This is a genomic window from Arenimonas sp. (assembly GCF_041913985.1).
In the GTDB taxonomy this organism is placed as follows: domain Bacteria; phylum Pseudomonadota; class Gammaproteobacteria; order Xanthomonadales; family Xanthomonadaceae; genus Arenimonas.
Map to the genome: position 1 here is coordinate 54,888 of NZ_JAYSEG010000003.1, position 52,970 is coordinate 107,857.

Consider the following 52,970-nt stretch of genomic DNA (forward strand, 5'->3'; position numbering starts at 1 on the left):
CAGCGAGCAGCGTGGCGAGGAAGACCGCAAGCACCGCAAGATCGAGATGTTCTACATTGGCGGCTGACATGAAGAAGTCGAAACTCACCCACCTCGACGACGCCGGCCGGCCGGCCATGGTCGACGTCTCCGCCAAGCCGGCCACCGCGCGCGAGGCCGTGGCCGAGTGCCGCGTGCGCTTTCCGGCGGCGGTGGCGCAGGCATTGCGCAAGGGCGGCATGAAGACCGCCAAGGGCGCGGTGATGGACACCGCCGTGATCGCCGGCACCATGGCGGTGAAGCGCACGCACGAGCTGATCCCGTTCTGCCACCCGCTGCCGATCGACGGCTGCCGCTTCGACCTGGCCTGGGCCGGAGACGCGGTCCTGCGGATCGAATGCGCGGTCAAGACCACGCACCGCACCGGCGTGGAGATGGAAGCGCTGGCCGGCGCCACCATCGCCGCACTCACGGTGTACGACATGTGCAAGGCGCTCTCGCACGCCATCGTCATCGGCCCGGCGAAGCTGGTGGCCAAGCGGGGCGGCAAGCGCACCGTCGGGAAAGCGCGCGCATGAGCGTCACCGTGCTCTATTTCGCCAGCCTGCGCGACGCCGCCGGCGTGGCCAGCGAAACGCTGCCGCTGCCGGCCTCGCTGCCGGCGCTCTACGCCGAGCTGCGCGCGCGCCACGGCTTCGCCCTGCCGGCGGAGCGGCTGCGGGTGGCGGTGGACGGCGACTTCGCGGCCTGGGACAGCCCGCTGCGCGACGGCTGCGAGATCGCTTTCATCCCGCCGGTGTCGGGCGGATGAAGCGCTTCGGGCTCAGCGAAGTGGCTTTCGACATCGCGCCGCTGCGCCAGCGGCTGTTGTCGTCGCGCGCCGGTGCCTATGCCAGCTTCGAAGGCTGGGTGCGCGACCACTACGAAGGCCGGGCGGTCGATGGCCTGCATTACGAGGCCTATGCCGCCCTGGCCGAAGCCGAGGGCGAGCGCATCCTGCTCGAGGCCCTGCAGCGCTTCGAGATCGTCGACGCCGCCTGCGTGCACCGCACCGGCAGCCTGGCCCTGGGCGAGCTGGCGGTGTGGGTGGGCGTGAGCGCCGGCCACCGCGGCCCGGCCTTCGAAGCCTGCCGCTGGATCATCGACGAGGTGAAGGCGCGCGTGCCCATCTGGAAGCACGAGCGTTACGTTGGCGGCGAAAACCAGTGGCGTCATCCGGATTGAGGCTTGAGAAGCCTGAACACGGATAAGAGCGGATAAAAGCGAGGATGGACACGGATAGAGCAGACGGGAGTGGGCCGCCACGAGGCTGCTGCTTGCTCGCGTGTTGTCCGACGAGTACGAAGCCCCCCTTGGTAAGGGGGGCGCGCCGACAGGCGCGGGGGATTGGCAGGGCGGACTGGGGCCCGAGGTTTGCGCAGCAAACCTTGGGAGCCGCTCGGGCGGAGCCCGAGTAAGGGGCGGTAGCCCCGCCGGCTTATCCCGGCACCCGCATCATCCAATACCGTTGCTGCCTTCCGGCCCTGGCGGGGTTTTCGGACTAGCGTCGCGGGAGGCCGACGGGGCCACCATTGAAGCGAACGGCGCGCCGGGCCTGGGAAGGCTGGACGCGCCGTTGGAAGATGGCGGAGAGAGAGGGATTCGAACCCTCGATACGGGGTTTAGCCGTATACACACTTTCCAGGCGTGCTCCTTCAACCACTCGGACATCTCTCCGCAGAGATAACCGCATGAAACAAGAGCGAAATCATACCCGTCCCCGGCGCCGGCCACAAGCGCGGCGCGCGCGGCTTGGCCGGGGGCAGGGGGGTTGGCACAATGGCCGGGTCGGTCCCGACACGCTGCCGAGCCCCCGAATGTCCTATCTCGTCCTCGCCCGAAAATGGCGCCCGCGGCGCTTCGCCGAACTGGTCGGGCAGGAGCACGTGGTGCGCGCGCTCAGCAACGCGCTCGAGTCGGGCAAGGTCCACCACGCCTTCCTGTTCACCGGCACCCGCGGCGTCGGCAAGACCACCATCGCCCGCATCTTCGCCAAGTCGCTCAACTGCGAGCAGGGCACCAGCGCCGAGCCCTGCGGCGTTTGCGCCGCCTGCGTGGACATCGACGCCGGCCGCTACGTCGACCTGCTCGAGATCGACGCCGCCAGCAACACCGGCGTGGACGACGTGCGCGAGCTGATCGACAACGCCCAGTACATGCCGGCGCGCGGCCGCACCAAGGTCTACCTGATCGACGAAGTGCACATGCTGTCCAAGAGCGCGTTCAACGCGCTGCTCAAGACGCTGGAGGAGCCGCCCGGCCACGTGAAGTTCCTGCTGGCCACCACCGACCCGCAGAAGCTGCCGGTGACGGTGCTGTCGCGCTGCCTGCAGTTCAACCTGCGCCGCCTGGAGCAGGGGCAGATCGCCGGCCAGATGCAGCGCATCCTGGCCGCCGAGCAGATCCCGGCCGAGGCGGGCGCCATCGAACTGCTGGCGCGCGCCGCCGACGGCAGCCTGCGCGACGGCCTCTCGCTGCTCGACCAGGCCATCGCCTACACCGGCGGCCAGCTCGACGAGCCGGCGGTGAACGCCATGCTCGGCACGGTCGACCGCAGCCAGGTGGGCAGCCTGCTCGAAGCCCTGGCGGCCGGCGACGGCGCCACGCTGATGGCGCGCGTCGAGGCACTGGCGGCGTTTTCGCCCGACTTCGGCCACGTGCTCGAGGACCTGGCCGTGGCCCTGCACCGCATCCAGCTGCAGCAGCTGGTGCCCGGCGCCGGCGGCGAGGAGCTGACGCCCGCGCTGGCGGCGGTGGCCGCGGGGCAGTCGCCCGAGCTCGTGCAGCTCTGGTACCAGATGGCCGTCACCGGCCGCCGCGACCTGGGCCTGGCGCCCAGCCCGCGCACCGGTTTCGAGATGGCGCTGCTGCGCATGCTGGCCTTCCGCCCGGCGGGCGAGGGCGGCGGCGCCAGCCCGGGCCTGCCGGCCGCGGGCCAGGTGGCCGGCGGCGCCGCGCCGCGTCCGGCGGCCGCGCCCGCTGCCGCGCCGGTTCGTGCGGCCGAGATTCCAGCGGCACCCACGCCGCGCGCCTTCGACGGCCCGCCGCCGGCCGCGCGTTCGCCGGAGCCGCCGGTCGCTGCGCCGCGCTTGCCCGAACCTGCCGCCGCCCCGGCCGCCGCCACGCCGCGTCCTGCCGCCGCCGGCGTGCTCGCCAGCGCCGAAGACTGGCTGGCCCTGGTCGCCAATGCCGGCCTGCGCGGCCCGGTGCGCGAACTGGCCGCGCACTGCGCCTTCTGCGGTTACGTCGACGGCGTGCTCGCGCTGTCGCTGCCCGACAGCTTCGACCACCTGCGCAGCGAGGCGCTGGTGCGCCAGCTGGCGAACGCGCTCGCCGGCCCGCTCGGCGCGGCGCCGCAGATCCGCTTCGAATCGGCCAGGGCGTCGGGCTCCGAAACCCTGCATGCGCGCACCGAACGCCAGCGCGGCGAACGCCAGGCCGGCGCCGAGGCCGACTTCCTCTCCGACCCCGTGGTGAGCCAGCTGGTGAGCCAGGGCGCCACCGTCGTACCCGACTCCATCCGTCCCCTCGACGACCACTGACAGCAAGGAAAACACCATGCGAGGCAACATCGCCCAACTCATGCAGCAGGCCCAGCGCATGCAGGACAACCTCAAGAAGGCGCAGGAAGAACTGGCCAACGTCGAGGTGCAGGGCCAGTCCGGCGGCGGCATGGTCAAGGTCACCCTGACCGGCAAGATGGAGTGCCGCAGCGTGCGCATCGACCCTTCGGTGCTGTCCGACCAGGAAATGCTCGAGGACCTGGTGGCCGCGGCCTTCAACGACGCCGTGAACAAGGCCAACGAGGAAAGCCAGAAGCGCATGTCCGCCGCCACCGCCGGCATGCCGATTCCGCCGGGCATGAAGATCCCCGGCCTGTTCTGATCCGCCCGTGAGCGCCTCGCCGCTGCTGGCCCAACTGATCGAGGCCCTGCGCTGCCTGCCCGGCGTCGGCCAGAAGTCGGCGCAGCGCATGGCCTACCACCTGCTCGAACGCGACCGCGAGGGTGGCCTGCGCCTGGCCGCCGCGCTGGCCGAAGCCGTGGAAAAGGTGGGCCACTGCGAAAGCTGCCGCGACTTCAGCGAAACGCCGCTCTGCCCGCTGTGCGCCAGCGCCTCGCGCGACCGCGCCCAGCTGTGCGCCATCGAAACGCCCGCCGACCGGCTCGCCATCGAAACGGCCACGGGCTACCGCGGGCTGTACTTCGTGCTGCAGGGGCGGCTGTCGCCACTCGACGGCATCGGCCCGCGCGAGCTGGGCCTGGACAGGCTGGCCGCGCGCCTGGCCGGCGGCGAGGTGCGCGAGCTGATCATCGCCACCAACCCCACCGTGGAAGGCGAGGCCACCGCGCACTACCTGGCGCAGCTGGCGCGCCAGGCCGGCGTCACGCCCAGCCGCCTGGCCCACGGCGTTCCGCTGGGCGGCGAGCTCGAATACGTCGACCGCGGCACGCTGGCGCATGCCTTCGGTTCCCGCACCGAAATCCCTTCCTGAGGAGCCGCCCGATGGCCACCATCTTCGACAAGATCATCGCCCGCGAGATCCCGGCCGACATCGTCTTCGAGGACGAACACGTGCTGGCCTTCCGCGACATCAACCCGCAGGCCCCGGTGCACGTGCTGTTCATCCCCAAGCGGCCGGTGGCCACGCTCAACGAGCTGCAGCCGGGCGATGAAATCGTGGTGGGCCGCCTGGCAATGGCCGCGGCGGCGTACGCGAAGCGCGAGGGTTTCGCCGAAAATGGCTACCGCGTGGTGATGAACTGCAACGCCGACGGCGGCCAGACCGTGTTCCACATCCACCTGCACCTGCTGGCCGGGCGGGCCATGCACTGGCCGCCCGGCTGAGGGCGGTTCACCACCACCAGGCGGGGTAGCGCTCGACCACCACGTCCACGTCCTTGCGCTCGGGCCAGAGGTAGACCACCTCGGCCGCGACGCTCGGGTAGCGGTAGTCGTAGTCGCCGACCTTGCGGTTCTCGAAGCCGGTGACGGTGCCGGTGATGGTGATTTCGCGGCCCGGCTGGAACACCTCCGGGTCGTAGAAGCCGGCGCGGCAGGCGATGAAGCGGCCTTCGCTCTGGTCGCGCTCCTGCGGGCGGCCGTCGGGGCCCAGGCGCACGCCGACGATCTCGAAGCAGCTCTGCGCCGCCAGCGGGTCCACCCGCACGATGCGGCCACCCCATCGCACCATGTCGCCGGTCGCGCCGGAGCGGGCGATGTCGGCCGGCTGCAGCGGCGCATAGGTTCCCTGCAGCGGCTTCGGTGCGGTGACGCAGCCGGCCAGCAGCAGCGCGGCGAACACGGGCAGGGCGCGGGACGTCAGGCGGTTCATGGCGACTCTCCGTTGGGTCGGTGCGATCTTAAAGGACGGAAGGCGCGCAGGTCGGCGACCAGCTGCGCGCGCGCCTCCGCCGGCAACTGCCCTCGAGCGTAGCGATGGGCGGCATAACGCCGGCTGAGCGATTCCAGCGTTTCCGCCTGCGCCGGAAGCCATTCGGCGAGCCGCGCGGCATAGGCCAGTGGCGGCTCCGAGGGTGGCTTTTCGTAACCCGCCCGGCGCATCCGCCGGGTGAAGCCCAGCCAGGCCGCCACCACCGGGTCGCGGCTGGCCGGCTGGCCGCGCATCAGGTACCAGAGCGTGAGGGCCATGACGCCGCCGGCGCCGAGCGCGAAGGCCAGGCCGAGCTGGCCGGCGCTGGCCCGGTCGATGCCCAGCGGCCGGAAGAGGCGTGCCTGCCGATCGGCGTCGAAGGACAGCACCATGTCGTTCCAGCTGCGCCGTGCCCAGTCGGCGAAGTCGCGCATGGGGGTGAAGGTTTCCGGCAGCAGGGCTTCGCTGCGGGCGCGGTCCTCGACCGTGTCCAGGATGCGCACCGGCGCCACGGCCGCGGTCGGGTCCACCCGGGTCCAGCCGCGGCCTTCCAGCCATACCTCGTTCCAGGCGTGGGCGTCCATGCGCCGCACCGACCAGTAGTCGCCGTAGGGATTGCGGTAGCCGCCGGCGTAACCCAGCACCACCCGGGTGGGGATGCCGGCGGCGCGCATCAGCACGCCGAACGCCGAGCTGTAGTGCTGGCAGAAGCCCACCCGGGTCTCGAACAGAAAGTCATCCACCGCGTTCATGCCGGTGGGCGGCACGGTGAGGCTGTAGCTGAATTCCTCGCCGATCCAGGCCAGGGCGCGGCGCACCACGGCCACGTCGTCGCCATTGCTTTCGGCGCTCCACTGCCGGCCGAGGGCCACGGTGCGCGGGTTGAGACCGGGCGGCAGGCGCAGGGCCAGCGCGCGCACGGCCGGTTCGAGTTCGGACTCCAGCGTGGCGTCGAGCGCCGAGCGGCCGGTGTACTTGAGCATGCGGCTGACCGGGGCGTCCGCCACCACGCTGGCATCGCTGGCCAGGCGGCCGCCGTCCGGTGCTTCCAGCGGCGTGTCGAGCACCACCAGGTAGCGGCGGTCGGTGGGCTCGAGCGCCACTTCGTAGCGCAGCTCCGCCGAGCGCGCGCGCGGCACCGGCGCGGCGCGGCCGTAGGTGCTGAACTCGCGGGTCCAGGTTTGCCCGTCGAAGTTCCACAGCACCTGCGCGCGCCAGTACAGGTCCTGCCGGCGCGGCGCCGGGCCGTCGAAGCGCACGCGCAGGGCGGGGGTGTCGTCGGCGAACAGCTCCACCCATTCGTCCGGCGTCATGCGGTCGTTGAGGCCGCTGCGGCCGAGCACGTTTTCAGGCATGCCCCAGAGCGGCGTGGCCAGTCGCGGGAACAGCCAGAAGCCGGCCAGCGCCAGCGGCAGCGCCACCGCGATGGCCAGCCCGACCTGGGCGAAACGCGGCCGGTCGAGCTTCGGCGCAGCGGCGCCGGGGCGCTGTTCCGCCAGCATGGCCAGCGCGACCAGCAGCATGGCCACGGCGAGTACGGTGAGCGCCATCGTCAGCGGGCCCTGGTCCTGCAGGAAGGCCGCGAACGGCGCGAACAGCGAGAAGCCCAGCAGGCTGCGGCCGTCGCGGGCGCCGTGCGTTTCACCGGGCTTGATCGCCAGCAGCGCGGCCAGCAGGGCCGTGCCGGTGTCGCGGCCGAGGTTGAAGCCGAAGGTCAGCAGCAGGTAGCCGCCAACGAGCAGCACGAGCAGCAGGCGAAGGGCCGCCGGCCAGCGCCGTTCGAACACGTAGCCGGTGGCCGCCATCGCCGCCAGGGCCAGCGCCAGCCCGGGCGGAAGCTGCAGCAGCAGCGGCAGCAGGCAGGCCGCGGCGGCGGCCATGCACCAGCGGCGCAGCGGGGTGGGCAGGGGCTCAGCCATGTGGCATCAGCGCCAGCGCGCGCAGGCAGGCGTGGCGGTGTTCCGGCCCGCGCCCGGGGCCCAGCACGGCCTGGGGAAGGCGCAGGCGATAGCGGTGGCCGAGGCGGTCGGCGTCGAGCACCCAGCGCGTCAGGCGGCGGATGCGCGCCTCGTGGGCGAGCGCGCCCAGGCTTTCCCAGTCCAGGTCGAGTTCGCGCGGCGCGCTGGCTTCGTATTCGCGCACCAGCAGGCGTTCGGAGCGCGCCGAGGGTTTCCAGGCGATCTGCTTGCGGGAATCGCCGGGGCGGTATTCGCGCAGGTGGTGTGGCTGTTCGCCCTGGGCGCGGGTGCGGCGCGAGGTGCTGTCGCCGCCCTGGTCGGGCAGCGGCACGGCCTCGGTTTCGGGCGCGGGATAAACCAGCAGCCGTGCCTGCGGCAGCAGCCAGCTCCAGGCGCGCGCCAGGCCCAGCGGCCGCACCGTGGAAATCCGCAGCCGGCCGGGGTCGAGCCAGCCGCGCTGGCGGGTGGCCAGGCGCAGCACCACTTCGCCGCGTTCGCCGGGCGCGAGGTCGAGGAAGGTTTCCTCCTCGCCGGCGCGCAGCTCCAGGCCAGGGCGCGCGCGCTGGCCGGTGGCCTCGAAGGCCACGCGCACCGCCATGGGATGCCCGGCGTGCACCGGTTCGGCGTGCAGCGCCACCAGGCGCAGGCCCGAGAGCGTGAGGTGGGCCTGCACCAGGCTGTTGTGCGCCACCGCGATGACCACGAAGGCCAGCAGCAGCGCCGGGTTGTTGTTGTAGTTCAGGCCGCCGATGACCATGGTGCCCAGCATCAGGCCCAGGAACAGGCCGAAGCCGGTGGGCAGCACGTAGATGCGCCGGCGGTCGATGTGCACCGGCAGGGATTCGACGGCGCGCGGGCGCACCATCGGCAGCTTCGAGAGCCGCTCGATGCCGCGTTCGACCAGGTCGGGCGCGCGCGCCACCGCCTCAGTCCACGGCCACCGCGCGCAGGATGCGGCCGGCCAGCGCGTCGCGCCCGTCGGCCTCCGACTCGGGCACCAGGCGGTGCGCGGCGACGGCGGTGAACAGCGCCTGCACGTCCTCGGGCAGCGCATGCGCGCGGCCCTCGAGCAGCGCCAGCGCCCGCGCGCCGCGCAGCAGGCCCAGGCCGGCGCGCGGCGACAGGCCCACCTGCACGCCCGGGTGCCGGCGGCTTTCCTGCAGCAGCGCCTGCACGTAGGCCACCAGCGCCTCGCTGGCGTGCACGCGGCCGACCGCCTCGCGCAGCGACAGCACGTCCTGGCTGCTCAGCCGCGGCAGGCTGCCGGCGATCAGGTCGCGGCGGTCGGCGCCGGCCAGCATTTCGCGCTCGGCGCCGGCATCGGGGTAGCCCAGGTGCAGGCGCAGCAGGAAGCGGTCCATCTGCGAATCGGGCAGCGGGAAGGTGCCGGCCAGGTCGACCGGGTTCTGGGTGGCCACGACGAAGAAGGGCTGGGGCAGGGTGTGTGTGACGCCGTCCACGGTGACCTGGTGCTCGGCCATGGCCTCGAGCAGCGCGCTCTGGGTGCGCGGCGGCGCGCGGTTGATTTCGTCGGCCAGCAGCAGCTGGGTGAACACCGGGCCCGGGTGGAAGCGGAACTCGCGCGCGGTCTGGTCGAAGATGGACACGCCGATGATGTCCGAGGGCAGCAGGTCGGAAGTGAACTGCATGCGCTGGAAGTCCAGGCCCAGGCTGGCGGCCATGGCGCGCGCCAGCGTGGTCTTGCCCAGGCCCGGCAGGTCTTCGATCAGCAGGTGGCCGCCGGCGAGCAGGGTGGTGAAGGCCAGGCGCACCTCGTTGGGCTTGCCCAGCACCAGCTGGTTGACCTGGGCGACGGCGTCGCCGAGGGCCGCGCGCGTGCGCTCGGGTAGGATGTCGGCGTCTTTGGCCTGCGCGTGCATGCGAGCGTCCCGGCGTGATTTTCAGGAAGGATACCTTGGTCGATGCTGGCACGCGGGCGGGTTCGCCGCGCGTGAATTTCCTCGCGCTGTGGGCGCTGCTGCTGCTGGCGAAGCTGGCGCTGGCGGCGACACTGCCGCTGTTCGGCGACGAGGCCTTCTATGCACTCGAGAGCCGGCGGCTGGCCTGGGCCTATTCCGACCTCCCTGGCCTGACGGCGTGGCTGGTGCGCCTGGGCACCGAGCTGGGCGGCCAGCATGCGCTGGCGGTGCGCGCGCCCTTCCTGCTGATGGGCGCGGCGCTGCCCTGGCTGGTGGTGCGCATCGCGGCGCGCTGGTTCGGCCCGGCGGCGGGCTGGCAGGCGGGCCTGCTGGCGCTGCTGCTGCCGCTGGGCGGGGCGATGGGCGTGCTGGCCCTGCCGGACGTGCCCATGCTGTTGGCGGCGCTGCTTTGCCTGGACGCGTTCGCGGCAATGCTGCGGCGTTATTCGCACGGCGCGGCGCTGCAACTGGCGTTCGCGCTGGCGCTGGGTGCGTTCGCGCATTACCGGTTCGCGCTGGTGGTGCTGGCCGGCGCGGCGGGCCTGCTGTGCTCCCCGGCGGGACGCGCGCTGCTGCGGCGCCCGGGGCTGTGGCTGGCGCTCGCCGCCGGCGCCGCCGCCTGGTGGCCGACCCTGGCCTGGAACCTCGGCCACGCCGGCGCGGGCCTGGGCTTCCAGTTCGTCGACCGGCATCCGTGGCAGCCGCAACTGCGGGGCCTGTGGTGGCCGCTGGTGCAGGCGCTGCTGGTGACGCCGCTGCTCATGCTCCTGCTGCTGCAAGCGCTGGGCGAAGCATGGCGGCGCCGTCGCGACCGCCACCTGGCGGCCTGGGGCCTCATGGCCGGGTTGGGTTTCGTGGCCGTGCCGGGTTACTTCCTCATGGGCTTTTTCGCCGACGCCGAGCGCGTCACCTTCCATTGGCCGCTGGCCGGCTGGCTGGCGCTGTGCGCGCTGGCGCCGCCGGCGCTGGCGCGCTGGCGGCCGTGGGCGCGGCGTGTGCTGCACGCGACGGCGGCCATGGGGCTGGCACTGCTGTTCGGCTACCTCGCGCTGCTGGCGAAGCCGGAGGGACGCAGCTTGCTGGCCGATGGCCCGGCTTATGCCGACAATTTCAGCGGCTGGCATGAAGTGGCCGACGCGGTGCGCGGCGACCTCGCCGGGATGCCGGTGGGCACGACGCTGGTGGCCGACAACTTCATGCTCGGCGCGCAGCTGGCCTTCGAACTCGACCGCGGCGACGTGCGCGTGCTCGACCACCCGCTCAACGCCAAGCACGGCCGCGCCGTGCAGCTGGCCGACTGGGGACTTCTGCTGGAATCGCCGCGCGATGCCGGTGCTGGCCCGCTGCTGCTGGTGGTGGAAGACACGGCGCGCCCGCTGAAGCACCGGCTGCAGGCTTACCGCGACCTGTGCGCGGGCAGTGGCGGACTGCCGCCGCCGCGGGTGCTTTCGGTGGACCACGGCCGCAAGCGTTTCCTGCGCTTCGTGCTGCCGGCTCCCGGTGCGTGCGTGCTGCCGGCGCTGGCCTGGATTGACGCGCCGCTGCCGGGCGCCGCCGTGCGCGGGGCGGTGGAGGTTTCCGGCTGGGCGTTCAAACAGGGCGGTGCGCTGGCGCGCATCGAACTCACGCTCGACGGCGAGGTGGTCGCGGTGGCGGAACAGGGGCTCGCCATGCCGCACGTCGCGGACTACTGGGGCCTGCCCGCGGAGGCCGGCGACGGTTTCGGTTTCCGGGCGCGAGTCGACCTTTCCTCGCGCGCGTCCGGGCGCCACTGGCTCGGGCTGGTGCTGCACGGTGCCGACGGCAGCGTCGAGCGCTGGCCGGAGCAGGTGCTCGTGGTCGAGTGATCAGGGCAGGGCGTAGCCCGCGGCGCGCAGCGCCCGTGCCAGCGCGATGAGCGGCAGGCCGATGAGCGCGGTCGGGTCGCGGTTGTCGATGGCCTCGAACAGCGTGATGCCCAGGCCCTCGCACTTGAAGCTGCCGGCGCAATCGTAGGGTTGCTCGACGGCCAGGTAGCGGGTGATTTCGTCGTCGGCGAGCGCGCGGAAATGCACGGTCGTGAGGTCGAGCCCGGCGTGCGCCCCGGAATGCGCCGCCGAGCATAGGAAGAACGCCGTGTGGAAGCGCACCTCGCGGCCGGAAGCGGCGCGCAGCTGGGCGAAGGCGGCCCCGGGGCCGCCGGGTTTGCCCAGGGGGCGACCATCGAGTTCGGCCACCTGGTCCGAGCCGATGACCCAGGCGTCGGGGTGGCGTCCGGCCACGGCCCGGGCCTTGGCTTCGGCGAGCCGGGCAGCGAGGGCGGCGGGCGTTTCGCCGGGCCGCGGGCTCTCGTCCACCTCGGGCCGGTCCACCTCGAAGGGCAGGCCCAGCCGCTGCAGCAGTTCCCGCCGGTAGGGCGAGGTGGAGCCCAGGACCAGCGGGGTCATGGTTCGCCGGCGCCGCGGCGCAGGCCCGGCGGTTCGCGCAGGGCGGCCTGTTCGCTGGCTTCGGTGGCCTCGGCCAGTTCGGCCCCGGCGCGCTCGAGGTCGGCCAGCTCGCCCGACAGGCGGTCGCGGGCCCGGGCCAGGGCGTTGCAGGCGGCGTCGAGCTCGGACTGGCGGGCGGCCTGGCCGTGGTGCTTGATCCAGAGGCGGTGCTGGAGCAGGTCGCGCTTGGCCTCGCGCACGGGCAGGGCACCGTCCAGCGAGGCCTGGGCCACGGCGCCGATGTCGGCCGGGACCCGGCCCACCACGGCCTGCAGGGCCTGCATGCGCTCCTGGCTGCGGTCGAGCAGGCGCTCCATCTCGTCGGCCAGGTCGAGCAGGCGGGCGAGGCTGCGGTCGCGGCGCCGGCCGCGCAGGATCCACCACAGCAAGGGGGCGGCCAGGGCCAGGCTGGCCAGGCCAAGGATGAGGATCGCGGTGGGCATGCGGGCTTCCGGGCGTCAGCGGGCAGTCTGCACCAGCCCCGGCAGGGGCGGCAAACCCTTGCGGGCGCAACGGCTTAGGTTTGACATGCGGCCGCCCGGGTCCTATCATTTCGCGCTTATGTCCGCTCCCTTGCCCCCTGTGCTCGACGCCTGGCGCATGGTTGCGGCCAAGCGGTTGTTCGAAGGCCGCCTGCCGCTGTCCGGGATGCCCCGGCTGCTGCCGGCCCTGGCGGACGCCGACGGAGAATGCCGGTTCGAGATGGAGTTCGGCCGTGACGCGATGAACCTGCGTTACGTCGAACTGCGCATCGAGGCCAAACTGCCGCTGCAGTGCCAGCGGACGCTGGAACGGTTCGTGTACCCGGTGCGCCTCACGCAGCGCCTGGGCCTGATCACCGACGAAGCGGAAGAGGCGGCGCTGCCGGAGGGAATCGAACCCCTCCTGCTGGACGCCAGCGGCGAGCTGGACCCCGCCGGGCTGGTCGAGGACGAACTGATCCTTGCCGTCCCGGTGGTACCGATCGACCCCGACTCGACGGAGGTGACGGCCAATTGGCCCGCCGACGCCGGGGAGGAAGAAGAAAAACCGAATCCTTTCGCCGCGCTTGCCGCGTTGAAGGCACACAAGAAGTAGTTGGAGACAAGCCATGGCCGTCCAGAAGTCCCGAGTTTCCCCGTCCCGCCGCGGCCAGCGCCGTGCGCACGACGCCCTCACCGCCAAGCAGCTGGCCACCGACCCGACCACGGGCGAGACCCACCTGCGCCATCACGTCACCAAGGACGGCTACTACCGCGGCCGCAAGGTCGTGGACGTGAAGTCCGCGGTCGTCTCGGAAGACTGAGGCCGCGTTCCGCCCCCCGGGGCGGAGCCATAGCAAGCCGAGCGCGGCGGGCCTGGTCCCGCCGCGCGCGTTTCTGACGGTGGGTGGCCGCGCGCCGGCCCGCCCGCCAGCGCACAGAGGGAGTGACGATGGCCGTGTTCTCGCGTATCGCCGGTACCGGCAGCGCCTTGCCGCAGAAGGTGCTGACCAACAAGGACCTCGAGCAGTTCGTCGAGACCACCGACGAATGGATCGCGAGCCGCACGGGCATCCGACAGCGCCACGTCGTCGCCGACGGCGAGACCACCGCCGACCTGGCCGAACGCGCCGCCCGCGCCGCCATGGAAGCGGCCGGCGTGCAGGCGTCCGAGCTCGACATGATCGTGCTCGGCACCACCACTCCGAACCTGATCTTCCCGTCCACCGCCTGCCTGGTGCAGCACCGCCTGGGCGCCAACGGCTGCGCGGCGTTCGACGTCAACGCGGCCTGCTCGGGTTTCCTGTTCGCGCTCAGCATCGCCGACCAGTTCATCCGCGCCGGCACCTGCAAGACCATCCTGGTGATCGGCGCCGAAACGCTGACCCGCATGCTCGACTGGTCCGACCGCAACACCTGCGTGCTGTTCGGCGATGGCGCCGGCGCCGTGGTGCTCAAGGCCGACGCCGAGGCCGGCATCCTGTCCACGCACCTGCACGCGGACGGTGGCAAGAAGGAACTGCTCTACAACCCGGTGGGCGTGTCCGAAGGCTTCAAGCCCGGCGAGAAGAACGCCGGCGTGCGCGTGCTGATGACCGGCAACGAGGTCTTCAAGCACGCGGTGAAGGCGCTCGACGCCGTGGTGGACGAAACCCTGGCCGCGAACGGCCTGGACAAGTCGGCGCTCGACTGGCTGATCCCGCACCAGGCCAACCTGCGCATCATCGAGGCCACCGCCAAGCGCCTCGAGATGCCGATGGACCGCGTCATCGTCACCGTGGACAAGCACGGCAACACTTCCTCGGGTTCGGTGCCGCTGGCGCTCGACGAAGCCGTGCGTTCGGGCAAGGTGCAGCGCGGCCAGCTGCTGCTGCTCGAGGCCTTCGGCGGCGGCTTCACCTGGGGCTCGGCGCTCATCCGCTACTGAGGCGGGCAGGGGTCGCCCGGCGACCCTACGCGGCGGTACAGACGGAAGGCCGGGTCCCTCGCTTATGATTCGCGGATTACGTCGCCCGGATCAGCAATGAGCCAGTCCATCGCCTTCGTTTTCCCCGGCCAGGGTTCCCAGTCGCTGGGCATGCTCGCCGAACTCGCCGCGGCGCACCCGCAGGTGCGGGCCACGTTCGCCGAAGCCTCCGAGGGCGCCGGCGTCGACCTCTGGGCGCTGTCCCAGCAGGGCCCGGAAGAACAGCTCAACCAGACCGAATTCACCCAGCCGGCGCTGCTGGCCGCGGGCGTCGCCGTGTGGCGCGCCTGGCAGGCGCAGGGCGGCCCGGCGCCGTCGCTGCTGGCGGGCCACAGCCTGGGCGAATACGCGGCCCTGGTGGCCGCCGGCGCGATTACGCTCGCCGACGGCGCGCGCCTGGTGCGCGAGCGCGGCCGCCTGATGCAGCTGGCGGTGCCCGCCGGCACCGGCGCCATGGCCGCGGTGCTGGGCACCGAGGACGCGCTGGTGGCCGAAGTCTGCGAGGCAGTTTCCGGCGACGAGGTCGTGGTGCCTGCGAACTACAACTCGCCCGGCCAGGTCGTCATCGGCGGCAGCGCCGCCGCGGTGGACCGCGCGCTGGCCGAACTCTCGGCGCGCGGCGTGCGCAAGGCCGTCAAGCTCGCGGTGTCGGTGCCTTCGCACACGCCGCTGATGCGCGAGGCCGCCAACCGCCTGTCCGAAGTGATGGCCGGCATGGCCTGGTCCGAACCCGCGATCCCGGTGGTGCAGAACGTCGACGGCGAAGTGCACGCCGGCACGCAGGCCATCCGCGACGCGCTGGTGCGCCAGCTGTACCTGCCGGTGCGCTGGACCGACTGCGTGCAGTCGCTGGCCGCGCGCGGCGCCACCCGCGTGGCCGAGTGCGGCCCGGGCAAGGTGCTCACCGGCCTGGTCAAGCGCATCGACAAGTCGCTCGACGCCCGCGCCCTCGGCACCCCCGCCGACTTCGACTCGGCGATGGCCGAGTGGAAGCGCTGAACCTGATTACGGAGAACCATGATGTCTGACGTGCTCAAGGGTGAGATTGCGCTGGTGACCGGTGCGAGCCGCGGGATCGGCGCGGCCATCGCCGCCGAACTGGCCGCGATGGGCGCCACCGTGATCGGCACCGCCACCAGCGAAGCCGGTGCCGCCGCCATCGGCGAGCGCCTGGCCGCCAGCGGCGGCGCGGGCCGCAAGCTCGACGTCGCCAGCAGCGAAGAAGTCGAGTCCGTCATCGAGGAGATCGGCAAGACCTTCGGCCCGGTCTCCATCCTCGTGAACAACGCCGGCATCACCCGCGACAACCTGCTCATGCGCATGAAGGACGAGGACTGGCAGGCCATCCTCGACACCAACCTGAGCTCGGTCTACCGCACCAGCAAGGCCGTGATGCGCGGCATGATGAAGGCCCGCAAGGGCCGCATCATCAACATCGCCTCGGTCATCGGCGTCACCGGCAACGCGGGCCAGGCCAACTACGCCGCCGCCAAGGCCGGCATCATCGCCTTCAGCAAGTCGCTGGCGAAGGAGATCGGCAGCCGCGGCGTCACGGTGAACGTGGTCGCGCCCGGCTTCATCCAGACCGACATGACCAAGGACCTGCCGGAGGCCTCGCGCGAGGCCCTGGTGGGCCAGATCGCGCTCGGCCGCCTCGGCGAGCCGTCCGACATCGCCCATGCGGTGGCCTTCCTGGCCAGCCCGGCGGCCGCCTACATCACCGGCGAAACCCTGCACGTCAACGGCGGCATGTACATGCCCTAAGTCCTTGCCTGGGCAGGATTTGCGATAGAATCCCCCGCCCATACCCAGGCCGTGGCGCGTCCGGCGCCCGCCACGGCCGGCATTTGATTACAATGCGCCCGAAAACACCCCTCCGGGAGGAGACAGATCCATGAGCAGCATCGAAGAACGCGTCAAGAAAATCGTCATCGAGCAGTTGGGCGTCAAGGAAGAGGAAGTCACCGTGAACGCCTCGTTCGTGGACGACCTCGGCGCCGACTCCCTGGACACCGTCGAGCTGGTCATGGCCCTCGAGGAAGAGTTCGAGTGCGAGATCCCGGACGAAGAGGCCGAGAAGATCACCTCGGTCCAGCAGGCCATCGATTACATCAAGGCCCACGTCAAGGCCTGATCGCCTGGCGGTTCCAACGGCGGGGCCGCGCTTGCGCGGCCCTGCGCGTTTGCGGCATCCGGCCCAAGCATTGGCTCGTGCGCCGGCGCATGCGTGGCCTCCGCCACGCACCCTGAATCCATAGCGGAGTTTCGCCATGAGTCATCGTCGCGTCGTCGTCACCGGCATGGGCATCGTCTCGCCCATCGGCAACAGCCTCTCCGCCGCCTGGGACAGCATCCAGGCCGGGCGCAGCGGCATCGGCCCGATCACCCATTTCGACCCCGCCGCGTATGCCACCCGCATCGCCGGCGAGGTGCGTGACTTCGACGCCAAGTCCTTCCTGCCGCCGAAGGACGTCAAGAAGATGGACACCTTCATCCACTACGGCCTCGCCGCCTGCTTCCAGGCGATGGACGACGCCGGCCTGGAGGTGACCGACGCCAACGCCGAGCGCATCGGCGCGCTCATCGGCGCAGGCATAGGCGGCGTGCGCGGCATCGAGGAAACCGCCATCGCACTGCACGAGGGCGGCCCGCGCAAGGTGTCGCCGTTCTACGTGCCCAGCACCATCATCAACATGCTGCCGGGCCAGCTGACGATCATGAAGGGCATCAAGGGCCCGAACTTCTCGGCGGTCTCGGCCTGCGCCACCTCGAACCACTCGATAGGCATGGCCATGCGCATGATCCAGTACGGCGACGCCGACATCATGGTGGCCGGCGGCGCCGAGCACGGCTGCACGCCCACCTCGGTCGGCGGCTTCTGCTCGATGAAGGCCATGTCCACCCGCAACGACGACCCGACCCGCGCCTCCCGTCCCTGGGACAAGGACCGCGACGGCTTCGTGCTGGGCGACGGCGCCGGCATCCTCATCCTCGAGGAATACGAACACGCCAAGGCGCGCGGCGCCCGCATCTACTGCGAGCTGGCCGGCTTCGGCGCCAGCTCCGACGCCTTCCACATGACCGCGCCCAGTGAAAACGGCGAGGGCGCCGCGCGCTGCATGCGCATGGCGCTCAAGGACGCCGGCATCAACGCCGAGCAGGTGGGTTACCTCAACGCGCACGGCACCTCCACGCCGCTGGGCGACCTGGGCGAGACGATGGCGATCAAGGCCGCCTTCGGCGACCACGCCCGCAAGCTGATGGTCAGCTCCACCAAGTCCATGACCGGCCACCTGCTGGGCGCCGCCGGCGGCGTCGAGGCGGTGTTCTCGGTGCTGGCGCTGCACACCGGCGTCATCCCGCCCACCATCAACCTCGAGAACCCGGGCGAAGGCTGCGACCTCGACTACGTGCCGAACGTGGCCCGCCAGGCCCAGGTGGACGTGGCCGTGTCCAACGGCTTCGGCTTCGGCGGCACCAACGGCACCCTGGTGTTCCGGAAGCTCTGAGCCCGGTCCGCCCGGCCACCGCGATGCTGACGCGCGCGCTGCCGCCGGGCACCGACCTGCTGCGACTGCAGTCGGCCGACCCCGCGCGTTTCCCGCTGCTGCTCGAAAGCGTGGCCGGCGGCAACGCGCTCTCGCGCTGGGACCTGCTGCTGGCCACCGACGGCACCGGCCTGCGGCTCGATGCCGGCGGCCGCGTGCGGCGCCTGCCGGGCGGCGCCGACGCGGGCCCGGAATTCCTGGCGGCGCTTGACGCCGACTGGCGCGAGTCGCAGATGCCGCAAGGCGACGCCAGCCTGCCGTTCCGCGGCGGCTGGGCCCTGTTCCTGGCCTATGAACTGACGGCGCAGGTCGAGCCCAGCCTCGCGCTGCCGGCGGCCCCCGGCCCGCTGCCGGTGGCGCTGGCGATGCGCTGCCCCGCCGCGGTGCTGCGCGACCGCGGCACCGGCGAATGCCTGGCCGTCGCCGAGCCCGGCGCCGAAGCCTGGCTCGACGCGCTTGCCGCCGCGCCCATGGCCGCCGTGCCGCCGCCCTTCGCGCCGCCGCTGCTGGCCGAAGACGCGCCGGAACGGTTCACCGGCGGCGTGGCGCGCATCCACGACTACCTGCGCGCCGGCGACGTGTTCCAGGTGAACCTGTCGCGGGCCTGGCGCGCGCGTTTCCACCAGGCGCCCGACCCCGCGGCGGTGTACGCCCGCCTGCGCGAAACCAACCCCGCGCCCTTCGCCGGCCTGCTGCGGGTGGGCGACGCGGCGCTGCTCAGCTCTTCGCCCGAGCGCCTGGTGTCGGTGCGCGGCCGGCGCGTGGACACGCGCCCGATCGCCGGCACGCGCCCGCGTTTCCCGGGCGACGACGACGCGGCGCGCATACGCGACCTGGTCGGCAACCCCAAGGAACGCGCCGAGCACGTGATGCTGATCGACCTCGAGCGCAACGACCTGGGCCGCGTCTGCGCGCCGGGCAGCGTGAAAGTGGACGAGCTGATGGTGGTGGAGAGCTACGCCCACGTGCACCACATCGTCTCGAACGTGTCCGGCCAGCTGCGCGAGGGCGCGACGCCGGGCGAAGTCATCCGCGCCGTGTTCCCCGGCGGCACCATCACCGGCGCGCCCAAGGTGCGCTGCATGCAGATCATCGCCGAGCTCGAAGGGGAGGGGCGTGGCCCCTACACCGGCGCCTTCGGTTACCTCGGCCGCGATGGCGACCTCGACCTCAACATCCTGATCCGCAGCGCCTGGCTGGCTGGAGACGAACTGCAGTTCCGCACCGGCGCCGGCATCGTGGTCGACTCCGACGCCGGCCGCGAGCTCGACGAAACCCGCGCCAAGGCCCGCGGCCTGCTGCGCGCGCTGGGTGCCGCCGGATGAGCGCGCTGGCGACGGCGATCTACCGCGGCCGGGAGCGAGTGCCCGCGCTGGACCCGGCCGACCGCGGCCTGGCCTACGGCGACGGCCTGTTCGAAACCCTGCGCGTGAGCGCGGGCCGGCTGCCCTGGTGGGACGCGCACCTGGCGCGCCTGGCCAACGGCGCGCGCCGGCTCGGCCTGCCCGCGCCCGATGCCGCCTGGCTGGCCGGCGAAGCCTCGGCCTTGCTGGCCGGCGCGCCGGCCGAAGCCGTGCTCAAGCTCGTGCTCACCCGCGGCAGCGGCGGCCGCGGTTATTCCGCGCCCGACGCGGCGGTGCCCACCGTGGTGCTGTCGGTGCACGCGCTGCCGGCGCCCTTCGATGGCCCGCTGTCGCTGCGCTGGTGCGAAACGCGCCTGGCCCCGCAGCCGCGCCTGGCCGGGCTCAAGCACCTCAACCGGCTCGAGCAGGTGCTGGCGCGCGCCGAGTGGAGCGACCCCGCCGTCCACGAGGGCCTCATGCTCGACGCCGCCGGCCGCGTCACCTGCGCCACCGCCGCCAACCTGTTCGCGCTCGTCGGCGGCCGCTGGATCACGCCCGCGCTGCATGAGGCCGGCGTGGCCGGCATCGCCCGCGGCTGGGTGCTGGCGAATGAGCCCGGCGCCACCGAGGCCGAGCTGTGGCCCGCCGATGTCGAATCGGCCGAGGCGCTTTTCCTGTGCAACGCCGTGCGGGGTATCCTGCCGGTCGGTCGCCTGGGGCAACGAACCTGGGCGCCGCATCCGGCGCTCGACGACCTGCGCCGGCGGCTGCGCCGCGACGTGCCGGCGTTCTGACGGGGGTTGGTGATTTTGGCGAAGAAGTCCTCGCACAAGGTGCTCAAGGCGACGGTGGCGCTGCTGTTGCTGCTGGCCGTCGCCGTCGGCGGCTGGCTCTGGCAGCGTTACGACGCCTTCGCCACCACGCCGCTCGCGCTGGCCGGCAGCGAACGCATCCTCACGGTGGAGCGCGGCGACGGCTTCCAGGACATCCTCGACAAGCTGCGCGGCCTGGGCGTGAGCGAGGGCCACGACCTGGAATGGAAGGCATTGGCGCACGAGATGCAGGTGATGTCGCGCCTGCAGGTCGGCGACTACACGATCCGCCACGGCATCACCCCGGCCCAGCTGCTGCGCAAACTCGAGAGCGGGCAGGTGATCCAGCACCGCTTCACCCTGGTCGAAGGCTGGAACCTGCGCGATCTGCGCGCGGCGCTGGCCAAGGACGAGGTGCTGGTGCAAACCCTGCCGGGCCTCGACGACGCCGCGCTGATGAAGGCGCTCGGCCGCGAGGGCGAGCACCCCGAGGGCCGCTTCCTGCCCGAGACCTACCATTTCACCCGCGGCATGAGCGACGTGGACCTGCTGCGCCGCGCCGCGCTGGCCATGGACAAGGCCCTGGCCGACGCCTGGGCCATGCGCGACCCGGGCCTGCCGCTGGAAACGCCGGACGAGCTGCTCACCCTGGCCTCCATTGTCGAGAAGGAAACCGGCAAGCCCTCGGAGCGGCCCGAGATCGCCGGCGTGTTCGTGCGCCGGCTCAAGCTGGGCATGCGCCTGCAGACCGACCCGACCGTGATCTACGGCATGGGCAGCGCCTACGACGGCAACATCCGCAAGCGCGACCTCACCACCGACACGCCTTACAACACCTACACCCGCGGCGGCCTGCCGCCCACGCCCATCGCCATGCCGGGCCGCGCCGCCCTGGTGGCCGCGGCCAAGCCGCAGGCGGGCGACACCCTGTACTTCGTGTCGCGCGGCGACGGCAGCCACGTGTTCTCGTCCTCGCTGGCCGAGCACAACCGCGCCGTGGCCTGCCACCAGCTGGGGCGCTGCCGGTGAGCGCGCGGGGGATGTTCGTCAGCCTCGAGGGCGGCGAGGGCGCCGGCAAGTCCACCGTGATCGCGGCGCTGCACGCGGTGCTCGCCGAGGGCGGCCGCGAAGTGGTGGCCACGCGCGAGCCGGGCGGCACGCCGGAAGGCGAGGCCATCCGCGAACTGCTGCTCAGCCCCGGCCAGCACCTGGTGCCCGAGGCCGAGCTGCTGCTCATGTTCGCGGCGCGCGCGCAGCTGGTGCGCCGGGTGATCCGGCCGGCACTCGCGCGCGGCGCGGCGGTGCTGGCCGACCGCTTCACCGACGCCAGCTTCGCCTACCAGGGCGGCGGCCGCGGCCTGGACACCGGCCACATCGCCGAACTCGAGCGCTGGGCCGCCGGCCTGCGCCCGGACCTGACCTTCCTGCTCGACGTGGGCGTGGCCCAGGGCCTGGCGCGCGCGCGTTCGCGCGGCGGCGAACCCGACCGCATCGAACGCGAGCGCGAGGATTTCTTCGAACGCGTGCGCGCCGCCTACCTGGCGCGCGCCAGGGCCGAACCGGAACGCTTCCGCGTCATCGACGCCAGCCAGCCGGCCGAGGCCGTGCGCGAAGCCGCCGTGGCGGCGCTGCGCGCGTGGCTGGCGCAGCGCGCATGAGCACGCTGGCGCCCTGGCAGCAGCGCGTGCTCGACAAGGCCCTGGCCAGCCTGGCCGAGGGCCGCCTGGGCCACGCCCTGCTGCTAGTGGGCGCCGAGCGCCTGGGCAAGCAGGCGGTGGCGGAGCTGCTGGGAAAACGCCTGCTCTGCGGAAGCCCCGGCGCCGACGGCCTCGCCTGCGGCCGCTGCCGCGGCTGCCAGCTGTTCGCCGCCGGCACCCACCCGGATTTCCGCGACGTGAGCTTCCTGCCCAACGACAAGGGCGACAAGCTGCGCAGCGAGATCATCGTCGACCAGATGCGCGAACTGGGCCAGTGGTTCGCCCTGACGCCGCAGCTGGGCGGCGCGCAGGTGGCGCTGATCCACCCGGCGCATGCGCTCAACACCGCCGCCGCCAACGCCCTGCTCAAGACGCTCGAGGAGCCCGCGCCGGGCCGCTACCTGCTGCTGGTGAGCGACCGCCCGGGCCGCCTGCCGGCCACCATCCGCAGCCGCTGCCAGCGGCTGGAGTTCCGTCTTCCGGCGCGCGCGGAATCGGAGGCCTGGCTGCGCGCGCAGGGCCACGGCCCGCAGGCGCTGGCGAAAGCCCTGGACGCGGCGCGCGGCCACCCCGGCCTGGCCGCCGACTGGCTCGAGGCCGGCTCGCTGGCGCTGCGTGGCGAGGTGCAGGCCGACCTCAACGCCCTGGCCGACGGCCGCAAGGCGCCGGTGGAACTGGCCCAGGCCTGGCTGGGCGACGAACAGGCGGCGCTGCGTTTGCGCTTCGCCGCCGAACTCGCGCTCGACGGCATTTCGGCGCGGCTGGCCGGCACGCCGGCCCCCGGCTTGACCCTGCCGGGCGATTTCCAGAAGCTTTCGGCCTGGTTCGACGGCATCAACCGCGCGCGCGACCAGCTGCGCGTGCCGGCCCTGCGCCACGACCTGGCGCTGGCCGCGTTGCTGCTCGAATGGCGTAGCATGTTCAAGGACAAGGAAGCGGCGAGGGCAGGGCGATGATCGGAGGCGGCGCGGGCGCGAGGCAGGGCATCCTGTCACTGGCCATCAAGGACAAGGCGTCGCTGTACAACGCCTACATGCCCTTCGTGAAGGGCGGCGGCATCTTCGTGCCCACCACCAAGCGCTATGCGCTGGGCGACGAGGTCTTCATCCTGCTGTCGCTGATGGAGGAGAAGGACCGCCTGCCGGTGGCCGGCAAGGTCGTCTGGATCACCCCGGCCGGCGCCCAGGGCAACCGCACCGCCGGCATCGGCGTGCAGTTCGCCGACAGCGCCGAGGCCGAAACGGTGAAGGGCAAGATCGAAACCTTCCTGGCCGGCACGCTCGAGGCCGACAAGCCCACCCACACCATGTGACGCGCGCGCCCCGGGCGCGAGGCGAACGAAGGCCCCGGCGACCCCCGGGGCCTTCGTGTTTCCGGGGCTCAGCCCATGCGGCCGCTGAGCCACAGGCCCAGCAGCAGGCCGGCGCTGCCCAGCACGATGCCGGCGATGGCGCCCCAGCGGCCGGTGCGACGTTCGCGGGCCTGGCGCGCCGCGGCGCCCACCGGGTCGAGCTCGCGCTCGCGCGCCTGGCGCCGCGCCAGGATGTTGGGCAGCCAGACGGCGCAGCTCATCGTCACGCCCAGCATGAAGCCGACCGAGAGCAGGAAGTGCGGGATCCAGCCGGGGATCCTGGCCAGCGCCACTATGCCCAGGCTGAAGCCGACCACCAGGCCCGACATGACCAGGGCATAGGCCAGGAGGCTGCGCCGCTCGGCGTCGTCGAAGGGATCGCGCAGGTAGCGGCGCACGCCCATCCAGATGCCCAGCAGGCCGCCGGCGATGCCGATGGCGGCGCCGCCCAGCGCGCCCGCGCCCACCTTCGCCAGGCCCTTGGCCCCGCCCAGCGCGCCCACGCCCAGCGCGGTGGCGGCGGCGGCCGGCGGCGCCGCGGCGGTGAGTGCGATCGCCACCGCGGCGGTGAAGGCGGTGCCCGGCGCGGTGGATTTCGCGAATTCGCCCAGGCGCTGCAGCAGTTCCTCGCGCACGCGTTCGCGGGCGCGGGAAAGCCGCTTGCGCACCGCCGCGTCCTGCAGGCCCAGCAGGCCGGCCACCTGGCGCGAGCTCTGGCCTTCGCGGTAGTAGAGCAGCAGTACCTCGCGCGACTCCTCGGGCAGGCTGTCGATGACGGCGGCGGCGACGGCCTGCTGCTCCGCCTCGGCGGCGCGCTCGGCCGGCTCCGGGTGCGGGTCGGCCACCTGGGCCAGCAGCCGTTCCACGTCGCCGCCCGGCTCGCGGCGACGGCCCTGCGCGCGCAGGTGGTCGCGGGCCAGGTTGCGGGTGATCTGCCGCAGCCAGGGCAGGAAGCTGTCGGGGTTCTTGAGCCGGCGCAGGTTCTGCCAGGCCGAGAGGAAGGCTTCCTGGGCCACGTCCTCGCTGGCCGGCACGTCGCGCACGATGGCCAGCGCGATCGAGGTCACCGTGCCCTGGCAGGCGGCGACGATGCGGCCGTAGGCGTCCCGGTCGCCACGGGCGGCGGCCGGGAGGTGGGTGTGGACCAGGCTTTCGAGGACGTCGGTGCTCATGGGGCGCTCCACGGGGATGGTAAACCCCAGGACGCCCCGGCGCGCCGGATGTGACCGCGGCTATTCGGGCGCGGTGCCGTACTTGGCCCGCATGAAGTTCACGTAGAGCCAGCCGTAGCGCTGGTACCAGTCGCGGTTGCCGAAATGCTCGGCCTCGCACTGGCCCAGCTTCTTCATCGAGCGGTCGATCTCGAACAGGTAGTCGTTGGCCTTGCGGGTGTAGGTTCGCTTGAGGTCGGCCACGGCCTTCTCGATCTGCGGCTTGCCGCCCAGCGACCACGACAGCCCGGCCACGCCGTGCACGCCCGAGCTGCTGTCGCCGAAGGCCATGGCCGATTTGGCCATGCGCACGTTGGCGGCGGTGATGCAGCGGGCGCGCTCGATGTAGAAGCGGTTGAAGTCGATGGCGCGCACCGCATCGCCGTAGCACTGCATGCACTCGCGCGAGTCGGCGCACTGCGAGGGCACCATCGGGCCGGCGTCGGCGGTGTAGTTGGAGCCGCAGTCGGCCTCGCGGTCGTCCAGCGACTGCCAGTCGTCCCAGGCCTGGGTGGCGTCGTCGTAGATGTCGAGCACTTCGTTGACGTTCTCGATCCGCTCGTCGATGTCCTCGCGCGGGTCGTCGTCATCACCGTCGCCATCGTCGCCGCCGTCGTCCTCGTCCTCGCCGGTGTCGCCGAAGCCGGCCAGGCCGGTGCCGGTGGGGCTGGCGAGGGCGGTGGGCACCAGGGTGAGCAAAAGCAGGGCCAGCAGCCAGGGGCGCAGGGTCATGACGGCTTCCTCCGCAGGACCAGGATGGCGAGCAACACGATGCCGGCGCCCAGCAGGCCGGCGATCACCCACAGCACCAGCGAACCGCCGCCGTCGCCGGCCTCTTCGAATTCACTGGCCTTCACCACCACCGGACGCATCTCGGGCTTCACCTCGTCGCCCACCCACACCAGCAGGCGGTAAGCGGTGCCGGCCTCCGGTGCGCTCACGGTGGCCTGGAACTCGCCCTCGGTACGGATCTTGAACTTCAGGATCCCGCCCTCCGTTTCGCCTTCGCGCAGTGGCTGGTTCCAGGCGTACTTCGACAGTTGCAGGCGTACGTCCTGGCCCTGGCGCACGGGGCGCAGCAGCACGGTCACCGGCATCATCGCGGTGAGCCCCTCGACCAGGAAACGGTGCCCGTCGGGGCCGGCCTTGCCTTTCACCACCACGGCGCGGCCCGCGCGCAGGCCTTCCATGGGCTTGGGCTCGAGCCGGATGATGTTGGGCGGAGGCGGGTCCGCGGCGAAGGCCGCGGCGGGCGCCAGCAGGGCGCAGGCCAGCAGGCCGGCGAGCGGGGCGCGAAGCAGCGCGTGGACCATGGGCGTCTCCGGGGGCGACCGACCAGGCGAACCCGCCCCGGGGAGGGGCGGTGGCCTGAGCATACGCCCGTCCGGGCGCCGGCGCGCGGCTCAGCCGGCGAGCTGGCGGATGATGAGCAGTGCGGCGCCGGCGGCCGCCGCGCCCAGCAGGGCCAGGCGGATCTTGTTCATGCGCGCCCGCGGATTTGTCACCGGCTTTTCCCGGAACTGCAGGTTTTCCGGCAGGTAGGACGGTTCGCGGGTGGCCTCGAGCAGGCCCGCGTCGTGCAGGATTTCGCGCGCCCGCTTGAAGTCGTCGGGGCGCAGCACCCACAGCGCGGGCTGCTGGCTGGGGTCGTGGTCCTTGGCCGAATAGCTGAACTCGCGGCGGCTGGTGCCCTTCCAGCTGCGGCCCTGGGTGATCTTGGTGGCGATGCCGGCTTCCTCGAGCAGGCGCTGCACGCCTTCGACGTTTTCCAGCCGGACGGAAGTGAAGACCTGGCGCATCAGCGGGCCACCCAGGCTTCGGGCAGGACGCGGATCAGGCCTTCCTGCGCGGTGGAGGCCACCAGCCGGCCGTCGCGGGCGTAGATCTGGCCGCGGGCCAGGCCGCGCGCGCCCTGGGCGCTGGGGCTGTCGAGCGAGTAGAGCAGCCAGTCGTCAGCGCGGAAGGGGCGGTGGAACCACATGGCGTGGTCGAGCGAGGCCATCTGCACGTTCGGCTGGTAGTAGCTGATGCCGTGCGGGAAGGTGGCGGTGCCGAGCAGGTGGAAATCGGACGCATAGGCCAGCAGCGCCTGGTGCAGGATGGGCGAGTCGCCCACTTCGCCGGTGAGGCGGAACCAGACCTGCTGGTAGGGCGGGCGCTTGGGCGGCTTCACTTCGTCGCGCGGGTACACCGGGCGGATCTCGAAGGGACCCATGCGCGACAGCCAGCGCTGCGCCTTGGGCGGCAGCTGGGCCAGCTGTTCGGCGGTGGGCGCGGGCACCGGCTCGATGTCTTCCGGCGCCGGCACCTCGGGCATGCCCAGCTGGTGCTCGTTGCCCGGTTCGTTTTCCTGGAACGAGGCCGCGAACACGAAGATGGGCTTGCCGTGCTGGATCGCGGTGACGCGGCGCACCGAGAAGCTGTTGCCGTCGCGGGTGCGGTCCACGTCGTAGACGATGGGGTGCTCGACGTCGCCCGCGCGCAGGAAGTAGGCGTGGATCGAGTGCACGTGGCGGTCGTCGGCCAGGGTCTGCTGGGCGGCCGACAGGGCCTGGCCCAGCACCTGGCCACCGAAGACGTATTTGGTGCCGATGTCGCGGCTCTGGCCGCGGAACAGGTTGTCTTCGAGGCGCTCGAGGCGCAACAGGTCGACCAGTTCGGCGGCGACGGATGCGGTCATGGGGACTCCGGGGTTCGGCCGCGGATTATACCCGCGGCGGGCGCCCGGGCCGGGCTCAGGGGCGGATGCGCTGCAGCTTGCTGCCGTCGAGCACCTTCGACCAGGGAAAGCGTGGCCCCGGGTCGCGCTTGCGGAACACGAGCTGGTGCAGGTTGTCGCTGGCCGGCACCTGGGCCAGATCGAGGTCCTCGTGGCCGGCGATGAATTCCAGCGCGGGCAGTTCCCGTTCCAGCTTGCCCAGCAGGGCCAGCAGCGCGGCCACCTGGGCGTCGGTATAGGGCTCGTCCATGGCCTGGCGGCGGGAATCGAGCCAGTCCGGGTAGCGGCCGCGGTTCACCAGCTCGATGCCGATGGAGCGCTCGTTGTAGCTGCGGGTGTGGTGCGCCACGCGGTCGGGCTTCACGAACACGTGGATGCTGCCGTCGCGGTCGATGTAGTAGTGGCCGCTGTTGCCGGTGCCGCTGTCGTAGATCTCGCGTTCGCCGTACTGGCGCGCGGTGTCGAGGTCGGGCAGCTCGGTGCAATGGATCACCACCAGGTCCACCTGGGCCAGCGGGCGGGTCTCGAGGCGGTGTTCGTACGGAAGTGGCCAGTCGTGCAGGACGGGCTCGGGCGGCAGGTCGGGGGTCATGCCGCATGCTAACATCGCGACCGTTTCCGGAGCCCCCCGATGCCCTTTCCCGCCGACTCCGCGCTAGGCGCCCTGATGGCCACGCTGCCGCGCCCCGGCCGGGTCCAGTGGCTCGGCCTGCGCACCGCCCGCGACGTGCCCATGCGGGAAGTCGGGGCCGCCGAGGCCGTGGCCGGCAAGGGCCTGCTGGGCGACCGCTACGCCAGCGCCAGCGGCAAGCGCGGCATCACCCTGGTCCAGGCCGAGCACCTGCCGGCCATCGCCGCGCTGGCGGGGCTCGAATCGGTGCAGCCCGCCACCCTGCGCCGCAATCTGGTCGTCTCGGGCCTGCCGCTGGTGGCGCTCAAGGGACGGCGCTTCCGCATCGGCGAGGCCGTGTTCGAGGGCACCGGCGACTGCGACCCGTGCTCGCGCATGGAAGCCGCGCTGGGCCCCGGCGGCTACAACGCCATGCGCGGCCACGGCGGCCTGTGCGCGCGCATCGTCAGCGGCGGCCGCATCGCCGTGGGCGACCTGCTGGTGCCGGAGGACGCCGCGTGAGCGGCCACGTCATCATTTCGCACGGGCTCGAGAGCGGCCCCGAGGCCAGCAAGGCCGCGGCCCTGGCCCGCGCCGCCGGCGCCCTGGGCTGGACCCACGAACGCCCCGACTACCGCGACCTCGACGTGCTCGGCCCGCTGGGCGACGTGAAGGCGCGCATCCGCCGCCTCGCCGAGCGCGCGCATCTCGCCGCGCGCAAGCCGCTGGTGCTGGCGGGCTCGAGCATGGGCGCTTACATCTCGGCGCATGTCTCGCGGGAAATCCCGGTGGCCGGCCTGTTCCTGATGGCGCCGCCCATCGCGCTGGAAACCGAGCCGCGCTACCTGCGCGCCGCCATGGTGCCCACGCGCATCGTGCACGGCTGGGAGGACGAACTGATCCCGGCCCAGGACGTGGTGCGCTGGGCGCAGCGGCGCCAGGACCACCTCGTCATGGTGCCCGACAGCCACCGTCTGGCCGCGCACGTGGAATTCTGCGCCGAGGAATTCGGCCGCTTCCTGCAGATGTTGTCGGCGTGAAGTTCTTCGTCGCCTGCGCCAAGGGCCTGGAATACCTGCTGGCCGACGAGCTGGTGGCGCTGGGCGCGGCCAGGGCCAGCGCCGCGCTCGCCGGCGCCAACGCCGAGGGCGAACCCGAGGCCGCCTACCGCGCCGTCATGTTCTCGCGCCTGGCCAGCCGCGTGCTGTGGCCGCTGGCGGAATTCGAATGCGCCAACGAGCACGACCTCTACCAGGGCGTGCACGCCATCGACTGGACCCGCCACCTCGACCCCGAGGGTACGCTGGCGGTGGACGCGCACGTTTCCGGCCCCGGCCTCACGCACGAGCGCTACGCCGCGCAGCGGGTGAAGGATGCCGTGGTCGACCGCATGCGCGCCGCGCACGGTGTGCGCCCCTCGGTGGACACCGAAGCCCCCGACCTGCGCCTGAGCCTGGTGGTGCGCAAGGGCCGCGCCATCGTCTCGGTGGACCTGGGCGGCGGCCCGCTGCACCGCCGCGGCTGGCGCCAGTCGCAGGGCGAGGCGCCGCTGAAGGAAAACCTCGCCGCCGGCATGCTGCTGCGCGGCGGCTGGCCGAAGATTTATGCCGAAGGCGGCGCGCTGCTCGACCCGATGTGCGGCAGCGGCACCCTGCTGGTGGAAGGCGCGCTGATGGCCGCCGACGAGGCGCCGGGCTTGCGCCGCCTGGCCGGCACCTTGCCCACGCGCTGGCGCCAGTTCGACGAGGCGCTGTGGTCGCGCATCGAACTCGAGGCGCGCCAGCGCGCCGAGGCCGGGCGCGCCGCGCTGCGCCCGGCCTTCTTCGGCGCCGACCTCGACCCGAAGGCGCTGCAGGCCGCGGTGGCGAACGCCGACCGCGCCGGCGTCGCCGAATTCATCCGGCTCGACCGCGGCGACATCCGCGCGCTGAAGGCGCCGCCGGTGGCGCGCGGCCTGGTCGCCTGCAACCCGCCCTACGACGCGCGCCTGGCCGCCGACCCGGCGCTGTACCGCGCGCTCGGCGACGCGCTGCGCGCCGCCGTGCCCGAGTGGCGCGCGGTGCTGCTGTGCGGCTCCGACGACCTGGCCCACGCCACCGGCCTGCGCGCCGCCAAGCGCTACGCCTTCTTCAACGGCGCGCTCGAATGCAGCCTGGTGCTCTGCGACCCGGTGCAGCCGCCGGCGCGCGCCCCGCGCGAAGCCAGGCCGCTGGGCGAGGGCGCGCAGATGGTGGCCAACCGCCTGCGCAAGAACCTGCGCAATTCGCGCAGCTGGCGCGAGCGCGAGGGCGTCACCTGTTTCCGCGCCTACGACGCCGACCTGCCGGAGTATTCCGCCGCGGTGGATGTGTACGCCGAGGACGGCGGCGAGGCCCGCACCTTCGTGCACGTGCAGGAATACGAGGCGCCGGCCAGCATCCCCGAGGCCGACACCAAACGCCGCTTCGGCGAGTTGCTCGACGCCGTGCGCGACGTGTTCGCGGTGCCGCCGGGCCAGGTGGCCATCAAGACCCGCGCCCGCGGCAAGGGCGGCAGCAAGTACGGGCGCATGGACCAGCGCGGCGAATTCGTCGCCGTTCGCGAGGGCGGCGCCCGCCTGTGGGTGAACCTGTTCGACTACCTCGACACCGGCCTGTTCCTCGACCACCGTCCGGTGCGCCTGCGCATCGGCCGTGAAGCGTCGGGCAAGCGCTTCCTCAACCTGTTCGGCTACACCGGCGCGGCCAGCGTGCACGCGGCGGTGGGCGGCGCGGCGGAAACCACCAGCGTGGACCTGTCGGGCACCTACCTGGAGTGGGCCGGGCGCAACCTGGCGCTCAACGGTGCCACCGGCCGCCAGCACCGCCTGGTGCAGGCCGACGCCATGGCCTGGCTGGAAGCCGACCGCGGCCAGTACGAACTGGTCTTCTGCGACCCGCCGACCTTCTCGAATTCGGCACGCGCCGACGACTTCGACACACAGCGCGACCACGTGCGCCTGCTGCGCGCCGCGGTGGCCCGGCTGGCGCCGGGCGGGCTGCTGCTGTTCTCGAACAACTACCGCCGCTTCAAGCTCGACGAAGCGGCGGTGGCGGAATTCGCCGAGGCCCGCGAGATCAGCCGCGACACCATCGCGCCCGACTTCGAGCGCAACCCGCGCATCCACCGCTGCTGGGAAGTGCGGCGGCGCTGAGGCCGCGGCTCAGTCGCCCTGGCTGGCGGCTCCGGCCTTGATGCGGCCCTTGGGTTCGTCGCGGCCGGTGGCCTCGAGGTATTCGGCCTCGTCGATGCGCTCCACGCGCTGGATGCGGCAGCGCTCGCGGCCCACCAGCACGTATTCGCCCACGTGGCCGCAGATGCGGTTGCTCACCTGGTCGCCGACGAAGCCCAGGTCAGGCGAAGTGCCCAGCGACAGGCACAGCTCCGAGAGGCGGATGCGGTACTTGCGGCGGCCGGCGTCCACCAGCAGTTCGTCGTCGTCCACGTAGTCCCAGCCGCGGGCGAAGGCCGGGTCGAAACATTCGCTGGGGTGCACCACGGCGCGCTTGCCCGGGGCGTCGGGCGTGGCGGGTCCGGGCAGGCTGGCGCAGGCGGCCAGCGCAAGGGAAGCGAGGGCGGTGCTCAGGAGCGGGGCGTGACGCATGGCAGTGGCCTCGGGCGGGGATGCAAGCCAGTCTCGGACCGGGACGATTAACCTGTCCGAAACGCTTTCCGGAGCATTATGCTGTGGACATGAACCGAAGTGCCCCCACCGCCCTGGCGCACACCTGGACCTTCTTCCGCCAATGGCTGAAGAACCCGCTGGGCATGGCGGCCATCTCGCCCTCGAGCCGCCAGCTGGCCCGGCAGATGATGTCCGAGCTGCCGCGCGGGGCGCGCCGGGTGGTCGAACTGGGCGGCGGCACCGGCGTGTTCACCCGGGCCCTGCTCGACAGCGGCATCGCGCCCGCCGACCTGCTGGTGCTCGAGCTCAACGAAGAGCTGCACCAGCACCTGCAGCGCCACTTCCCGAACGTGCAGGTGGCCTGCGCCGATGCCCGCGACCTGGCCGAGGTGGCCTCGGCGCGCGGCTTCGGCCCCGAGGCGCCGGTGGACGCGGTGGTGTCGGGCCTGGGCCTGCTGTCGATGCCCAAGGCCACGCAGCAGGCCATCCTGGCGGCGGCCTTCGACTGCCTGCAGCCGCAGGGCCGGTTCGTGCAGTTCACCTACGGCCCGGCCAACCCGGTGGCGCGCGAAGTGCTGGAGGCGCTCGACCTCAACGCCAGGCGCGGCAGCTTCACCTGGTGGAACGTGCCGCCGGCCACGGTGTACGTGTATTCGCGGCGCGTCTCGCGCGCCATCACCCCGCGCTCGATGCGCTGAGGTGCGTCCGGCGCGCCCCGGGGGCGCGCCGGGCATCGGCCTTACTGGCCGGTCTTGATCGTGGTCCAGGCGCGCACGCGCTCGCGGGTGGTTTCCGGCGGCAGCGTCACCGGGTCCACCAGCTTGGCCAGCACCTCGGCCGGCGGGTACACGCCCGGGTCGCCGGAGATTTCCGGGTCCACCAGCGGCGTGGCCGCGGTGTTCGGGCTGGCGTAGGCCACGTAGTTGGTGATGCCCGCGGCCACTTCCGGCTTGAGCAGGTAGTCCATCAGCGCATGCGCGTTGCCGGCGTGCGGCGCGTCCTTCGGGATGGCCATCAGGTCCACCCAGCGCACGGCGCCTTCCTTCGGGATGATGTACTGGATCTCGACGCCGTTGCCCGACTCCTCGGCGCGGTCGCCGGCCAGGAACACGTCGCCCGAGTAACCCATGGCCAGGCAGATGTCGCCGTTGGCCAGGTCGTCGATGTACTTCGAGGAATTGAAGTAGCGCACGTGCGGGCGGATCGCCGCGAAGACGTCGGTGACCACCTGGGTCTCGTTGCCGGTGAGGGCGTTGGCGTCCATGCCCTTCCAGATGAGCGCGGCCGCGAAGGCTTCCTGTTCGTCGTCGAGCACGGTGATGCCGCAGGCGGCGAGCTTGGCGGCGTTGGCCGGGTCGAACAGCAGCGACCAGGAGTCGAGCGGCGCGTCCTCGCCCAGCACTTCCTTCACCTTGGCCACGTTGATGCCCAGGCCCGTGGTGCCCCACATGTAGGGCAGGGCGTGGGCGTTGCCCGGGTCGACGTCCTGCAGGCCCTGCAGCAGGGTGGCGTCGAGGTTGCCCAGGTTCGACAGCTTCGACTTGTCGAGCGGCGCGTACACGCCGGCCTGGATGTGGCGCTGCGCGAACGGGCGCGCCGAGGGGAACACCAGGTCGTAGCCCGAGGCTCCGGCCATCAGCTTGGCTTCCAGCATCTCGTTGTTGTCGTAGACGTCGTACACCACCTTGATGCCGGTCTCGGCCTCGAAGTTGGCGATGGTGTCCTCGGCGATGTAGTCGGACCAGTTGTAGACGTAGACGACCTTCTCGCCCTGCGCGGAAGCATCGGCGGCGGGCGCCGCGTCGGTGGCGGGCGGCTCCGGCGACCGGCTGCACGCGGCCAGCAGGAGGGCGGAAGCGATCAGGCTGTAGCGCAGGATCATGGTCGGCTCCGTAGGTTCGGGCCTGCCATGGTCGGCGCGGGGGAGGGGGCTGTCAACGCGCGCCGCCGGCGCGCCACCGCGGCTCAGCGCGCGGAAGGCCACTCGCTGGCGAGCAGGCCCATCAGAACGCTGTCCTGCAGTTCGCCGGCCACCTGCCAGCGCTGGCGCAGGTAACCCTCGCGGCGGAAGCCCAGGGCTTCGAGCGTGTTGAGCGAGCCCTGGTTGCGCGGGTCCACGTCGGCCTCGATGCGGCGCAGGCCGAGCTGGCCGAAGGCGTGGTCGAGCAGCACCGTCAGCGCCTCGCGGGCGTAGCGGCGGCCCCAATGGTCGCGGGCCAGGGCGAAGCCCAGCTCGGCGCGGCCCTGGGCGTGGTCGATGTCGTAGAGCGTGACGGTGCCCACCACCTGGTCGTCGCCGCGCAGGGCGATGCCCCACTGGAACAGGTCGCCCTGCTCGAAGCCGCGGTGGATGGCCTCCAGGTAGATGCTGGCCTCGTCGCGGTGCGGCCAGGCCACATGGCTCCAGAAGCGCATCACTTCCGGGTCGGAGAACACGGCGTACAGGTCTTCCAGGTCGGCCGGCTCGATCCAGCGCAGCTGCAGGCGCGGGGCAACGAGCGTGGGAAGCCGGTCGGGCCCGGCCGGGGTCGGGGCGGGCGCGGTTCGGCTGCGGCGGGCTGGGGACATGTCGCGCAGGGCCATGGGACATCGGGGGGAGGGGTTACCCGTTAGAACGCATGACGGGCCCCGGACCGGCCGCGCTTGCGCCCGCGGGAGCGCCCTGCAACCCTGCGTTGCGGGCTCCCGGCCTGATCGCGGGGCCGGGCCGCCCCCATCATTCCCGCTATCCATCCGACCGGAGCCGCCCCATGAGCCCCACCGTCCGCCCCGTCCTGCGCACCCTGCGCGGCATGGCCGCCTCCGATGGCGCCGGCGTGAAGCTGACCCGCGTCATCGGCACGCCGCAGCTGCCCGACCTCGACCCCTTCCTGATGCTCGACGAGTTCGGCACCGACCGCCCCGAGGACTACCTGGCCGGCTTCCCGGCGCACCCGCACCGCGGCTTCGAGACCGTGACCTACATGCTCGACGGCCGCATGCGCCACAAGGACAACCACGGCAACGAGGGCGTGCTGGTACCCGGCAGCGTGCAGTGGATGACCGCCGGTCGCGGCATCGTGCATTCCGAGATGCCGGAGCAGGAAGAGGGCCGCATGCGCGGCTTCCAGCTCTGGATCAACCTGCCGGCCGCGCAGAAGATGACCGCGCCGCGTTACCAGGAATACGGCCCCGAGCGTTTCCCGGAAGTGGAACTCGGCCCCGGTGCGCGCGCCAAGGTGATCGCCGGCGAGGCGGGCGGCGCCACCGGTCCGATCGCGCAGCCGGCCACCGACCCGATCTACCTCGATCTTGCGCTGCAGCCCGGCGCGCGCGTCGACCAGGCGGTGACCGCGGGGCACAGCGCCTTCGCCTACGTGTTCGAAGGCTCGGTGCGGCTGGGCGAAGGCGAGGCGGCGCGCACCGTGCAGGCGCGCGAACTGGCCGTGCTGGGCCCGGGCGAACGGGTGGTGCTGGAAGGGGCTTCGCCCGACTCCCGGGTGATCCTGGTGGCCGGCCGCCCGCTGCGCGAACCGGTGGCGCGCTACGGCCCCTTCGTGATGAACACCGAGGCCGAACTTCGCCAGGCTTTCGCCGACTACCAGAACGGCCGGTTCTGATCCCGGCTCAGCGCTCGGGCAGCGGGATCGATTCGGTTTCGCCGGGCACCTGGCCGATGCGGCCCTCGCGCCAGTCGGCCTTGGCCTGCTCGATGCGCTCGCGCGAGCTGGAGACGAAGTTCCACCACACGTGGCGCGGGCCGTCCAGCGGGTCGCCGCCGAGCAGCATCACGCGCGCGTCGCAGGCGGCGCGCAGCAGCGGCTCGGTGCCCGGTTCGAGTACGAGCAGGTGTTCGAGCGGCAGCGGTTCGCCGTCGAGCGTGAGTTCGCCCTCGACGGCATAAAGCGCACGCTCCGCGTGTTCGGCCGGGATCGACAGCGCCGCGCCGGCGGCGAGCTCCACCGACACGTACAGCGTGCGCGCCAGCACCTTCACCGGCGAGCGCTCGCCGAAGGCGTCGCCGGCCACCACGTGCAGGCGCACGCCCGGCAGTTCCACCACCGGCAGCGTGGCGGCGGGGTGGTGGGCGAAGTCGGGCGCGGTTTCCTCGTGTTCCTTCGGCAGCGCCACCCAGGTCTGCAGGCCGTGCATGCGCAGCGGCTTGCCGAGCAGGCGCTCCGGCGTGCGCTCGGAATGCACGATGCCGCGGCCGGCGGTCATCCAGTTCACGTCGCCGGGCAGGATTTCCTGCGCGTAGCCCAGGCTGTCGCGGTGCATGATCGCGCCTTCCCACAGGTAGGTCACCGTGGCCAGGCCGATGTGCGGGTGCGGGCGCACCGCCATCGGGTGCGCGGGATCGAGTTCGGCCGGGCCGATGTGGTCGAAGAACACGAAGGGGCCGACGCTGCGCCGGCCGGCCTGCGGCAGCAGGCGCTTGACCGTGAAGCCGCCGCCGAGGTCGTGGACGCGCGGGGCAAAGGTTTGCGGCATGGCGGGCCTCCTCAGTAGCGGCTGGTTACGACGCGGGCGGCGCCGTCGGCGTCGAGCAGCACCACGGTGTAACGGTCGTATTCGGTTTCCGGCATGTCCGTGGCGGGCTGGCCCGAGAGCGCGGTGACGATGCCGGGCACGGTGTTGCTGTGGCCCACCACCAGTGCGGCGCTGCCGGCCGGCAGTGCGCGCAGGTCGCGGGCGAGGTCGGCGGCGTAGGTGGCGGCGTTCGAAGCGTCCACGGGGCGCACCTGAACCTCCAGGCCCGCGGCCTTCGCCGCCGGCGCCGCGGTGTCGCGGGTGCGGCGGAACTGCGTGCTGACCACGAGGTCGAGGCCGGCGCCGGACAGCGTGGCGGCCAGCGCCTGCGCGCGGGCGCGGCCGGCATCGGTGAGCGAAGGATCGCGTGGGTCGTCGCTGGCCTTCTCGGCGTGGCGCACCACCACGACCACGGTGGTATCGCGGGCGTGGGCGGGCAGGGCGGCGACAAGCGAGAGCATGAACAGGGCGGCGGGCAGCAGGCGGGACATGGGCGGGATCCGCGTGGATTTCGCCCAGCATAGCGGCCCCGGTGCGAAGCGCGCGTGCCGGTGGTTCAGCCCCGTGCGAGCAGGGCCAGCAGCCCGCGCGCCGTTCGCACCCGCGAGGCGGCGTCGGGCAGCTCCATCTTCAGGCGAAGCTTGTCCGGCCCGTCCATGGCGTAGACCTTGGGCTGCGACTGGATCAGGCGGATCACCGACATCGGGTCGATGGTGGGCTGCGGCAGGAAGGTGCAGCGGCCGCCCGTGGGGCCGAGCTCGAGCTTGCGGATGCCCAGCGGGGTGGCGGCCAGCTTCAGCTCGGCCACCGCGAACAGCTGCCTGGCCGGCTCAGGCAGCACGCCGAAGCGGTCCACCATCTCCACCTGCAGCTCCTTCAGCACGTCCTCGTCGCGGGCCGAGGCGATGCGCTTGTACAGCGTCAGGCGCGCGTGCACGTCGGGCAGGTAGTCCTCGGGGATCAGGGCCGGGATGTGCAGCTCCACTTCGGCGCCGTGGCGGGTGGCCGGGTCGAAGTCGGGGATCTTGCCGGACTTGATCGACTTCACCGCGCGCTCGAGCAGCTCGGTGTACAGGCTGAAGCCGATCTCGGCCATCTGGCCGCTCTGGTCCTCGCCCAGCAGCTCGCCGGCGCCGCGGATCTCCAGGTCGTGGGTGGCCAGGGTGAAGCCGGCGCCCAGTTCGTCCATCGAGCTGATCGCGTCCAGCCGCTTGCGCGCGTCCTCGGTGATGCTGCGGCGGTCGGGGATCAGCAGGTAGGCATAGGCGCGGTGGTGGCTGCGGCCGACGCGCCCGCGCAGCTGGTGCAGCTGGGCCAGGCCGAACTTGTCGGCGCGGTGGATGACGATGGTGTTGGCGTTGGGGATGTCGATGCCGGACTCGATGATGGTGGTGGACAGCAGCACGTTGAAGCGCTGCTTGTGGAAGTCCAGCATCACCCGCTCCAGCTCGCGCTCCGGCATCTGCCCGTGGGCGATGCCGATGCGCGCGTCGGGCACCAGCGCCTGCAGCGTCTCCTGCATGCGGCCGATGCTCTCCACGTCGTTGTGCAGGAAGTACACCTGGCCGCCGCGCGCCAGCTCGCGCTGGAACGCCTCGCGCAGCAGCGCTTCGTCCCAGGCGTGGACGAAGGTCTGCACCGCCAGCCGGTTGGCCGGCGGGGTGGCGATGATGGACAGGTCGCGCAGGCCGCTCATCGCCATGTTGAGCGTGCGCGGGATCGGCGTGGCGGTCAGCGTCAGCAGGTGCACGTTGGCGCGCAGCTTCTTCAGCGCCTCCTTCTGGCGCACGCCGAAGCGCTGCTCCTCGTCCACGATCACCAGGCCCAGGTCGGCGAACTTCACGTCCGGCTGCAGCAGGCGGTGGGTGCCCACGATCACGTCGAGTTTGCCCTCGGCCAGCTTGCCCAGCTCCGCCTCGATCTCCTTCTTCGATTTGAAGCGCGACAGCACCTCCACCCGCAGCGGCCAGTCGGCGAAGCGGTCGCGGAAGTTGCGGTAGTGCTGCTCGGCCAGCAGCGTGGTGGGCACCAGCACCGCCACCTGCTTGCCGGCCACGGCGGCGACGAAGGCCGCGCGCACCGCCACTTCGGTCTTGCCGAAGCCGACGTCGCCGCAGACCACGCGGTCCATGGGCTGGGCCTGGCCGAGGTCGGCGATGACGGCGTCGATGGCGGCCAATTGATCCGGCGTTTCCTCGAACGGGAAGGTGGCCGCGAACGGCTCGTACATGGCGCGGTCCAGCGGCAGCGCCAGGCCCTTGCGGGCGTGCCGGCGGGCCTGGATCTCGAGCAGCTCGGCGGCCACGTCGCGCACTTTCTCGGCGGCCTTGCGCTTGGCCTTTTCCCAGGCCTCGCCGCCGAGCGAATGCAGCGGCGCGTGCTCGGGGGAGGCGCCCGAATAGCGGCTCACCAGCTGCAGCTGCGACACCGGCACGTACAGCTTGTCGCCCTTGGCGTATTCGATCTGCAGGAATTCGCCGCGCACGCCGCCGCTGTCGAGCGTGACCAGGCCCTGGTAGCGGCCGACGCCGTGGTCCTCGTGCACGATGGGCGAGCCGATGGAGATCTCGCTCAGGTCGCGCAGCACCGCGTCGGGGTCGCGCACGGCGCGCTTGCGGCGGCGGCTTTGCTCGGCGCGCTCGGGGAAGAGCTGGCGCTCGGTGAGCACGGCCAGGGCCGGTTCGGACAGCGCGAAGCCGTCCTCCAGCCCCGCCACCGTGATGGCGAAACGCTCCTCGCCGGCCAGGAAGGCGTCCCAGCCCGGCAGCACCGCGGGCTTCAGGCCGGCCGAGCCCAGCAGCTCCAGCAGCGCCTCGCGCCGGCCGGCGGAATCGGCGGCCAGCAGGGTGCGGCCCGGGTAGGCGCGCAGGAAACCCAGCAGGGCGCTGCCCGGGTCGCCGCCCTTCTGGCTCCAGGGCAGCGAGGGGGCCGGCTGCTCGGGCATCGCGATGGCCTTGTCGGCCTGCGCGTGCTTCGGCCCGCAGACTTCGATGCGCGACACCTTGTTCAGGCGCGCCCGCAGCTCTTCGGGCGGCAGGTAGATCTCGGCCGGCGCCAGGATGGGCCGCTCGATGTCGTGGCGGCGCTGCTCCCAGCGGTCGCTGGTCTGGGCCCAGAAAGCCTCGGCCGATTCCGCGGCGCCGTCGCCCAGCACCACCAGGGTGTCGCCGGCGAGGTGGTCGAACAGGCTGGCGGTGTGCTCGAAGAACAGCGGCAGGTAGTACTCGATGCCGGCCGGCGCGCCGCCTTCCTTCAGGTCCTGGTACAGCGGGCAGCGGCGCGGGTCGAACTCGAAGCGCTCGCGCAGCAGTTCGCGCACGCGTTTCGCGCTCTCGGCGTCGAGCGGGAACTCGCGCGCCGGCAGCAGGCGCACGCTGTCCACCGGGTGGTCGGAGCGCTGGGTTTCGGGGTCGAAGGTGCGCAGCGAATCGATCTCGTCGTCGAACAGCTCCACGCGGTAGGGCAGGTCCGAGCCCATCGGGAACAGGTCGAGCAGGGCGCCGCGCACGGCGAAATCGCCCGGGTCGAGCACCTGCGGCACGTTGCGGTAGCCGGCGCCCTCGAGGCGGCGCTTTTCGGCGTCGAGATCGAGCTTCTGGCCCTTGCGCAGGTCGAGCGTATTGCCCGCGATCCAGCTCGGCGGCGGCAGCCGCTGCATCAGCGAGGCCACCGGCACCACCAGCACGCCGCGGCGCGTGGTGGGAAGGCGGTACAGCGCCGCCACGCGCTGCGACACGATGTCGGGGTGCGGGCTGAACAGGTCGTAGGGCAGGGTTTCCCAGTCGGCGAAGTGCAGCACCGGCAGTTCCTCGGCGCCCTGGCCGGCGAACACGCGCAGGTCGTGCTCCAGCGCCTGGGCGCCGTGGCTGTCGCGGGTGACGGCCAGCACCAGGCCGTCGTGGCGGCGCGCGGTTTCGGCGAGGGCCAGGGCGAAGGCGCTGGCGCTGGAAGGGGCGCGCCAGAGGGCGCGCTGCTGGCCCGCCCGGGGACGGGGCGCGCTGGGAAGGAGGGGGCGGGTCATGAGGCGGCGGATTTTACCGCAGCCGGCGTGACGGGGTTTTCAGCGCCGGCGGGGCGCGGACGGCGGCTCGTCCAGGTCGAGGGTGACGCGCACCTCGCCGAAGGCGCCCGGGATGTGTTCGCGCCGGAAGCCCACCGCCTGCGCCAGCGCGATCATCGCGGTGTTGTCGTCGAGCACGTCGCCCCAGATGCGCCGGATGCCGTTCGCCTGCGCCCATTCCACCAGGCGCCGCATCAGGGCCAGGCCCAGGCCCTGGCCGGCCAGGAAGTGCGAGACCAGGATGGCGAACTCGGCGCTGTCGCTGTCGGGGTCGCGGTCGAGCCGCGCCACGGCGCCGACCAGGGCCTCGCCGGGCGGCAGCGGTTCGGCGGCCACCACGGCGAAGTGTTCGCCGGGCACGGGGTTCACCAGCGCGTGCAGGTAGTCCGGCGCCAGCGCCTTCACCGGGTGCAGGTAGCGGCGCCGCACCTCGTCTTCGTTGAGCAGCTGGAAGGCGCCGTCGATGGGACCCGCGTCGAGCGGATTGACCGGGCGGATCCACATTTCGCGGCCATCCGGCAGGCGCAGCACGTCGGTCCGCTCGGGGCGGCGGGACGGGCGGCGGGGCGCGGGGCGGATGGCTCTGGGGGTCATGGTGGCAAGCATCCCAGCAAGGCATTGCAGGCGTGCTCTATTCCGTGGCCGTTCCGTTCATGGGGCCGGGCCGCGAGCATTGTGACGCATCGGTGAGGTTGTTACGCTCGGGGCGACGGGACGGGGGGCCGCGATGGACCGGCAAGGCCAGGCTTGGCGCAATGCGGTGGTCTACGCCGGGCTGGTGCTCGGCGCCTGGTTCCCCGCGTCCACCCCCGCCACCGCGGCCCCGGCCGCCGCACCCGCCGCCGCCCTGCCGGCCGACGAAGCCGGGGTGGAGCGCGACCCGCTTGAGCTGCGCGCGCTGCGCGAGCCCGACGTCGTGCTCAGGGAGCTCGGCCCGGCGCTCAACGAGGCGCGGATGCGCGGCGACGAACGCCGCATCGCCCTGCTGCAGCTGGCCCGCGCCAACGCCTGCCGCGTGGTGGCCGACTGGGAATGCCAGCGCAACGCCGGCGCCGCCGCCAGCCAGGCCGCCCTCGCCGCCGACGCGCCGCTGCTGCAGGTGCGCGGCCTGATCGCCGAGGCCCGCGGCCGCATCGCCGAACAGGACTACGGCCGCGGCGAGCGCCAGCTGGCCGAGGCCCAGCGCGTGCTGGCGGCGCACCCGCAGCCCGAACTGTTCGCCGACGTGATGCTGGCTTACTCGTCCATGAGCTTTTCCCTGGGCAAGAGCGCGCTTTCGGCCGACTACGCCAACCGCGGCCTGGCCGCCCTGCCGGCCGGCACGGCGCGGGCCATGCGCGCGCGCCTGCTGCGCAACCTGGCCCGTGCCCAGGCGCAGCGAGGGGAGGTGGGAGGCGCCGCGGAATCGCTGCGCGAGGCCTCGAACCTGGCCCGCGAGGAGCGCGACCCCAAGCTCGAGGCCGAGCTCTACCTCGAGGCCGCGCGCCTGGCCCGCATCGGCGGCGACCAGGCCGGCCAGCGCCGCAACGGCCAGCGGGTGCTGGCCCTGGCCGAACAGCTCAGGAACAGCCAGGTCGGCGGCCTGGGCCACGAGGTGATGGGCCTGGCCGCGCAGGACGCGCGCGATTTCGCCCGCGCCGAGGCCGAGCTGCGCCTCGCGCTGGACGCCTTCGCCAGCCTGGGCCTGGACCAGGACGAGCTGCGGGTGCTGCGCGAACTGATCCAGGTGATGCTGGCCGCCGGCCACGACGACGGCCGGATGGCGCCGCTGGTGGGACGCTACCTCGCGCTGGACGCCGCCATCGAGCAGGCCACCCGCGGCCAGGCCTACGACGACTTCGCCGCGCGCCTGCGCTACGCCGAGCAGGAATTCGAACTGCAGCGGCTGCAGGCCGAATCGGCGCTCGAGCGCGAGCGCAACCTGGCGCTGGTGCGCAGCAACCAGCTCTCGAACGCCCTGGGCGCGCTCGGCGTGGGCATGCTGGTGGTGCTGGCGGCCTCCTTCTTCGCCCAGCGCCGCGGCCAGCGCCAGCAGCGCGAACTGCTGGCCAGGCTGCGCGCCAGCGAAACCGGCTACCGCATGCTGGCCGACAACGCCAGCGACCTGGTGCTGCGCTTCGGCGTGGATGGCACCGTGCACTACGTTTCGCCCTCCTGCCGGGAGCTGCTGGGCGTCACGCCCGAGGCCTTCGCCGCGTCGCCCTTCGCCGGCATCCCCGAGGCCGACCTGCCGCTGCTGCAGGCGGCGTTCGCCCGCATTGCCGCCGGCGGCGAGGCCGAGACGGTGCTCTACCGCCAGGTCCACGCCAGCGGCGTGACGATCTGGCTCGAGGGCCTGCTGCGCCGCGTGGACGGCGCCGAAGGCCAGCCCGAGGTGATGGTGGCCGCGCGCGACGTCAGCGTGCGCGTGCGCGCCGAGCAGGCGCTGGCCGCCACCCAGTACCGCCTGCGCGCGATCACCGACAACATTCCGGCCCTGATCGCCCACATCGACGCCGGCGAGCGCTTCTCCTTCATGAACGCCTACGCGCGCCAGGTGATGGGCGTGGAGCCCGAGACGCTGGTTGGCCGCACGGTGCGGGAAGTGCGCGGCGACGCGCTCTACGCCCACCTCAAGCCCTACCTGGACCGCGCCCTGGCCGGCGAGACCACCGAGGTCGAGGGCGCCACGGTGATCAACGGCAAGGAATACGACTTCCACACCACCTACGTGCCCGACCGCGACGCCGGGGGCCGGGTGGTGGGCGTGTTCTCCTTCACCTACGACATCACCGCGCTGAAGATGGCCGAGCGCCAGCTCGACCACCTGGCGCGCGTGGACGCGATGACCGACCTGGCCAACCGCCGCCAGTTCGACGAGCGCCTGGCCTCGGCCTGCGCGCGCTCGGAGCGGCAGGGCTCGCCGCTGGCGCTGCTGTTCCTGGACATCGACCACTTCAAGTCCATCAACGACGGCCGCGGCCACGCCGCTGGCGACGCCGTCATCCGCGAGTTCGCGCGCCGGCTGCGCGGTTGCGTGCGGGTCGGCGACCTGGTGGCGCGGCTGGGCGGCGACGAGTTCGCGGTGCTGGTTGAAGGCGCGGTGGACCAGTCGGCGGCCGAGGCCATTGCCGCCAAGCTGCTCGAGCGCATGCGCGAGCCGGTGGTGCTGCCCGGCGGCCCGCTGCCGGTGGGCGCCAGCATCGGCATCGCCATGGCCCCGGCGGGCGCGGCGCCGGAGCCGCTGCTGGCGGCGGCCGACCACGCGCTGTACGCCGCCAAGGCCGCGGGCCGCGGCACCTGGCGCGCCGTGGACGTGGGCTGAGCCGGCGGCTTATTCGCCCGGCGGGAACTGCGCGAAGGTCACGTAGTGCCCGCCCGGTTCGCGGTAGCCCACCTCGGTGGCGCCGTAGAACGTGGTGCGGCGCGGGAAGGCCAGTTCGCGGCCGGCCAGCGCCTGTTCGATGGCGCCGATGTCGTCCACTTCGATGAAGAGGAAGGTGGGCCCCCTGCGCGCGGCGTCGGCCAGCGCGGGCATGTCGTCGGCGATCGACGCGTGGGTCTGCAGCATCACTTCCAGGTCGCGCCCGGCCAGGATGACGAAGCCGAGCGCGTCGCCGTGCGGCACTTCGACGGTGCGCGTCAGGCCCACCGCTTCCCAGAAGGGCAGCGAGGGTTCGATGGCGGCGACGGGCAGGACGGCGGTGATCTTGCGCAGGCTCGGCTTCATGCGTTCTCTCCGGGGGTGTAGGCGGATGATAGGCGCGTCCCGATCGGCCCGCACTGCTTCCGAAATCGCCATGGAGGCCGCGGCGGGCGCTGGCTAGCCTGCGCTTCCCCCACGGAAGCGAACCCCGCCATGCCCACGCCGCTCGACCTGCTGCTGTCCCCCGTCTCGCTCGCCATCCTCGCCTCCTACGCCGCGCTCATGCTCTGGGAGGCGCTCGCGCCGGCCCGCCCGCTGCCGGCCTCGCCCGGGTGGCGGCTGCGCGCCGGCGCCAGCTTCGCGATGTATTTCCTCGGCTCGTCCTACCTGCCGCTGCTCTGGGGCGCCACGCTGGCGCAGTGGCAGCTGTTCAACCTCAGCCACCTGCCCACCTGGGTCGGCGTGGCGGTGGGCGTGCTGGTCTACCAGCTGCTCGCCTATGCCTGGCACCGCAGCATGCATGCCAGCCCGCGGCTCTGGCGCGCCTTCCACCAGATGCACCACAGCGCCGAACGCATCGACACCTGGGGCGCGTTCTGGTTCTCGCCGCTGGACGTGCTGGGATTCACCGCGGTGGCGAGCCTGGCGCTGGTGCTGGTGGTGGGCCTGAGCCCCGCCGCCACCGCCATCACGCTGTGGCTGCTGACGGTGATGGCGGTGTTCACCCATGCCAACGTGCGCACGCCGCGCTGGCTGGGCTACCTGGTGCAGCGGCCGGAAAGCCATTCATGGCACCACGCGCGCGGCCGGCACCGCGACAACTACTGCGAGCTGCCGCTGATCGACCTGCTGTTCGGCACGTTCAACAATCCCCGCGACTTCGCCCCGGAAGCCGGCTTCCACGACGGCGCCTCGCTGCGGGTGGGCGAGATGCTGCGCCTGCGCGACGTGTCGCTGCCGAGGTAGCCGGGGTCCGCGTCGGTTCATGCGGGGGACGGTTAAATAGCCGCTCCCCCAACGAGCAAGAGGCGCGCACCGCCCATGAACCGACGTTTCCTTTGGCTGGCCCTGCTGGCCGCCTCGCCCGCCTTCGCCGGGTGGCAGCCCAGCGCCGAGCTCGGCGCCGTCAGCACCTCGGGCAATTCCGACACCACCAGCATCAACGGCCGCCTCGGCCTCAAGGGCGAGGACGCCCTGTGGACGCACGAGTACCACCTGGCCGCGTTGCGCGCCGAGCAGTCCGACGAGCTCACGGCCAACCGTTACGAAACCGCCGGCAAGCTCGCGCGCAAGTTCGGCGAGCGCACCTACCTGGGCGCCGCCGCGCGCTACGAGGACGACGATTTCGCCGCCTACGACTACCAGGCCACCATGGCGGTGAACTACGGCGCCTGGCTGGTGCGCGAGGAAGGCCGCAGCTTCCAGCTCGAAGGCGGCCCGGGTGCCCGGCGCGCCCGCCTGGCCGAGACCGGCGAGGTCGAGTCGAGCGCGCTGCTGCGCGGCTTCGCCGACTACCAGCACCAGCTGACCGATTCGACCAAGTTCTTCAACACGCTGCTGGTCGAGGCCACGGGCGACAACACCTTCGCCCAGAACGACATCGGCGTCGCGGTGAGCATCAACCGTTCGCTGGCGCTGAAGGCGGCCTTCCAGGCCCGCCGCAACTCGCAGGTGCCCGACGGCACCCGCCGTACCGACACGTTGACCTCGGTGAACATCGTCTGGAGCCCCAAGGCGAAGTAGCCAGCGCTCCCCCTCCCGTCGCAGGGAGGGGGGGGTTGACGGCCGGCCCGCCGCGGGAATATGGTTGGCACACGCAACTAAATGGACCGCCATGGCCCGCAAGCCCGCCCAGCCCCGCCCCGACGACAGCCGCCTTCGCGAAGACGCGCAGGCGCTGCACGTGGCGCTGTCGGAGCTGGTGCGGCTCTACCAATTCCGGGACCGCGACCGGATCTGCTGCCACGATATCTCCGTGACCCAGTGCCATGCGCTGGAAGTGCTGGTGGAGCGGGGCGCCCAGCGCAGCCAGGAACTGTCCGCCGGCCTGCGCCTGGACAAGAGCACCACCACCCGGGTGGTGGACGCGCTGGTGCGCAAGGGCTATGTCGAGCGCACCCCGGACATTGAAGACCGCCGCGCGGTCAGCCTGCGCGCCACCGCCGCGGGCAGGCGCCTATACCACCGCATCAACGACGACCTGGTCGAAGGCCAGCAGGCGCTGATCGCCGACCTTCCGCCGGAAACGCGTCGCGCCAGCATCGAACTCATCCATCGCCTGGCGCGCAGCGCCGAGGCGCGTTTCGTCGCCGGTTCCGGCTGTGCGCCCGCGGCCTGCGAACCGTCCGATGGCGCCTCGCCGGGCTGCCGCTAAAAAAATTTGCCGACACAGTTGTAACTACCAACCAAATGAACGCCAGCCACGCCCACCACCGTATCCGCATCGCCCGCGCCGAAGACGCCACGGCGATCGCCGACATCCACAACCACGGCATCCTCGGCCGGCAGGCCACGTTCGAAACGCGGCTGCGTACGCCCGACGAGGCGGCCTCGCGCATCGCCGAAGCCGCCGAATGGCCGCTGCTGGTAGCCGAGGACGACGAAGGCCGCGTGCTCGGCTGGGCCGGCCTGTCGGTCTACCGCCCGCGCGAGTGTTACGCCGGCATCGGCGACTTCTCGATCTACCTGGCGCCGGATGCGCGCGGGCGCGGCCTCGGCACGGCCTTGCTGCAGGCGCTGGTGGACGCCGCGCGCCAGCGTGGGTTCTGGAAGCTGGTGTCGCGCATCTTCCCCGAGAACGCCGCCAGCCGGGCGCTCTGCCGCCGCTGCGGCTTCCGCGAGGTGGGTACCTACGAAAAACATGCGCGCCTCGACGGTCGCTGGCGCGATGTCGTCATCGTCGAACGCGTGGTCCCCGAAAACCTGCAGACGGCCGCACCGGCCGCAAGGAGTGCGTGATGAAGAACCAATTGCCCGTCATCGTCATCGGCGCCGGCCCGGTCGGCCTGGCCGCCGCCGCCCACCTGCTCGAGCGCGGCGAGGAGCCGCTGGTGCTGGAGGCCGGCGAGCGCGTCGGCGCCAACCTGCGGCGCTGGTCGCACGTGCGCATGTTTTCGCCCTGGGAATTCAACGTCGACGCGGCCTCGGTGCGCCTGCTGGCGCCCACCGGCTGGCGCCTGCCCGACCCGGCCGGGTTCCCCACCGGCGGCGAGCTGGCGCAGGCCTATCTCGAGCCGCTGGCCGCCACGCCGGCGATCGCATCGCGCCTTCGCCTCGGTGCGCGTGTCACGGCGGTCGGCCGGCACCAGCGCGACCGCATGAAGGACGCCGGCCGCGCGCAGTCGCCGTTCGTGGTGCGTTATGAAGACGCCGGCGGCGAACACGAGGTGCTGGCGCGCGCCGTCGTCGACGCCTCTGGCACCTACCTCACGCCCAACCCGCTGGGCGCCTCCGGCCTGCCGGCCCTGGGCGAAGCCGCGCTCGCGGCCAACATCCACTACGGCATTCCCGACGTGCTGGGCGCCGACCGCGCGCGTTACGCCGGCCGTCGCGTGCTGGTGCTGGGCAGCGGCCATTCGGCCTTCAACGTGCTGGCCGACCTGGCCACGCTGGCGCGCTCCGAGCCCGGCATGCAGATCGTCTGGGGCCTGCGCCGCGGTTCCATCCAGCGCGTGTTGGGCGGTGGCGACCACGACCAGCTCAAGGAGCGCGGGCGGCTTGGCAAGCTCATCGGCGGGCTGGTGGAGCAGGGCGCGCTGGTGGTGGCGACGGGATTCCTGCTCGACGGCCTCGAGCGCACGGCCGAAGGCATCGTTGCGCGCATGGGCGAGGTGGCGCTGCCGCCGGTGGATGAAATCGTGGCCACCACGGGTTTCCGTCCCGACCTTCGCCCTTACGCCGAGATCCGCCTCGACCTCGACCCCGGCACGCAGGCGCCGCGCGCGCTGGCGCCGCTGATCGACCCCAACCAGCACAGCTGCGGCAGCGTGCGCCCGCACGGCGCGGTGGAACTGAGCCACCCCGAGCCCGACCTCTACCTGGTGGGCATGAAGAGCTACGGCCGCGCGCCCACCTTCCTGCTGGCCACCGGGTACGAGCAGGTGCGTTCGGTGGCCGCCGCCATCGCCGGCGACTGGGAGGCCGCGCGCCGCGTCGAACTGGTGCTGCCGGAAACCGGTATGTGCATCACCCAGTTCGCTGACGAAGCGGCGCCCGCCGCCGCCTCGTGCTGCGGCCCGCTGCCGGCGCCGGCTGAAGCGGCGGCGAAGGAGGGCTGCTGCGGCGGCCCGCCCAAGGCCGACGACGGCGCCTGCTGCGTGCGCGACGAGGTGGCCAGGAAGGCGGGAAGCCGCTGTGGCTGTGGCACTCCCGCCCCGGTGCGCGAAGCGGTGGCCGCCTGCTGCGCCTGAGGCAGCGCCCCGCGGCGATGCTTGGCAGGGCACTGCGGTTTGTGGTGTCGTCGGTGGCCGGACCTCACTTCGGGATCAGCCATGACCCACCCGCGTCGCCCCGAACCGCTGCTGCCGCGCCTGCCTTCGCTGCTGGCCTATCCGGCCGGCGGCCAGATGCTGGCCATCATGGCGGCGCTGTCGCTGTTCCGGCTGCTGGCCAACCTGCCAAGCCTCCTGGGCCTGCTGTTCGAGGTGGCGTTCTGGGTGATGGGCTTCAAGCTGGCGGTGGAGGCGCTCACCAACACGGCGCACGGCCGATACGCGCCGCTGCAGGGCGAGGACGTGCTGGCCACCGACGGCGACGCCATCGAACAGCTGCTGCTGATGCTGGTGGTGTACCTGCCCATCGTGGTTGTGGCAGCCTGGTTCGGGCCGGTGCCGGCGCTGGTGATGCTGGCGCTGGCGGTGCTGTTCATGCCGGCGGCCATCATGCTGCTGGCCATCAACCACAGCCATGCCAACGCGCTCAACCCGCTGGCCTGGCTCGAACTGATCGGCCGGCTGGGCGGGGCCTATGTCTCGGCCGTGCTGGTGTTCACCGCGCTGGGCTTCCTGTCGGCGCTGGTGCAGGCGCTGTTCGACGTGGCGCTGCCCTACGGCATGGGCGTGCTGCCCGGCAGCTTCGTGGCGTTGTATTCACTGGTGGCCAGCTACCACCTGCTCGGCGACCTGCTGCACCGGCACCACCGCGAACTGGGCCTGGACATCACGCCGGCGGTGGCGCGCACGACCTACGCCAACCCGATGGAAGACGAGACCATGGCGCAGGCCGAGGTGCTGGCGCAGCAGGGCCAGCCCGCGGCGGCGGCCGAGCGGCTGGCCGGTCTGTTCCGCGGCCGCGGCGCCTCCGACCCGGTGCACGACCGTTACCGCGAACTGCTGGTCGCCGCCGGCGACCTGCCGGCGCTCGCGGCGCACGACCGCGAATACGTCAGCAGCCTGCTCGAAACCGGCAAGGACAAGCGCGCGCTGGCCGTGGTGGCCGACACGCGCCAGCGCGTGCCGGGCTTCGAACCCGCGTTGCCCGGGCACGTGGCGCGGCTGGTGGCGCAGGCGGCGCGCACGGGCCAGTCGCAGCTGGCGGTGGCGCTGGCCGAAGGCTTCGAGCAGCGCTTCCCGCAGAGCCCCGAACTGCCGCAGGTGGTGCTCACCGCGGCTACGCTGCAGAGCGAGCGCCTGGGCCAGGACGAGCCGGCGCGGCAGCGCCTGCAAGCCGTGCTGGGGCGCCACCCCGACCACGCCCTGGCGGGGGAGATGCGCACCCTCCTGGCCGCCCTGGAGCGGGTGCAGGCCAGCGGCGGTGGTGCCCGGGCCGGCTGAGCCGCGCGAAAAATGAACCGAAGATCAATTATTTACAGGTCATGACTTCCGGCCCATGGTGCTTCTGGTTAGGTGTTGTAGATTACCAGCACACCAACTCACGAGGCCCCGGCCATGAAAGCCCTGAATTCCTTCTACCGCCTGTTCCCGACCCGCCCGGTCGCGTCCGTGCCGGTGGCCCGGGCGGCCGTTCCCGCCACCCCGGCGCCGGTCGTGGTCCTCGCCGAGGCCGCCCCGGCCCGCCGCCCGGACCGCTACCGCGCCCGTGACTTCGGCACCGGCTACGGCCGCAGCAGCGGCTACGCGCAGGACCGTTCCTACGCCACCGCCTCCGGCCACCGCCTGGTGCGCGTCGGCTGAGCCCTCAGGCGGGCGGTGCCCCTGGCGCCGCCCGCCGCAGGCAGGCCCGGACCTCGTCGTCCGTGACCTGCGGGAAGTCTTCGTACCAAGCGCCCACGGCCATGAAATCGGCCGGGGCGTGCAGGCAGGCCACCTCGTCCGCCGCCCGCTGGAGCACCGCCAGCGTGTCCGCCGCGGCCACCGGCACGGCCACCACCAGTTTCCCGGGCGATTGCGCCCGCAGCGTGGCCAGCGCCGCGAACATCGTGGCCCCGGTGGCCACGCCGTCGTCCACCACGATCACCGTGCGCCCCGCGATGCGCGGCGGCGCCTTGTCGCCGCGGTAGGCGCGTTCGCGCCGCGCCAGCTCGCGCCGTTCGGGCGCGGCGAGCGCCTCAAGTTCCGCTTCGTCCACGCCCATCGCCTCGATCACCGCCCCGTTGCGCGCCACCGCGCCGCCGGTGGCGATGGCCGCCAGCGCCAGTTCGGGGTGGGATGGGTGGGCCACCTTGCGCACGCCCAGCACGTCGAGCTCGGCGCCCAGCGCCGTGGCGATTTCCACCGCCACCGGCACGCCGCCGCGGGGCAGGGCCAGCACCAGCGGGTCCTGCCAGCCGCGGTGGCGGGCGAGCGACGCGGCCAGGGCCTGGCCGGCGTCGCGTCGGTCGAGGAATCGCGCGTGCATCATCGGCTTGCTCCGTGCCGCGTGGCTACGGCCCGATGATGCACCCGCCGGTGCGGGCTGTCGCGCGCCTCAGGCCGGGGCGTGCGCCGCCTTCGCATCAGCCGCTTCGACGGTGGCCGGCGCGCGCCGCGCCACCAGCGAACGCAGCGCCACGTAGAACACCGGCGTCAGGAACAGGCCGAACAGCGTCACGCCCAGCATGCCCGCGAACACCGTGATGCCCGTGGCCGAGCGCACCTCGGCGCCGGCGCCGCTGGCGAACACCAGCGGCACGGTGCCGGCGATGAAGGCGATCGAGGTCATGATGATCGGGCGCAGGCGCAGCCGGCAGGCTTCCAGCGCCGCGTCGATGATGCCGCGGCCCTGCATCTCCAGCTCGCGGGCGAACTCGACGATCAGGATGGCGTTCTTGCACGCCAGGCCCATCAGAACCACCAGCCCCACCTGCACGAACACGTTGTTGTCGCCGCCGCTGAGCCACACGCCGAACAGGGCGGAGAGCAGGGTCATGGGCACGATCAGGATCACCGCCAGCGGCAGCGTCCAGCTTTCGTACAGCGCCGCCAGCACCAGGAAGGCCAGCAGCACCGCCAGCGGGAACACCACCAGCGCCGCCTTGCCCTGGGTGGCCTGCTGGAAGCTCAGGTCGCTCCAGTCGAAGCCCATGCCCGGCGGCAGCGCCTGCGCGGCCAGCGCTTCCACCTTGGCCATGGCTTCGGCCGAGGACAGCATGCGCGGGTCGGCCTCGCCGAGGATGTCGGCGGCCGGGTAGCCATTGAAGCGGATCACCGGGTCGGGGCCGTAGGTGCGGCGGATCTGCACCACGCTGCCGATCGGCACCATCTCGCCGCGGTCGTTGCGGGTGCGCAGGTTGGCGATGTCCTCCACCTCGTCGCGGAAGGGCGCGTCGGCCTGGGCGATCACCTGCCAGGTGCGGCCGAACAGGTTGAAGTCGTTGACGTAGGCCGAGCCCAGGTAGGTTTGCAGGGTTTCGAACAGCTCGGTGAGCGGTACGCCCTGGGCCTTGGCCTTCACGCGGTCGACCTCGGCGTCGAGCTGGGGCACGTTGGCCTGGTAGCTGCTGATCGGGAAACCCATGCCCGGCGTCTGCGAGGCGGCGCCCTGGAAGGCGTTCACCGCCTGCTGCAGCGCGCCGTAGCCGAGGTTGGCGCGGTCCTCGATGAACAGCGAATAGCCCGAGCCGTTGCCCAGCCCCTGGATCGGCGGCGGCATCAGCGCGAAGGCGAAGCCTTCCTCGATGCCGGCGATGCGCCGGTTGAGCTCGGCGGTGATCTGTTCGGCGCTGAGCGCGCGCTCCTTCGACGGCGTGAGGCCGAAGAAGATCACGCCGCTGTTGGGGGTGTTGGTGAACTGCAGCGGGTTCAGGCCGGGGAAGGCCACCTCGCTTTCCACGCCTTCGATCTGGAAGGCCTGCTCGGCGATCTTGCGCAGGGCGCGGTCGGTGCGCTCGATGGAAGCGCCCTCGGGCATCTTCACGCCGGCGATCAGGTAGAGCTTGTCCTGCACCGGGATGAAGCCGCCGGGCACCGCCGAGAACACCGCCAGGGTGGCCGCCAGCAGCGCCGCGTACACCGCGAACACCGCGCCGCGCCGGCCCAGCGTGCGCGACACCGTGCGCTCGTAGCCCGCCGCGCTGCGGCCGAAGAAGCGGTTGAAGGGGCGGAACACGCGGCCGAAGATCCGGTCGATCAGGCGCGTGGCGGCGTCGGGCGCGGCGCCGTGAGGCTTGAGCAGCTTGGCCGCCAGCGCCGGAGACAGCGTGAGCGAGTTGATCGCCGAGATCACGGTCGAGATGGCGATGGTGACCGCGAACTGCTTGTAGAACTGGCCGGTCACGCCGTCCAGGAAAGCCATGGGCACGAATACCGCGCACAGCACCAGGGCAATGGCGATGATCGGCCCCGAGACTTCCTTCATGGCCTGGTGCGCGGCCGCCAGCGGCGTGAGGCCTTCGCCGATGTTGCGCTCGACGTTCTCCACCACCACGATGGCGTCGTCCACCACGATGCCGATGGCCAGCACCAGCCCGAACAGCGTGAGAGTGTTGATCGAGAAGCCCAGCACGTACAGCACCGCGAAGGTGCCCACCACCGACACCGGCACCGCGATGAGCGGGATGACCGAGGCGCGCCAGGTCTGCAGGAACAGGATCACCACCAGCACCACCAGCAGCGTGGCCTCGAGCAGGGTGGCCACCACGGACTGGATGGAGTCGCGCACGAAGGCGGTGGTGTCGTAGACCGACTTGATCTCCACGCCGGGCGGCAGGCGCGGGCGGATCTCGTCCATCTTCGCCATCACCGCGTCGCGGATCTCCAGCGCGTTCGCGCCCGGGGCCTGGAAGATGCCGATGGCCGAGGCGTTCATGCCGTTCAGGCGCGAGCGCAGGGTGTAGTCGCCGGCCGCCAGTTCGATGCGGGCCACGTCGGCCAGCCGCACCACGCCGCCGTCGGCGCTGGCCTCGAGCACGATGTCGCCGAATTCCTCGGGCGTCGAAAGGCGGCCCTTGGCGTTGATGGGCAGCAGGAAATCCGAACCATTGGGCATGGGCTCGGCGCCGAGCTGGCCGGCCGAGACCTGCAGGTTCTGCTCGCGCACGGCGCGCAGCACGTCGCCGGCGGTGAGGCCGCGGGCGGCGATCTTGTCCGGGTCCAGCCACAGGCGCATGGCGTAGTCGCCGCCGCCGAAGGCCTGGGCGTCGCCCACGCCGGGGATGCGCGCCAGCTCGTCCTTCACGTGCAGGCGCATGTAGTTGCGCAGGTAGAGCGAGTCGTACTGGCCGTCGGTGGACACCAGGTGCACCACCATCAGGAACACCGGCGACTGCTTCTGGGTCGTCACGCCCTGGCGCCGCACGTCCTCGGG

The 52,970-nt window shown here is 72.3% G+C and carries 57 protein-coding genes, 1 tRNA gene and 1 other RNA gene (2 of these 59 cut by a window edge); 35 read left to right on the plus strand and 24 right to left on the minus strand.

Annotated elements, in window-relative coordinates:
• The 4 genes in view from moaA to ACE3Q2_RS01680 are tightly spaced (at most 1 nt apart) and all read left to right on the plus strand, a layout consistent with a single transcriptional unit that may run on beyond the window.
• Positions 1-67: the final stretch of a GTP 3',8-cyclase MoaA gene (moaA, locus tag ACE3Q2_RS01665; protein WP_231695674.1), read on the plus strand. 941 nt of this gene lie to the left of the window's left edge; 67 of the gene's 1,008 nt are visible here — the last part of the coding sequence; its start codon lies off the left edge, out of view; the stop codon is at positions 65-67.
• Between the two features lies 1 nt (position 68).
• Positions 69-557 carry a cyclic pyranopterin monophosphate synthase MoaC gene (gene moaC / locus ACE3Q2_RS01670; RefSeq protein WP_231695673.1) on the plus strand — a complete coding sequence of 163 codons (489 nt, stop codon included), beginning with the start codon at positions 69-71 and terminating at the stop codon, positions 555-557.
• Positions 554-790: a molybdopterin converting factor subunit 1 gene (gene moaD, locus ACE3Q2_RS01675; protein ID WP_231695672.1), complete on the plus strand. Its 237-nt coding sequence runs from the start codon at positions 554-556 to the stop codon at positions 788-790. The genes moaC and moaD overlap by 4 nt, the downstream gene beginning before the upstream one ends.
• The gene (locus ACE3Q2_RS01680) at positions 787-1,203 is read left to right on the plus strand and encodes a molybdenum cofactor biosynthesis protein MoaE (RefSeq protein ID WP_374472284.1); all 417 of its coding nucleotides are present in this window, start codon (positions 787-789) and stop codon (positions 1,201-1,203) included. Before moaD ends, ACE3Q2_RS01680 begins: the two co-directional genes overlap by 4 nt.
• A gap of 242 nt (positions 1,204-1,445) precedes the next feature.
• On the opposite strand, the gene ffs is transcribed toward ACE3Q2_RS01680, so the two are convergent.
• Both ffs and ACE3Q2_RS01690 read right to left on the minus strand, forming a co-directional pair.
• Positions 1,446-1,542, minus strand: an RNA gene (gene ffs / locus ACE3Q2_RS01685) — signal recognition particle sRNA small type.
• A 60-nt stretch (positions 1,543-1,602) separates the two neighbouring features.
• Positions 1,603-1,695: transfer RNA gene (locus ACE3Q2_RS01690), tRNA-Ser, on the minus strand.
• Positions 1,696-1,835: 140 nt separating this feature from the next.
• Here ACE3Q2_RS01690 and dnaX point away from each other — a divergent pair.
• Genes dnaX through ACE3Q2_RS01710 form a run of 4 tightly spaced genes read left to right on the plus strand, consistent with a single transcriptional unit; the run spans position 1,836 to position 4,866 of the window.
• On the plus strand, positions 1,836-3,560 hold the full coding sequence (gene dnaX, locus ACE3Q2_RS01695; protein WP_374472286.1) for a DNA polymerase III subunit gamma/tau: 1,725 nt from the start codon (positions 1,836-1,838) through the stop codon (positions 3,558-3,560).
• A 16-nt stretch (positions 3,561-3,576) separates the two neighbouring features.
• Positions 3,577-3,903 carry a YbaB/EbfC family nucleoid-associated protein gene (locus ACE3Q2_RS01700; RefSeq protein ID WP_374472288.1) on the plus strand — a complete coding sequence of 109 codons (327 nt, stop codon included), beginning with the start codon at positions 3,577-3,579 and terminating at the stop codon, positions 3,901-3,903.
• Positions 3,904-3,910: 7 nt separating this feature from the next.
• Positions 3,911-4,513: a recombination mediator RecR gene (gene recR, locus ACE3Q2_RS01705; RefSeq protein WP_231696191.1), complete on the plus strand. Its 603-nt coding sequence runs from the start codon at positions 3,911-3,913 to the stop codon at positions 4,511-4,513.
• Between the two features lie 11 nt (positions 4,514-4,524).
• Positions 4,525-4,866, plus strand: a complete 342-nt coding sequence (locus tag ACE3Q2_RS01710) for a histidine triad nucleotide-binding protein (protein WP_231696192.1) — start codon at positions 4,525-4,527, stop codon at positions 4,864-4,866.
• Between the two features lie 7 nt (positions 4,867-4,873).
• On the opposite strand, the gene ACE3Q2_RS01715 is transcribed toward ACE3Q2_RS01710, so the two are convergent.
• The 4 genes from ACE3Q2_RS01715 to ACE3Q2_RS01730 form a co-directional block, all read right to left on the minus strand.
• Positions 4,874-5,344, minus strand: a complete 471-nt coding sequence (locus ACE3Q2_RS01715) for a Slp family lipoprotein (protein WP_374472368.1) — start codon at positions 5,342-5,344, stop codon at positions 4,874-4,876.
• A gap of 5 nt (positions 5,345-5,349) precedes the next feature.
• On the minus strand, positions 5,350-7,311 hold the full coding sequence (locus tag ACE3Q2_RS01720; protein ID WP_231696194.1) for a DUF3488 and transglutaminase-like domain-containing protein: 1,962 nt from the start codon (positions 7,309-7,311) through the stop codon (positions 5,350-5,352).
• The gene (locus tag ACE3Q2_RS01725; protein WP_374472370.1) at positions 7,304-8,215 is read right to left on the minus strand and encodes a DUF58 domain-containing protein; all 912 of its coding nucleotides are present in this window, start codon (positions 8,213-8,215) and stop codon (positions 7,304-7,306) included. Before ACE3Q2_RS01725 ends, ACE3Q2_RS01720 begins: the two co-directional genes overlap by 8 nt.
• A gap of 61 nt (positions 8,216-8,276) precedes the next feature.
• Positions 8,277-9,230, minus strand: a complete 954-nt coding sequence (locus ACE3Q2_RS01730; protein WP_231696196.1) for a MoxR family ATPase — start codon at positions 9,228-9,230, stop codon at positions 8,277-8,279.
• Between the two features lie 71 nt (positions 9,231-9,301).
• Here ACE3Q2_RS01730 and ACE3Q2_RS01735 point away from each other — a divergent pair, with 71 nt between their 5' ends.
• On the plus strand, positions 9,302-11,116 hold the full coding sequence (locus ACE3Q2_RS01735) for a glycosyltransferase family 39 protein (protein ID WP_374472293.1): 1,815 nt from the start codon (positions 9,302-9,304) through the stop codon (positions 11,114-11,116).
• Here the strand turns inward: ACE3Q2_RS01735 and ACE3Q2_RS01740 are convergent, their stop codons facing one another.
• Both ACE3Q2_RS01740 and ACE3Q2_RS01745 read right to left on the minus strand, forming a co-directional pair.
• On the minus strand, positions 11,117-11,695 hold the full coding sequence (locus tag ACE3Q2_RS01740) for a nucleoside triphosphate pyrophosphatase (protein ID WP_374472295.1): 579 nt from the start codon (positions 11,693-11,695) through the stop codon (positions 11,117-11,119).
• On the minus strand, positions 11,692-12,177 hold the full coding sequence (locus ACE3Q2_RS01745; RefSeq protein ID WP_231696199.1) for a hypothetical protein: 486 nt from the start codon (positions 12,175-12,177) through the stop codon (positions 11,692-11,694). Before ACE3Q2_RS01745 ends, ACE3Q2_RS01740 begins: the two co-directional genes overlap by 4 nt.
• Before the next feature lie 118 nt (positions 12,178-12,295).
• Here ACE3Q2_RS01745 and ACE3Q2_RS01750 point away from each other — a divergent pair, with 118 nt between their 5' ends.
• From ACE3Q2_RS01750 to ACE3Q2_RS01810, 13 genes are all read left to right on the plus strand, one after another.
• Complete coding sequence (locus ACE3Q2_RS01750; RefSeq protein WP_231696200.1) at positions 12,296-12,811, plus strand: YceD family protein; 516 nt, start codon at positions 12,296-12,298, stop codon at positions 12,809-12,811.
• A 13-nt stretch (positions 12,812-12,824) separates the two neighbouring features.
• A complete protein-coding gene (gene rpmF, locus ACE3Q2_RS01755; RefSeq protein ID WP_231696201.1) occupies positions 12,825-13,019 on the plus strand; it encodes a 50S ribosomal protein L32 in 195 nt (64 codons plus the stop codon).
• 128 nt (positions 13,020-13,147) lie between these two features.
• Positions 13,148-14,122 (plus strand): beta-ketoacyl-ACP synthase III, encoded by a 975-nt coding sequence (locus ACE3Q2_RS01760; RefSeq protein ID WP_374472299.1) that lies wholly within the window; start codon positions 13,148-13,150, stop codon positions 14,120-14,122.
• A gap of 96 nt (positions 14,123-14,218) precedes the next feature.
• Positions 14,219-15,160 (plus strand): ACP S-malonyltransferase, encoded by a 942-nt coding sequence (gene fabD / locus ACE3Q2_RS01765; RefSeq protein ID WP_231696202.1) that lies wholly within the window; start codon positions 14,219-14,221, stop codon positions 15,158-15,160.
• Positions 15,161-15,181: 21 nt separating this feature from the next.
• The gene (gene fabG, locus ACE3Q2_RS01770; protein ID WP_374472302.1) at positions 15,182-15,925 is read left to right on the plus strand and encodes a 3-oxoacyl-ACP reductase FabG; all 744 of its coding nucleotides are present in this window, start codon (positions 15,182-15,184) and stop codon (positions 15,923-15,925) included.
• 130 nt (positions 15,926-16,055) lie between these two features.
• Positions 16,056-16,295: an acyl carrier protein gene (gene acpP, locus ACE3Q2_RS01775; protein ID WP_034210536.1), complete on the plus strand. Its 240-nt coding sequence runs from the start codon at positions 16,056-16,058 to the stop codon at positions 16,293-16,295.
• Between the two features lie 136 nt (positions 16,296-16,431).
• Positions 16,432-17,670 carry a beta-ketoacyl-ACP synthase II gene (gene fabF, locus ACE3Q2_RS01780; protein WP_374472305.1) on the plus strand — a complete coding sequence of 413 codons (1,239 nt, stop codon included), beginning with the start codon at positions 16,432-16,434 and terminating at the stop codon, positions 17,668-17,670.
• A 23-nt stretch (positions 17,671-17,693) separates the two neighbouring features.
• Positions 17,694-19,034 (plus strand): aminodeoxychorismate synthase component I, encoded by a 1,341-nt coding sequence (locus ACE3Q2_RS01785; protein ID WP_374472307.1) that lies wholly within the window; start codon positions 17,694-17,696, stop codon positions 19,032-19,034.
• Positions 19,031-19,846 (plus strand): aminodeoxychorismate lyase, encoded by an 816-nt coding sequence (gene pabC, locus ACE3Q2_RS01790; protein WP_231696206.1) that lies wholly within the window; start codon positions 19,031-19,033, stop codon positions 19,844-19,846. The genes ACE3Q2_RS01785 and pabC overlap by 4 nt, the downstream gene beginning before the upstream one ends.
• A 15-nt stretch (positions 19,847-19,861) precedes the next feature.
• On the plus strand, positions 19,862-20,893 hold the full coding sequence (gene mltG / locus ACE3Q2_RS01795) for an endolytic transglycosylase MltG (RefSeq protein ID WP_374472310.1): 1,032 nt from the start codon (positions 19,862-19,864) through the stop codon (positions 20,891-20,893).
• An 11-nt stretch (positions 20,894-20,904) separates the two neighbouring features.
• Positions 20,905-21,522 carry a dTMP kinase gene (gene tmk, locus ACE3Q2_RS01800; protein WP_374472372.1) on the plus strand — a complete coding sequence of 206 codons (618 nt, stop codon included), beginning with the start codon at positions 20,905-20,907 and terminating at the stop codon, positions 21,520-21,522.
• Positions 21,519-22,517, plus strand: a complete 999-nt coding sequence (locus ACE3Q2_RS01805) for a DNA polymerase III subunit delta' (RefSeq protein ID WP_231696209.1) — start codon at positions 21,519-21,521, stop codon at positions 22,515-22,517. The genes tmk and ACE3Q2_RS01805 overlap by 4 nt, the downstream gene beginning before the upstream one ends.
• The gene (locus ACE3Q2_RS01810) at positions 22,514-22,873 is read left to right on the plus strand and encodes a PilZ domain-containing protein (RefSeq protein ID WP_043803289.1); all 360 of its coding nucleotides are present in this window, start codon (positions 22,514-22,516) and stop codon (positions 22,871-22,873) included. Before ACE3Q2_RS01805 ends, ACE3Q2_RS01810 begins: the two co-directional genes overlap by 4 nt.
• A 68-nt stretch (positions 22,874-22,941) precedes the next feature.
• Here the strand turns inward: ACE3Q2_RS01810 and ACE3Q2_RS01815 are convergent, their stop codons facing one another.
• The 6 genes from ACE3Q2_RS01815 to ACE3Q2_RS01840 form a co-directional block, all read right to left on the minus strand.
• A complete protein-coding gene (locus tag ACE3Q2_RS01815) occupies positions 22,942-24,084 on the minus strand; it encodes an RNA polymerase sigma factor (RefSeq protein ID WP_231696210.1) in 1,143 nt (380 codons plus the stop codon).
• Between the two features lie 60 nt (positions 24,085-24,144).
• A complete protein-coding gene (locus tag ACE3Q2_RS01820; protein WP_374472313.1) occupies positions 24,145-24,855 on the minus strand; it encodes a hypothetical protein in 711 nt (236 codons plus the stop codon).
• On the minus strand, positions 24,852-25,436 hold the full coding sequence (locus tag ACE3Q2_RS01825; RefSeq protein ID WP_231696212.1) for a hypothetical protein: 585 nt from the start codon (positions 25,434-25,436) through the stop codon (positions 24,852-24,854). Before ACE3Q2_RS01825 ends, ACE3Q2_RS01820 begins: the two co-directional genes overlap by 4 nt.
• 90 nt (positions 25,437-25,526) lie before the next feature.
• On the minus strand, positions 25,527-25,922 hold the full coding sequence (locus ACE3Q2_RS01830) for an LAGLIDADG family homing endonuclease (protein WP_231696213.1): 396 nt from the start codon (positions 25,920-25,922) through the stop codon (positions 25,527-25,529).
• Positions 25,922-26,803, minus strand: a complete 882-nt coding sequence (gene tesB / locus ACE3Q2_RS01835) for an acyl-CoA thioesterase II (protein WP_231696214.1) — start codon at positions 26,801-26,803, stop codon at positions 25,922-25,924. Before tesB ends, ACE3Q2_RS01830 begins: the two co-directional genes overlap by 1 nt.
• Positions 26,804-26,858: 55 nt before the next feature.
• Entirely contained in the window at positions 26,859-27,434 is a 576-nt protein-coding gene (locus ACE3Q2_RS01840) for an N-acetylmuramoyl-L-alanine amidase (RefSeq protein WP_231696215.1), read from the minus strand.
• Positions 27,435-27,473: 39 nt separating this feature from the next.
• Here ACE3Q2_RS01840 and ACE3Q2_RS01845 point away from each other — a divergent pair, with 39 nt between their 5' ends.
• Genes ACE3Q2_RS01845 through rlmKL form a run of 3 tightly spaced genes read left to right on the plus strand, consistent with a single transcriptional unit; the run spans position 27,474 to position 30,624 of the window.
• Complete coding sequence (locus ACE3Q2_RS01845) at positions 27,474-27,974, plus strand: MOSC domain-containing protein (RefSeq protein ID WP_374472316.1); 501 nt, start codon at positions 27,474-27,476, stop codon at positions 27,972-27,974.
• A complete protein-coding gene (locus tag ACE3Q2_RS01850; RefSeq protein ID WP_231696217.1) occupies positions 27,971-28,492 on the plus strand; it encodes an alpha/beta fold hydrolase in 522 nt (173 codons plus the stop codon). Before ACE3Q2_RS01845 ends, ACE3Q2_RS01850 begins: the two co-directional genes overlap by 4 nt.
• Positions 28,489-30,624 carry a bifunctional 23S rRNA (guanine(2069)-N(7))-methyltransferase RlmK/23S rRNA (guanine(2445)-N(2))-methyltransferase RlmL gene (gene rlmKL, locus ACE3Q2_RS01855; RefSeq protein WP_231696218.1) on the plus strand — a complete coding sequence of 712 codons (2,136 nt, stop codon included), beginning with the start codon at positions 28,489-28,491 and terminating at the stop codon, positions 30,622-30,624. Before ACE3Q2_RS01850 ends, rlmKL begins: the two co-directional genes overlap by 4 nt.
• Before the next feature lie 9 nt (positions 30,625-30,633).
• Here the strand turns inward: rlmKL and ACE3Q2_RS01860 are convergent, their stop codons facing one another.
• A complete protein-coding gene (locus ACE3Q2_RS01860) occupies positions 30,634-31,074 on the minus strand; it encodes a DUF6491 family protein (protein ID WP_231696219.1) in 441 nt (146 codons plus the stop codon).
• 89 nt (positions 31,075-31,163) lie between these two features.
• On the opposite strand from ACE3Q2_RS01860, the gene ACE3Q2_RS01865 reads away from it, so the two are divergent.
• Complete coding sequence (locus ACE3Q2_RS01865) at positions 31,164-31,793, plus strand: methyltransferase domain-containing protein (RefSeq protein WP_231696220.1); 630 nt, start codon at positions 31,164-31,166, stop codon at positions 31,791-31,793.
• A 41-nt stretch (positions 31,794-31,834) separates the two neighbouring features.
• Here the strand turns inward: ACE3Q2_RS01865 and ACE3Q2_RS01870 are convergent, their stop codons facing one another.
• Both ACE3Q2_RS01870 and ACE3Q2_RS01875 read right to left on the minus strand, forming a co-directional pair.
• A complete protein-coding gene (locus ACE3Q2_RS01870) occupies positions 31,835-32,977 on the minus strand; it encodes a polyamine ABC transporter substrate-binding protein (protein ID WP_231696221.1) in 1,143 nt (380 codons plus the stop codon).
• 83 nt (positions 32,978-33,060) lie between these two features.
• Complete coding sequence (locus tag ACE3Q2_RS01875) at positions 33,061-33,663, minus strand: GNAT family N-acetyltransferase (RefSeq protein ID WP_374472320.1); 603 nt, start codon at positions 33,661-33,663, stop codon at positions 33,061-33,063.
• Between the two features lie 182 nt (positions 33,664-33,845).
• Here ACE3Q2_RS01875 and ACE3Q2_RS01880 point away from each other — a divergent pair, with 182 nt between their 5' ends.
• Positions 33,846-34,694 carry a pirin family protein gene (locus ACE3Q2_RS01880; RefSeq protein ID WP_231696223.1) on the plus strand — a complete coding sequence of 283 codons (849 nt, stop codon included), beginning with the start codon at positions 33,846-33,848 and terminating at the stop codon, positions 34,692-34,694.
• Between the two features lie 7 nt (positions 34,695-34,701).
• Here the strand turns inward: ACE3Q2_RS01880 and ACE3Q2_RS01885 are convergent, their stop codons facing one another.
• The 4 genes from ACE3Q2_RS01885 to ACE3Q2_RS01900 all read right to left on the minus strand — a co-directional run bounded on the left by ACE3Q2_RS01885 (position 34,702) and on the right by ACE3Q2_RS01900 (position 40,258).
• A complete protein-coding gene (locus ACE3Q2_RS01885) occupies positions 34,702-35,565 on the minus strand; it encodes a pirin family protein (protein WP_231696224.1) in 864 nt (287 codons plus the stop codon).
• Positions 35,566-35,576: 11 nt separating this feature from the next.
• Complete coding sequence (locus ACE3Q2_RS01890; RefSeq protein ID WP_374472324.1) at positions 35,577-36,095, minus strand: histidine phosphatase family protein; 519 nt, start codon at positions 36,093-36,095, stop codon at positions 35,577-35,579.
• A gap of 65 nt (positions 36,096-36,160) precedes the next feature.
• Positions 36,161-39,625 (minus strand): transcription-repair coupling factor, encoded by a 3,465-nt coding sequence (gene mfd / locus ACE3Q2_RS01895; protein ID WP_374472326.1) that lies wholly within the window; start codon positions 39,623-39,625, stop codon positions 36,161-36,163.
• Between the two features lie 39 nt (positions 39,626-39,664).
• Entirely contained in the window at positions 39,665-40,258 is a 594-nt protein-coding gene (locus ACE3Q2_RS01900; protein WP_374472328.1) for a GNAT family N-acetyltransferase, read from the minus strand.
• A gap of 133 nt (positions 40,259-40,391) precedes the next feature.
• Here ACE3Q2_RS01900 and ACE3Q2_RS01905 point away from each other — a divergent pair, with 133 nt between their 5' ends.
• Positions 40,392-42,968: a diguanylate cyclase domain-containing protein gene (locus ACE3Q2_RS01905; RefSeq protein WP_374472330.1), complete on the plus strand. Its 2,577-nt coding sequence runs from the start codon at positions 40,392-40,394 to the stop codon at positions 42,966-42,968.
• Between the two features lie 9 nt (positions 42,969-42,977).
• Here the strand turns inward: ACE3Q2_RS01905 and ACE3Q2_RS01910 are convergent, their stop codons facing one another.
• A complete protein-coding gene (locus ACE3Q2_RS01910) occupies positions 42,978-43,373 on the minus strand; it encodes a hypothetical protein (protein ID WP_231696229.1) in 396 nt (131 codons plus the stop codon).
• Between the two features lie 129 nt (positions 43,374-43,502).
• Here ACE3Q2_RS01910 and ACE3Q2_RS01915 point away from each other — a divergent pair, with 129 nt between their 5' ends.
• The 7 genes from ACE3Q2_RS01915 to ACE3Q2_RS01945 all read left to right on the plus strand — a co-directional run bounded on the left by ACE3Q2_RS01915 (position 43,503) and on the right by ACE3Q2_RS01945 (position 49,420).
• Positions 43,503-44,255 carry a sterol desaturase family protein gene (locus ACE3Q2_RS01915; RefSeq protein ID WP_374472332.1) on the plus strand — a complete coding sequence of 251 codons (753 nt, stop codon included), beginning with the start codon at positions 43,503-43,505 and terminating at the stop codon, positions 44,253-44,255.
• 75 nt (positions 44,256-44,330) lie between these two features.
• On the plus strand, positions 44,331-45,032 hold the full coding sequence (locus ACE3Q2_RS01920; RefSeq protein WP_231696231.1) for a DUF481 domain-containing protein: 702 nt from the start codon (positions 44,331-44,333) through the stop codon (positions 45,030-45,032).
• 91 nt (positions 45,033-45,123) lie between these two features.
• Positions 45,124-45,663, plus strand: a complete 540-nt coding sequence (locus tag ACE3Q2_RS01925; protein ID WP_374472334.1) for a MarR family winged helix-turn-helix transcriptional regulator — start codon at positions 45,124-45,126, stop codon at positions 45,661-45,663.
• 35 nt (positions 45,664-45,698) lie between these two features.
• Positions 45,699-46,247, plus strand: a complete 549-nt coding sequence (locus ACE3Q2_RS01930) for an arsinothricin resistance N-acetyltransferase ArsN1 family A (protein ID WP_231696233.1) — start codon at positions 45,699-45,701, stop codon at positions 46,245-46,247.
• Positions 46,247-47,698 carry an NAD(P)-binding domain-containing protein gene (locus tag ACE3Q2_RS01935; protein WP_374472337.1) on the plus strand — a complete coding sequence of 484 codons (1,452 nt, stop codon included), beginning with the start codon at positions 46,247-46,249 and terminating at the stop codon, positions 47,696-47,698. The genes ACE3Q2_RS01930 and ACE3Q2_RS01935 overlap by 1 nt, the downstream gene beginning before the upstream one ends.
• A gap of 81 nt (positions 47,699-47,779) precedes the next feature.
• Positions 47,780-49,060, plus strand: a complete 1,281-nt coding sequence (locus ACE3Q2_RS01940) for a tol-pal system YbgF family protein (protein ID WP_374472339.1) — start codon at positions 47,780-47,782, stop codon at positions 49,058-49,060.
• A 114-nt stretch (positions 49,061-49,174) separates the two neighbouring features.
• Complete coding sequence (locus ACE3Q2_RS01945) at positions 49,175-49,420, plus strand: hypothetical protein (protein ID WP_231696236.1); 246 nt, start codon at positions 49,175-49,177, stop codon at positions 49,418-49,420.
• A 4-nt stretch (positions 49,421-49,424) separates the two neighbouring features.
• On the opposite strand, the gene ACE3Q2_RS01950 is transcribed toward ACE3Q2_RS01945, so the two are convergent.
• On the minus strand, positions 49,425-50,087 hold the full coding sequence (locus tag ACE3Q2_RS01950) for a phosphoribosyltransferase (protein ID WP_374472342.1): 663 nt from the start codon (positions 50,085-50,087) through the stop codon (positions 49,425-49,427).
• 66 nt (positions 50,088-50,153) lie between these two features.
• A protein-coding gene (locus ACE3Q2_RS01955) for an efflux RND transporter permease subunit (protein WP_374472344.1) crosses the window boundary here: on the minus strand, positions 50,154-52,970 show its 3' portion. Its footprint extends 360 nt past the window's final position; the window shows 2,817 of its 3,177 coding nt (coding positions 361-3,177); its start codon lies off the right edge, out of view — the gene reads right to left on this strand; the stop codon is at positions 50,154-50,156.

Bases quoted from the DNA above. Each gene is read 5' to 3' on its own strand.
- ACE3Q2_RS01865 (WP_231696220.1), top strand. From the start codon at position 31,164: ATGAACCGAAGTGCCCCCACCGCCCTGGCGCACACCTGGACCTTCTTC.
- mfd (WP_374472326.1), bottom strand. From the start codon at position 39,625: ATGACCCGCCCCCTCCTTCCCAGCGCGCCCCGTCCCCGGGCGGGCCAG.
- ACE3Q2_RS01890 (WP_374472324.1), bottom strand. From the start codon at position 36,095: ATGTCCCGCCTGCTGCCCGCCGCCCTGTTCATGCTCTCGCTTGTCGCC.
- ACE3Q2_RS01725 (WP_374472370.1), bottom strand. From the start codon at position 8,215: ATGGTGCGCCCGCGCGCCGTCGAATCCCTGCCGGTGCACATCGACCGC.
- ACE3Q2_RS01945 (WP_231696236.1), top strand. From the start codon at position 49,175: ATGAAAGCCCTGAATTCCTTCTACCGCCTGTTCCCGACCCGCCCGGTC.
- ACE3Q2_RS01930 (WP_231696233.1), top strand. From the start codon at position 45,699: ATGAACGCCAGCCACGCCCACCACCGTATCCGCATCGCCCGCGCCGAA.
- ACE3Q2_RS01950 (WP_374472342.1), bottom strand. From the start codon at position 50,087: ATGATGCACGCGCGATTCCTCGACCGACGCGACGCCGGCCAGGCCCTG.
- moaD (WP_231695672.1), top strand. From the start codon at position 554: ATGAGCGTCACCGTGCTCTATTTCGCCAGCCTGCGCGACGCCGCCGGC.
- ACE3Q2_RS01815 (WP_231696210.1), bottom strand. From the start codon at position 24,084: ATGAGCACCGACGTCCTCGAAAGCCTGGTCCACACCCACCTCCCGGCC.
- ACE3Q2_RS01740 (WP_374472295.1), bottom strand. From the start codon at position 11,695: ATGACCCCGCTGGTCCTGGGCTCCACCTCGCCCTACCGGCGGGAACTG.
- ACE3Q2_RS01905 (WP_374472330.1), top strand. From the start codon at position 40,392: ATGGACCGGCAAGGCCAGGCTTGGCGCAATGCGGTGGTCTACGCCGGG.
- ACE3Q2_RS01730 (WP_231696196.1), bottom strand. From the start codon at position 9,230: ATGCACGCGCAGGCCAAAGACGCCGACATCCTACCCGAGCGCACGCGC.
- ACE3Q2_RS01910 (WP_231696229.1), bottom strand. From the start codon at position 43,373: ATGAAGCCGAGCCTGCGCAAGATCACCGCCGTCCTGCCCGTCGCCGCC.
- ACE3Q2_RS01785 (WP_374472307.1), top strand. From the start codon at position 17,694: ATGCTGACGCGCGCGCTGCCGCCGGGCACCGACCTGCTGCGACTGCAG.
- pabC (WP_231696206.1), top strand. From the start codon at position 19,031: ATGAGCGCGCTGGCGACGGCGATCTACCGCGGCCGGGAGCGAGTGCCC.
- ACE3Q2_RS01935 (WP_374472337.1), top strand. From the start codon at position 46,247: ATGAAGAACCAATTGCCCGTCATCGTCATCGGCGCCGGCCCGGTCGGC.
- ACE3Q2_RS01820 (WP_374472313.1), bottom strand. From the start codon at position 24,855: ATGACCCTGCGCCCCTGGCTGCTGGCCCTGCTTTTGCTCACCCTGGTG.
- ACE3Q2_RS01870 (WP_231696221.1), bottom strand. From the start codon at position 32,977: ATGATCCTGCGCTACAGCCTGATCGCTTCCGCCCTCCTGCTGGCCGCG.
- moaC (WP_231695673.1), top strand. From the start codon at position 69: ATGAAGAAGTCGAAACTCACCCACCTCGACGACGCCGGCCGGCCGGCC.
- ACE3Q2_RS01760 (WP_374472299.1), top strand. From the start codon at position 13,148: ATGGCCGTGTTCTCGCGTATCGCCGGTACCGGCAGCGCCTTGCCGCAG.
- ACE3Q2_RS01830 (WP_231696213.1), bottom strand. From the start codon at position 25,922: ATGCGCCAGGTCTTCACTTCCGTCCGGCTGGAAAACGTCGAAGGCGTG.
- acpP (WP_034210536.1), top strand. From the start codon at position 16,056: ATGAGCAGCATCGAAGAACGCGTCAAGAAAATCGTCATCGAGCAGTTG.
- ACE3Q2_RS01805 (WP_231696209.1), top strand. From the start codon at position 21,519: ATGAGCACGCTGGCGCCCTGGCAGCAGCGCGTGCTCGACAAGGCCCTG.
- tmk (WP_374472372.1), top strand. From the start codon at position 20,905: ATGTTCGTCAGCCTCGAGGGCGGCGAGGGCGCCGGCAAGTCCACCGTG.
- fabF (WP_374472305.1), top strand. From the start codon at position 16,432: ATGAGTCATCGTCGCGTCGTCGTCACCGGCATGGGCATCGTCTCGCCC.
- ACE3Q2_RS01885 (WP_231696224.1), bottom strand. From the start codon at position 35,565: ATGCCGCAAACCTTTGCCCCGCGCGTCCACGACCTCGGCGGCGGCTTC.
- ACE3Q2_RS01840 (WP_231696215.1), bottom strand. From the start codon at position 27,434: ATGACCCCCGACCTGCCGCCCGAGCCCGTCCTGCACGACTGGCCACTT.
- ACE3Q2_RS01845 (WP_374472316.1), top strand. From the start codon at position 27,474: ATGCCCTTTCCCGCCGACTCCGCGCTAGGCGCCCTGATGGCCACGCTG.
- ACE3Q2_RS01900 (WP_374472328.1), bottom strand. From the start codon at position 40,258: ATGACCCCCAGAGCCATCCGCCCCGCGCCCCGCCGCCCGTCCCGCCGC.
- fabG (WP_374472302.1), top strand. From the start codon at position 15,182: ATGTCTGACGTGCTCAAGGGTGAGATTGCGCTGGTGACCGGTGCGAGC.
- dnaX (WP_374472286.1), top strand. From the start codon at position 1,836: ATGTCCTATCTCGTCCTCGCCCGAAAATGGCGCCCGCGGCGCTTCGCC.
- tesB (WP_231696214.1), bottom strand. From the start codon at position 26,803: ATGACCGCATCCGTCGCCGCCGAACTGGTCGACCTGTTGCGCCTCGAG.
- ACE3Q2_RS01680 (WP_374472284.1), top strand. From the start codon at position 787: ATGAAGCGCTTCGGGCTCAGCGAAGTGGCTTTCGACATCGCGCCGCTG.
- ACE3Q2_RS01860 (WP_231696219.1), bottom strand. From the start codon at position 31,074: ATGCGTCACGCCCCGCTCCTGAGCACCGCCCTCGCTTCCCTTGCGCTG.
- ACE3Q2_RS01925 (WP_374472334.1), top strand. From the start codon at position 45,124: ATGGCCCGCAAGCCCGCCCAGCCCCGCCCCGACGACAGCCGCCTTCGC.
- ACE3Q2_RS01875 (WP_374472320.1), bottom strand. From the start codon at position 33,663: ATGTCCCCAGCCCGCCGCAGCCGAACCGCGCCCGCCCCGACCCCGGCC.
- ACE3Q2_RS01825 (WP_231696212.1), bottom strand. From the start codon at position 25,436: ATGGTCCACGCGCTGCTTCGCGCCCCGCTCGCCGGCCTGCTGGCCTGC.
- ACE3Q2_RS01915 (WP_374472332.1), top strand. From the start codon at position 43,503: ATGCCCACGCCGCTCGACCTGCTGCTGTCCCCCGTCTCGCTCGCCATC.
- rpmF (WP_231696201.1), top strand. From the start codon at position 12,825: ATGGCCGTCCAGAAGTCCCGAGTTTCCCCGTCCCGCCGCGGCCAGCGC.
- ACE3Q2_RS01710 (WP_231696192.1), top strand. From the start codon at position 4,525: ATGGCCACCATCTTCGACAAGATCATCGCCCGCGAGATCCCGGCCGAC.
- ACE3Q2_RS01720 (WP_231696194.1), bottom strand. From the start codon at position 7,311: ATGGCTGAGCCCCTGCCCACCCCGCTGCGCCGCTGGTGCATGGCCGCC.
- ACE3Q2_RS01920 (WP_231696231.1), top strand. From the start codon at position 44,331: ATGAACCGACGTTTCCTTTGGCTGGCCCTGCTGGCCGCCTCGCCCGCC.
- ACE3Q2_RS01880 (WP_231696223.1), top strand. From the start codon at position 33,846: ATGAGCCCCACCGTCCGCCCCGTCCTGCGCACCCTGCGCGGCATGGCC.
- ACE3Q2_RS01750 (WP_231696200.1), top strand. From the start codon at position 12,296: ATGTCCGCTCCCTTGCCCCCTGTGCTCGACGCCTGGCGCATGGTTGCG.
- ACE3Q2_RS01810 (WP_043803289.1), top strand. From the start codon at position 22,514: ATGATCGGAGGCGGCGCGGGCGCGAGGCAGGGCATCCTGTCACTGGCC.
- ACE3Q2_RS01745 (WP_231696199.1), bottom strand. From the start codon at position 12,177: ATGCCCACCGCGATCCTCATCCTTGGCCTGGCCAGCCTGGCCCTGGCC.
- ACE3Q2_RS01700 (WP_374472288.1), top strand. From the start codon at position 3,577: ATGCGAGGCAACATCGCCCAACTCATGCAGCAGGCCCAGCGCATGCAG.
- fabD (WP_231696202.1), top strand. From the start codon at position 14,219: ATGAGCCAGTCCATCGCCTTCGTTTTCCCCGGCCAGGGTTCCCAGTCG.
- ACE3Q2_RS01940 (WP_374472339.1), top strand. From the start codon at position 47,780: ATGACCCACCCGCGTCGCCCCGAACCGCTGCTGCCGCGCCTGCCTTCG.